Origin of the sequence: Bacillus sp. FJAT-29814, from assembly GCF_001510715.1 — a bacterium.
Taxonomy (GTDB): Bacteria; Bacillota; Bacilli; order Bacillales; family Cytobacillaceae; genus Neobacillus.
This window is the reverse complement of record NZ_LMTJ01000005.1, coordinates 548,138-605,808: the sequence shown is the minus strand read 5'-3', so window position 1 is coordinate 605,808 and position 57,671 is coordinate 548,138. Positions and strand designations below refer to the sequence as shown.

The 57,671-nt window shown below is 41.8% G+C and carries 65 protein-coding genes and 1 riboswitch (1 of these 66 cut by a window edge); of the genes, 6 read left to right on the top strand and 59 right to left on the bottom strand.

Going from position 1 to position 57,671, the window contains the following annotated elements:
* From AR334_RS15435 to AR334_RS15330, 22 genes are all read right to left on the bottom strand, one after another.
* A protein-coding gene (locus tag AR334_RS15435; protein WP_066312902.1) for a ReoY family proteolytic degradation factor crosses the window boundary here: on the bottom strand, positions 1–220 show its 5' portion. It extends 347 nt beyond the left edge of the window; 220 of the gene's 567 nt are visible here — the first part of the coding sequence; it begins with the start codon at positions 218–220; its stop codon lies beyond the left edge, outside the window.
* Between the two features lie 38 nt (positions 221–258).
* Positions 259–1,533: a lipopolysaccharide assembly protein LapB gene (locus tag AR334_RS15430; RefSeq protein WP_066312899.1), complete on the bottom strand. Its 1,275-nt coding sequence runs from the start codon at positions 1,531–1,533 to the stop codon at positions 259–261.
* Between the two features lie 25 nt (positions 1,534–1,558).
* The gene (locus AR334_RS15425; RefSeq protein ID WP_066312891.1) at positions 1,559–2,458 is read right to left on the bottom strand and encodes a hypothetical protein; all 900 of its coding nucleotides are present in this window, start codon (positions 2,456–2,458) and stop codon (positions 1,559–1,561) included.
* A 1,141-nt stretch (positions 2,459–3,599) separates the two neighbouring features.
* Entirely contained in the window at positions 3,600–4,889 is a 1,290-nt protein-coding gene (gene aroA / locus AR334_RS15420) for a 3-phosphoshikimate 1-carboxyvinyltransferase (RefSeq protein ID WP_066312886.1), read from the bottom strand.
* 27 nt (positions 4,890–4,916) lie between these two features.
* Entirely contained in the window at positions 4,917–6,023 is a 1,107-nt protein-coding gene (locus AR334_RS15415; protein WP_066312883.1) for a prephenate dehydrogenase, read from the bottom strand.
* A gap of 11 nt (positions 6,024–6,034) precedes the next feature.
* Positions 6,035–7,123: a histidinol-phosphate transaminase gene (hisC, locus tag AR334_RS15410; protein WP_066312880.1), complete on the bottom strand. Its 1,089-nt coding sequence runs from the start codon at positions 7,121–7,123 to the stop codon at positions 6,035–6,037.
* Positions 7,124–7,171: 48 nt separating this feature from the next.
* Entirely contained in the window at positions 7,172–7,543 is a 372-nt protein-coding gene (gene aroH, locus AR334_RS15405; protein ID WP_066312877.1) for a chorismate mutase, read from the bottom strand.
* A gap of 15 nt (positions 7,544–7,558) precedes the next feature.
* A complete protein-coding gene (gene aroB, locus AR334_RS15400; RefSeq protein ID WP_066312874.1) occupies positions 7,559–8,629 on the bottom strand; it encodes a 3-dehydroquinate synthase in 1,071 nt (356 codons plus the stop codon).
* Positions 8,630–9,802, bottom strand: a complete 1,173-nt coding sequence (aroC, locus tag AR334_RS15395; RefSeq protein WP_066313888.1) for a chorismate synthase — start codon at positions 9,800–9,802, stop codon at positions 8,630–8,632. It lies immediately after the preceding gene.
* A gap of 163 nt (positions 9,803–9,965) precedes the next feature.
* Positions 9,966–10,412: a nucleoside-diphosphate kinase gene (gene ndk / locus AR334_RS15390; RefSeq protein WP_066312871.1), complete on the bottom strand. Its 447-nt coding sequence runs from the start codon at positions 10,410–10,412 to the stop codon at positions 9,966–9,968.
* 109 nt (positions 10,413–10,521) lie between these two features.
* On the bottom strand, positions 10,522–11,484 hold the full coding sequence (gene hepT / locus AR334_RS15385; RefSeq protein ID WP_066312868.1) for a heptaprenyl diphosphate synthase component II: 963 nt from the start codon (positions 11,482–11,484) through the stop codon (positions 10,522–10,524).
* A gap of 37 nt (positions 11,485–11,521) precedes the next feature.
* A complete protein-coding gene (locus AR334_RS15380; protein WP_066312866.1) occupies positions 11,522–12,223 on the bottom strand; it encodes a demethylmenaquinone methyltransferase in 702 nt (233 codons plus the stop codon).
* Between the two features lie 4 nt (positions 12,224–12,227).
* Positions 12,228–13,043: a heptaprenyl diphosphate synthase component 1 gene (locus tag AR334_RS15375; RefSeq protein WP_253701310.1), complete on the bottom strand. Its 816-nt coding sequence runs from the start codon at positions 13,041–13,043 to the stop codon at positions 12,228–12,230.
* 174 nt (positions 13,044–13,217) lie between these two features.
* Entirely contained in the window at positions 13,218–13,460 is a 243-nt protein-coding gene (mtrB, locus tag AR334_RS15370; protein WP_066312862.1) for a trp RNA-binding attenuation protein MtrB, read from the bottom strand.
* A 20-nt stretch (positions 13,461–13,480) separates the two neighbouring features.
* Entirely contained in the window at positions 13,481–14,047 is a 567-nt protein-coding gene (gene folE, locus AR334_RS15365) for a GTP cyclohydrolase I FolE (RefSeq protein WP_066312854.1), read from the bottom strand.
* A gap of 173 nt (positions 14,048–14,220) precedes the next feature.
* Positions 14,221–14,493, bottom strand: a complete 273-nt coding sequence (gene hbs / locus AR334_RS15360; protein ID WP_066060959.1) for a non-specific DNA-binding protein Hbs — start codon at positions 14,491–14,493, stop codon at positions 14,221–14,223.
* 331 nt (positions 14,494–14,824) lie between these two features.
* Positions 14,825–16,303, bottom strand: a complete 1,479-nt coding sequence (gene spoIVA, locus AR334_RS15355; RefSeq protein WP_066312850.1) for a stage IV sporulation protein A — start codon at positions 16,301–16,303, stop codon at positions 14,825–14,827.
* 326 nt (positions 16,304–16,629) lie between these two features.
* Positions 16,630–17,340, bottom strand: coding sequence for a hypothetical protein (locus AR334_RS15350; protein ID WP_066312848.1), 711 nt, complete (start codon positions 17,338–17,340; stop codon positions 16,630–16,632).
* Positions 17,341–17,372: 32 nt separating this feature from the next.
* Positions 17,373–17,558, bottom strand: coding sequence for a DUF2768 domain-containing protein (locus tag AR334_RS15345; RefSeq protein ID WP_066313884.1), 186 nt, complete (start codon positions 17,556–17,558; stop codon positions 17,373–17,375).
* 254 nt (positions 17,559–17,812) lie between these two features.
* On the bottom strand, positions 17,813–18,859 hold the full coding sequence (locus tag AR334_RS15340) for an NAD(P)H-dependent glycerol-3-phosphate dehydrogenase (RefSeq protein ID WP_066312846.1): 1,047 nt from the start codon (positions 18,857–18,859) through the stop codon (positions 17,813–17,815).
* 16 nt (positions 18,860–18,875) lie between these two features.
* On the bottom strand, positions 18,876–20,186 hold the full coding sequence (gene der, locus AR334_RS15335) for a ribosome biogenesis GTPase Der (protein ID WP_066312844.1): 1,311 nt from the start codon (positions 20,184–20,186) through the stop codon (positions 18,876–18,878).
* Positions 20,187–20,348: 162 nt separating this feature from the next.
* The gene (locus AR334_RS15330) at positions 20,349–20,957 is read right to left on the bottom strand and encodes a hypothetical protein (protein WP_066312842.1); all 609 of its coding nucleotides are present in this window, start codon (positions 20,955–20,957) and stop codon (positions 20,349–20,351) included.
* 105 nt (positions 20,958–21,062) lie between these two features.
* On the opposite strand from AR334_RS15330, the gene AR334_RS28975 reads away from it, so the two are divergent.
* Complete coding sequence (locus AR334_RS28975; RefSeq protein WP_082692959.1) at positions 21,063–21,209, top strand: YpzI family protein; 147 nt, start codon at positions 21,063–21,065, stop codon at positions 21,207–21,209.
* 35 nt (positions 21,210–21,244) lie between these two features.
* Here the strand turns inward: AR334_RS28975 and fni are convergent, their stop codons facing one another.
* The 14 genes from fni to AR334_RS15260 form a co-directional block, all read right to left on the bottom strand.
* Entirely contained in the window at positions 21,245–22,303 is a 1,059-nt protein-coding gene (fni, locus tag AR334_RS15325; protein WP_066312840.1) for a type 2 isopentenyl-diphosphate Delta-isomerase, read from the bottom strand.
* 12 nt (positions 22,304–22,315) lie between these two features.
* Positions 22,316–23,455, bottom strand: coding sequence for a 30S ribosomal protein S1 (rpsA, locus tag AR334_RS15320; RefSeq protein WP_066312838.1), 1,140 nt, complete (start codon positions 23,453–23,455; stop codon positions 22,316–22,318).
* A gap of 119 nt (positions 23,456–23,574) precedes the next feature.
* On the bottom strand, positions 23,575–24,156 hold the full coding sequence (locus tag AR334_RS15315; protein WP_066312835.1) for a 1-acyl-sn-glycerol-3-phosphate acyltransferase: 582 nt from the start codon (positions 24,154–24,156) through the stop codon (positions 23,575–23,577).
* Entirely contained in the window at positions 24,153–24,833 is a 681-nt protein-coding gene (gene cmk, locus AR334_RS15310) for a (d)CMP kinase (protein ID WP_066312832.1), read from the bottom strand. Before cmk ends, AR334_RS15315 begins: the two co-directional genes overlap by 4 nt.
* Positions 24,834–25,005: 172 nt before the next feature.
* Positions 25,006–25,185, bottom strand: a complete 180-nt coding sequence (locus tag AR334_RS15305; RefSeq protein ID WP_066313881.1) for a DUF5359 family protein — start codon at positions 25,183–25,185, stop codon at positions 25,006–25,008.
* A 97-nt stretch (positions 25,186–25,282) separates the two neighbouring features.
* Complete coding sequence (ypeB, locus tag AR334_RS15300; RefSeq protein ID WP_066312829.1) at positions 25,283–26,632, bottom strand: germination protein YpeB; 1,350 nt, start codon at positions 26,630–26,632, stop codon at positions 25,283–25,285.
* Between the two features lie 12 nt (positions 26,633–26,644).
* Complete coding sequence (gene sleB / locus AR334_RS15295) at positions 26,645–27,325, bottom strand: spore cortex-lytic enzyme (protein WP_253701309.1); 681 nt, start codon at positions 27,323–27,325, stop codon at positions 26,645–26,647.
* A gap of 169 nt (positions 27,326–27,494) precedes the next feature.
* Positions 27,495–28,184 (bottom strand): glutamic-type intramembrane protease PrsW, encoded by a 690-nt coding sequence (prsW, locus tag AR334_RS15290; protein ID WP_066312827.1) that lies wholly within the window; start codon positions 28,182–28,184, stop codon positions 27,495–27,497.
* Between the two features lie 82 nt (positions 28,185–28,266).
* Positions 28,267–29,223 (bottom strand): asparaginase, encoded by a 957-nt coding sequence (locus AR334_RS15285; RefSeq protein ID WP_066312821.1) that lies wholly within the window; start codon positions 29,221–29,223, stop codon positions 28,267–28,269.
* 3 nt (positions 29,224–29,226) lie between these two features.
* Positions 29,227–30,201, bottom strand: coding sequence for a YpdA family putative bacillithiol disulfide reductase (locus tag AR334_RS15280; RefSeq protein WP_066312818.1), 975 nt, complete (start codon positions 30,199–30,201; stop codon positions 29,227–29,229).
* Between the two features lie 80 nt (positions 30,202–30,281).
* On the bottom strand, positions 30,282–31,559 hold the full coding sequence (locus AR334_RS15275; RefSeq protein ID WP_066312816.1) for a Glu/Leu/Phe/Val dehydrogenase: 1,278 nt from the start codon (positions 31,557–31,559) through the stop codon (positions 30,282–30,284).
* Positions 31,560–31,803: 244 nt separating this feature from the next.
* A complete protein-coding gene (locus AR334_RS15270; protein ID WP_066312807.1) occupies positions 31,804–32,385 on the bottom strand; it encodes a genetic competence negative regulator in 582 nt (193 codons plus the stop codon).
* An 87-nt stretch (positions 32,386–32,472) separates the two neighbouring features.
* Complete coding sequence (locus AR334_RS15265; RefSeq protein ID WP_066312805.1) at positions 32,473–33,240, bottom strand: metallophosphoesterase; 768 nt, start codon at positions 33,238–33,240, stop codon at positions 32,473–32,475.
* A gap of 137 nt (positions 33,241–33,377) precedes the next feature.
* Complete coding sequence (locus AR334_RS15260) at positions 33,378–34,010, bottom strand: CBS domain-containing protein (protein ID WP_066312803.1); 633 nt, start codon at positions 34,008–34,010, stop codon at positions 33,378–33,380.
* A gap of 144 nt (positions 34,011–34,154) precedes the next feature.
* Here AR334_RS15260 and AR334_RS15255 point away from each other — a divergent pair, with 144 nt between their 5' ends.
* The 3 genes from AR334_RS15255 to AR334_RS15245 are packed head-to-tail and all read left to right on the top strand — an operon-like array spanning position 34,155 to position 35,246.
* On the top strand, positions 34,155–34,385 hold the full coding sequence (locus tag AR334_RS15255) for a spore coat associated protein CotJA (RefSeq protein WP_066312799.1): 231 nt from the start codon (positions 34,155–34,157) through the stop codon (positions 34,383–34,385).
* Positions 34,382–34,642 carry a spore coat protein CotJB gene (locus AR334_RS15250; RefSeq protein WP_066312796.1) on the top strand — a complete coding sequence of 87 codons (261 nt, stop codon included), beginning with the start codon at positions 34,382–34,384 and terminating at the stop codon, positions 34,640–34,642. Before AR334_RS15255 ends, AR334_RS15250 begins: the two co-directional genes overlap by 4 nt.
* A 34-nt stretch (positions 34,643–34,676) precedes the next feature.
* Positions 34,677–35,246 (top strand): manganese catalase family protein, encoded by a 570-nt coding sequence (locus AR334_RS15245; protein ID WP_066312793.1) that lies wholly within the window; start codon positions 34,677–34,679, stop codon positions 35,244–35,246.
* A 37-nt stretch (positions 35,247–35,283) separates the two neighbouring features.
* Here the strand turns inward: AR334_RS15245 and AR334_RS15240 are convergent, their stop codons facing one another.
* The 5 genes from AR334_RS15240 to AR334_RS15220 all read right to left on the bottom strand — a co-directional run bounded on the left by AR334_RS15240 (position 35,284) and on the right by AR334_RS15220 (position 39,698).
* Positions 35,284–35,739 (bottom strand): DUF2663 family protein, encoded by a 456-nt coding sequence (locus tag AR334_RS15240; protein ID WP_066312790.1) that lies wholly within the window; start codon positions 35,737–35,739, stop codon positions 35,284–35,286.
* A 99-nt stretch (positions 35,740–35,838) separates the two neighbouring features.
* Positions 35,839–36,555, bottom strand: coding sequence for a LysM peptidoglycan-binding domain-containing protein (locus AR334_RS15235; RefSeq protein WP_066312787.1), 717 nt, complete (start codon positions 36,553–36,555; stop codon positions 35,839–35,841).
* Positions 36,548–37,159, bottom strand: coding sequence for a CPBP family intramembrane glutamic endopeptidase (locus AR334_RS15230; protein ID WP_066312784.1), 612 nt, complete (start codon positions 37,157–37,159; stop codon positions 36,548–36,550). The genes AR334_RS15235 and AR334_RS15230 overlap by 8 nt, the downstream gene beginning before the upstream one ends.
* Positions 37,156–38,661: an ATP-dependent DNA helicase RecQ gene (locus AR334_RS15225; protein ID WP_066312783.1), complete on the bottom strand. Its 1,506-nt coding sequence runs from the start codon at positions 38,659–38,661 to the stop codon at positions 37,156–37,158. Before AR334_RS15225 ends, AR334_RS15230 begins: the two co-directional genes overlap by 4 nt.
* The gene (locus AR334_RS15220; RefSeq protein WP_066312781.1) at positions 38,652–39,698 is read right to left on the bottom strand and encodes a helix-turn-helix domain-containing protein; all 1,047 of its coding nucleotides are present in this window, start codon (positions 39,696–39,698) and stop codon (positions 38,652–38,654) included. The genes AR334_RS15225 and AR334_RS15220 overlap by 10 nt, the downstream gene beginning before the upstream one ends.
* A gap of 235 nt (positions 39,699–39,933) precedes the next feature.
* Between AR334_RS15220 and AR334_RS15215 the strand changes: the two genes are divergently transcribed.
* Positions 39,934–40,182 (top strand): ferredoxin, encoded by a 249-nt coding sequence (locus AR334_RS15215; protein WP_042355233.1) that lies wholly within the window; start codon positions 39,934–39,936, stop codon positions 40,180–40,182.
* Positions 40,183–40,300: 118 nt separating this feature from the next.
* Here AR334_RS15215 and AR334_RS15210 read toward each other — a convergent pair whose 3' ends face one another.
* From AR334_RS15210 to AR334_RS15125, 18 genes are all read right to left on the bottom strand, one after another.
* A complete protein-coding gene (locus AR334_RS15210) occupies positions 40,301–40,867 on the bottom strand; it encodes an ECF transporter S component (protein ID WP_066313876.1) in 567 nt (188 codons plus the stop codon).
* Between the two features lie 170 nt (positions 40,868–41,037).
* Positions 41,038–41,169: riboswitch (FMN riboswitch) on the bottom strand.
* A gap of 139 nt (positions 41,170–41,308) precedes the next feature.
* Entirely contained in the window at positions 41,309–42,058 is a 750-nt protein-coding gene (locus AR334_RS15205) for a peptidoglycan DD-metalloendopeptidase family protein (protein ID WP_066312779.1), read from the bottom strand.
* A 317-nt stretch (positions 42,059–42,375) separates the two neighbouring features.
* A complete protein-coding gene (locus AR334_RS15200) occupies positions 42,376–43,542 on the bottom strand; it encodes a hypothetical protein (RefSeq protein WP_066312777.1) in 1,167 nt (388 codons plus the stop codon).
* The gene (sigX, locus tag AR334_RS15195; RefSeq protein ID WP_066312776.1) at positions 43,517–44,068 is read right to left on the bottom strand and encodes an RNA polymerase sigma factor SigX; all 552 of its coding nucleotides are present in this window, start codon (positions 44,066–44,068) and stop codon (positions 43,517–43,519) included. Before sigX ends, AR334_RS15200 begins: the two co-directional genes overlap by 26 nt.
* A gap of 213 nt (positions 44,069–44,281) precedes the next feature.
* Positions 44,282–46,069, bottom strand: a complete 1,788-nt coding sequence (locus AR334_RS15190; RefSeq protein ID WP_066312770.1) for an ATP-binding protein — start codon at positions 46,067–46,069, stop codon at positions 44,282–44,284.
* The gene (locus AR334_RS15185) at positions 46,066–46,782 is read right to left on the bottom strand and encodes a response regulator transcription factor (RefSeq protein ID WP_066312768.1); all 717 of its coding nucleotides are present in this window, start codon (positions 46,780–46,782) and stop codon (positions 46,066–46,068) included. The genes AR334_RS15190 and AR334_RS15185 overlap by 4 nt, the downstream gene beginning before the upstream one ends.
* 175 nt (positions 46,783–46,957) lie before the next feature.
* Positions 46,958–48,145 carry a c-type cytochrome biogenesis protein CcsB gene (gene ccsB / locus AR334_RS15180; RefSeq protein ID WP_066312764.1) on the bottom strand — a complete coding sequence of 396 codons (1,188 nt, stop codon included), beginning with the start codon at positions 48,143–48,145 and terminating at the stop codon, positions 46,958–46,960.
* Complete coding sequence (locus tag AR334_RS15175) at positions 48,146–49,771, bottom strand: cytochrome c biogenesis protein ResB (protein ID WP_066312754.1); 1,626 nt, start codon at positions 49,769–49,771, stop codon at positions 48,146–48,148.
* Positions 49,772–49,793: 22 nt separating this feature from the next.
* Entirely contained in the window at positions 49,794–50,318 is a 525-nt protein-coding gene (resA, locus tag AR334_RS15170) for a thiol-disulfide oxidoreductase ResA (RefSeq protein ID WP_066312751.1), read from the bottom strand.
* A 99-nt stretch (positions 50,319–50,417) separates the two neighbouring features.
* Positions 50,418–51,155, bottom strand: coding sequence for a 23S rRNA pseudouridine(2605) synthase RluB (rluB, locus tag AR334_RS15165; protein WP_066312747.1), 738 nt, complete (start codon positions 51,153–51,155; stop codon positions 50,418–50,420).
* Positions 51,156–51,327: 172 nt separating this feature from the next.
* Positions 51,328–51,864: a spore maturation protein gene (locus tag AR334_RS15160; protein ID WP_066312744.1), complete on the bottom strand. Its 537-nt coding sequence runs from the start codon at positions 51,862–51,864 to the stop codon at positions 51,328–51,330.
* 6 nt (positions 51,865–51,870) lie between these two features.
* Positions 51,871–52,458, bottom strand: coding sequence for a nucleoside recognition domain-containing protein (locus AR334_RS15155; RefSeq protein WP_066312737.1), 588 nt, complete (start codon positions 52,456–52,458; stop codon positions 51,871–51,873).
* A complete protein-coding gene (locus AR334_RS15150; RefSeq protein WP_066312731.1) occupies positions 52,451–53,596 on the bottom strand; it encodes a D-alanyl-D-alanine carboxypeptidase family protein in 1,146 nt (381 codons plus the stop codon). The genes AR334_RS15155 and AR334_RS15150 overlap by 8 nt, the downstream gene beginning before the upstream one ends.
* Positions 53,597–53,694: 98 nt before the next feature.
* Positions 53,695–54,591, bottom strand: a complete 897-nt coding sequence (locus tag AR334_RS15145) for a superoxide dismutase (protein ID WP_066312724.1) — start codon at positions 54,589–54,591, stop codon at positions 53,695–53,697.
* A gap of 102 nt (positions 54,592–54,693) precedes the next feature.
* Entirely contained in the window at positions 54,694–55,182 is a 489-nt protein-coding gene (locus tag AR334_RS15140) for a YpuI family protein (protein WP_066312723.1), read from the bottom strand.
* A 182-nt stretch (positions 55,183–55,364) separates the two neighbouring features.
* The gene (locus AR334_RS15135; protein ID WP_066312718.1) at positions 55,365–55,778 is read right to left on the bottom strand and encodes a hypothetical protein; all 414 of its coding nucleotides are present in this window, start codon (positions 55,776–55,778) and stop codon (positions 55,365–55,367) included.
* Between the two features lie 98 nt (positions 55,779–55,876).
* Positions 55,877–56,464 carry an SMC-Scp complex subunit ScpB gene (scpB, locus tag AR334_RS15130; protein ID WP_066312714.1) on the bottom strand — a complete coding sequence of 196 codons (588 nt, stop codon included), beginning with the start codon at positions 56,462–56,464 and terminating at the stop codon, positions 55,877–55,879.
* Positions 56,451–57,221 carry a segregation/condensation protein A gene (locus AR334_RS15125; RefSeq protein ID WP_066312710.1) on the bottom strand — a complete coding sequence of 257 codons (771 nt, stop codon included), beginning with the start codon at positions 57,219–57,221 and terminating at the stop codon, positions 56,451–56,453. The genes scpB and AR334_RS15125 overlap by 14 nt, the downstream gene beginning before the upstream one ends.
* 187 nt (positions 57,222–57,408) lie before the next feature.
* On the opposite strand from AR334_RS15125, the gene AR334_RS28970 reads away from it, so the two are divergent.
* Entirely contained in the window at positions 57,409–57,507 is a 99-nt protein-coding gene (locus AR334_RS28970) for a YjcZ family sporulation protein (RefSeq protein WP_082692957.1), read from the top strand.
* The last annotated feature ends 164 nt before the right edge of the window (positions 57,508–57,671 follow it).

Here is a 57,671-nt window from a genome sequence, read left to right as displayed (position 1 = left end):
TATAGAAGCGGAACGGGACTTTATCGACACAATGGGTTGACATAATCAAACCGCGCGGGCAATATTGTGCCTGTTCAACAAAGTGAACCTTTTCCATCAATTGGTCATGACTCATCAAGTAATTGAGAATCCACACACATTCTCTTCTTTTTAATTGATAATGATTTAAAAACCAGCGAATAAAATCCTTCTTCTCGTTGACAGAAACAGGGGTTGCCATAAAAGTTTCCCTCCTCTGCAAATTCAGCTTTTTAAGCTTTATTTATCATTTACATCCAAATCGGTTAAACGTTCAAGCACATCCAAATATTCGTCATTGGTTGGATCAAAATTTAGCAGCTGTTTAAAAATTTCGGCAGCGCGGCCCTTTTTTCCTTCCTCAATTAAAAAATATCCATAATCGTTCAAAAAGTCTTCGTTATGATTAAAAAAAGTATATGCACTTTCGTATTTGTCCGATGCGAGTGAATATTCCTCCAACTTGTGGCAGCTGACTGCTGCATCCCATAAAAACTGCGGCTCTTCATCTTCGATAACATCCAGTTCAGAGATTAATTCCAATACATCCTCATAACGTTCCTGCTGGAGGAACAACTGATTTAGGACGTGGGCTGCTTCGGCAAATCCCGGATCCAAAACGAGAGACTCACGTAAATACTGCTCTGCCTCGGTTATTTTCCCCAGTTTAATTGCTATTTTTCCACCATAGTAAAATAAATCTTTATTAAACTCATCCTGTTTCAATCCTTCTTGAACGGCCTGTAAACTGCTTTCCAATTCTTCTTCCCGTTCATAGGCCTGAGCAAGATACAAATATAACGAGTGGTATTCAGGGTCCAGCTCTTTCAATTCAGTAAATTTTTCAATGGCAGTGCGATTATACCCCGCTTGAAGTGCAGTAAAGGCATAGCCAAAAAAAATATTAATCTCGAGCTTTTCCTCAAGTGCCTTATCATAATAAACCAGTGATTCTTCAAAAGCACCTGAGGAGCTTAACAGTTCTGCAAGCCGCCCATGAATGTTAATCCCGGCCATTTCATTTGTTTCTTCCAATACCTTTTCATACGCTTCCATAGCCTTTCTTATTTCCCCTCGTTCACTGTAAAGCTCACCCAACGCAAAATCAATAATGATTTCATTGGGTAATAGTTCCTTTGCCCTCAACAGTTTGCTTTCACATACTTCATAAAGCCCCTGCATTTGATATAGGTCAGCTAGCAGCAATAATGCCTGGCCATAATGGGTATCTTGCTCGGAAATTCGTTCTAGGACAAGGATTGCCTTCTCTTCTTCGCTCGCCTCCATTAAAATCTCTGCCAACAGGACAAGCAGTTCACCTTCCTCAGGATATATGGCCAGCAAATTTTCAACCAGAGCCTTGGCTTCGTCAAGGAATCCATACTGGAACAATCCCTCTCCCAACAGGAATTTCTCTTCAGGCTTGCCGTTTTTTAATACAACATTATATTCAGCTATGGCCTCTTTATGTTGGCCGTTTTCCAACAGTGCCATAATTCTATCGATTTTGTCCATTGACCGTTACCTCGAATTCATTAAATTACAAAGAAAAATAGGATGGGGTTAGCACCTTTACATGTTCACCAAATCCAGGCTTAAATAAAACCTCTGCTCCGGAACGGACTATTTTTCCTTTGTGTATTGTTAAAACAAGTCTATCACCATGATAATGAAATAACTCGAGTTCATCAACATTCATGATTTCTCTTGATTTACGATACAAATTGTAACTTAATTCCGAGCCAATCATCAGACTTGCTTTTTTTGGATAAACGCCAATTTTATTTAATACAGGAACGGATAAAGGCTGATTTTCGGCAACTTCTTCATAAATGGCCGGAATTTTTTCTTTCATCGTAATATCTTTCCATTTCGACAAAAGGGGCTTCGCTTCCTTCTTTTTATCAGTGGAAATAATAGGAATTAGCGGACAATTATACGGAAATAACGCGTCCCTAATCCAGCCCCATGGTACTTTTGTCATTTCTTCTTGGCTTGATAGTTCCACGAATATAGCCGGAATTTTTTCCTTTTTGCATTTTCTGATAAAACTGGGGGTAATCAGCCGAGTCGGAATTTTTATCCCAATGATAAAATCAATCGGGCTGCTAATCAGGGCCGTGGCCATCTCAGATATTTTTCCTTCCAACTCTTCTTCAAAAGAAACGGCTGCATACGTAATCAGGGTGGTGCACCCCTTTATTAATACTTGTTCAATCATACTTTTTTTCATTTCTTGAAAGGAGCCATTCGCGGGGATTACAGAATTGAGCATGACATAAGACGGATTCATAATAAAGGGTTCCAAATTCATTTTTATTAGTCGATAGCGATTAAACCTGCTTCTGATTCCTGCGATACGGTCACCATCAATTAATAACGAACTGGTTGTCAGCCCTTTGTTTTTAAGGATATTGGCATTCTCGATAATATATGCCACCCAACCACCCTTTTCTTATTCTTCTTAAGACAAGCTATGCACCATTTCACAAAACTATGACTTTTCAATGATTACTGAAAAAATAAAAGCTGCCTGTAATGGCAACTTTTCAGATTTTCGAGAAAGGTTTTTTATTTTATTGAAAATGAATTGCCGATATTATTAAAATTGCCCCTGCTAAGGGGCCTGTTGATTTCCGCTCCAGGTGCTTCGCTTTCCGCGGGCGGTTCGGGAAGCCTCCTCAGCGCGTTCCGCGCCTGCGGGGTCTCCCCTGTCCCGTACTCCCGCAGGAGTCTTCGCACCTTCCGCTCCAATCAACAGGAGATAACCAACCCAAAGATTTACAACACACCTTTTCCAGTCTGAATAAGTGTGTCCAAATCTTTTTCATGTTCTGGCAGCTACGGTTAGAAGAGCCTGCTCACTTGCATTTTTTATACCCCGAAACCGGCATTCCAGAAGCACATGCAATCAATTTCCTTAAAACGATGTTTACGTTTCCAATTAATCGTTGAATTATGGGGAACTTGATCATGAAATTTAAACCTAAAAACTATCGATAAGCAATGTTCATTTTAAATTCCTTTTTTAACTCCCTTTCGAAACGAATGCCAAAGAGGTACCCAATGAACATCATTTTAAAAGGAATAAGGGGATCAGATAGCCGGCCGTTCTGATCACTATAAAATGGTCGTACTTTTTCAAGAAGAAATGAAAAGTCTACATATTTATCAATTAAACGAAAAAGGTGTTCCTATTGAACTAATTCATCAATAGACACAAATTCAAATTCACTTTGGCTAGACTCTTTTGGCTTAAACATTCAATTCACCACTTATTTTATAATTATTGGTTTAGGTTCTTAACTTATTAATCACACCTGTTGATTTGCGCGGAAGGCACGAAGACTCCTGCGGGAGCACGGGGCAGTGGGAGACCCCGCAGGCGCTTGCGCCGAGGAGGCTCCCAGGCACGCCCGCGGAAAGCGAAGTGCCTGGAGCGCAAATCAACAGACATATCGAATAGTAGTTTTATTTAAAAAATCATAAAAAATTAACGCAGTGAATTATAGAAGTTAAATAAAATAAAGGCTGTCGAAAGTTTCTCGACAGCCTGAAAAGTTGCCTGTAACGGCAGCTTTTTATGACATAAGACTATTTAAATGGCTGAAAAAATTGGGATAGGAAACAGCGATCGATTCTGGATTTTCGAGAATGACCTCGCCGTCACAAAGCAGGGCGGCGATAGCTAGCATCATGCCAATTCGGTGGTCACCGTGACTTGAGACCGTCCCGCCATGCAGCTTGGCCTTCCCGTGAATAATCATGCCGTCTTCGGTAGCCTCAATGGAGGCCCCCAATTTTTTCAGTTCATTGACAACCGTGTCTATCCGGTTTGTTTCTTTTACTTTTAATTCTTCCGCATTTTTTATGATCGTGGTACCTTCAGCCTGGGTTGCCATTAAAGCTATGATTGGGATTTCATCGATTAATTTCGGAATTAATCCACCTTCGATGACAGTGCCCTTAAGATTAGATGTTTTAATGACAAGGTCTCCTGATGGTTCAAAGGCGTTTTCGTCATTTACGTTAATCTCTAGGTTTGCACCCATATTCGTTAAGACCTCGATAATGCCAGTCCTGGTTGGGTTCAATCCAACATTCTTAAGGGCAATTTTACTATTTGGCAGAATGGCACCAGCAACTAGGAAAAATGCCGCGGAGGATATATCCCCGGGAACGTGAACATCTGCTGCGGTAAGTCTTTGACCGCCTGTAACCGTTATAACATGACCATCCTTATGAATTTCACCGCCAAATTGGCGAATCATTCGTTCTGTATGATCTCGTGTGTCAGCAGGCTCTATGATAGTCGTATCCCCTTCGGCTTGTAAACCTGCAAGGATCAATGCCGACTTAACCTGGGCACTGGCGACCGGAAGTTCATAATGAAATGCATCCAGCTTTGCGCCGCGAATTGAGATTGGTGTATAGGCACCAGTTTTTCGGCCATCAATGGCGGCACCCATTTCGGTTAACGGACCAGTAACCCGTGTCATCGGTCTTTTGGCAATCGACTCGTCACCGGCAAGTGTTGAAAAGAATGGCTGACCAGCCAAAATTCCCATTAACAGCCGGATTGTGGTTCCGGAATTGCCGACATCTAAAACTTCATTGGGCTCAGTCAGCCCTTCGAACCCTTTTCCATAGATAACAAGCTTGCCATCTTCTTCATCTATAGTTACGCCGAGCCTGCGAAAACAGGCAATGGTACTTAAACAATCGTCACCAGGCAGGAAGTTAGTTACTCTCGTAATGCCATGGGCAATCGAGCCAAACATAACAGAGCGATGCGATATCGATTTATCCCCCGGAATTGTGAGTTCGCCATGTAAACTGTTGATATTTGTTTTTAAATTTAATGATGCCATTTTATCACCTTTTATTATTTAAATCTGTCAGGAACCATTGGAGGTTGAATAGCTTGTATAAGTCAGGATGCATTTTTCGGCACGCTGCCGGTCCTGTTCGGTCTGAAAGCTGATGACCAGGACCCCATTTATGTCTTCGCGTGTCTCCAGGATACGAATGTTTACGATGCTGATGTTTTCCTGTGCCAAATATCCGGTTACTTCAGAAATAATCCCCGGAACGTCAGGAATGTCCACATACAAATCATAAAAAGCCGGAATGGCTCCCTTCTCCTTGCTGGGCAGTTCATCACGGAATTGTTTAGCCTGCTGAAAATATTCATAAATGGCTTCCGCATTGCCGCTTTCCAGCATCGCTTTAACCCCTTGCATTTCTTCGCTCCATTGGTCCAGCAGGGAAATCAAATTCTTTCTGTTATGCAATAAGATATCCTTCCACATCTGCGGGCTGCTCGAAGCAATTCGGGTGATGTCCCGGAAACCGCCGGCAGCAAGCCTTGGGATCAACGATTCTGACCCAGATAATTTTTCAGTTTGCCTGACAATCGAAGCGGCAATAATATGGGGAAAGTGGCTTACAATCCCTGTTAAATAATCATGATTTTCCGCTGTAATCGTCAAAAATTTGGCCTTAGTTCCTTTTAACCAATCCTTCAATATCTCCACTTTTGTGCTTTCAACCTGTTCTTCAGGTGTCAACAAATAAAAAGCATTTTCAAATAGGATGTCTCTTGCTGCCGACACGCCGGTCTTATGGGAACCGGCCATCGGATGGCCGCCAATAAACGTAATTCCCCGCTCTTTTAAGCTGCTGGCCGTATCGACAATTGTTGTTTTCGTGCTGCCTGTATCAGTTACAATGACTCCTGGCTTTAACGGTTGACCAGAGAGGGCCCGAATGATCGATTTCGTGTCGTTTACAGGCGCCGAAACAATAATCAAGTCGGCATCTTTGGCACCAACCGGGATATTCTCTGCCGCTTCATCAATCACACCAAGCATTTTTGCCAGTCTTGATTGCTCCCTGTTTATATCAAAGCCGACAATCACGGATGCGGGATGTTCTTTCTTAATACAAAGCGCCAAAGATCCTCCGATTAATCCTAACCCGATAATAAATACACGGCCTTCCAATGAAACTCCTCCTAGTTTTGTTCCAAGAACTCTTTCAGCGCTGCCAGCACACCTTCGTTTTCTTCAGCGGAACCTACCGTAATTCTTACTGCTGTTGGGAAACCGAGCGCTTTTCCGGAACGGACAATGAATCCTCTTTCCAGCAAAAATTGAAACACTCGATCGGCATCCACTTTAAAATCTATTAAAATAAAATTTGTTTGGGTTGGAAAATAGTTTAAATTATGGGCAGCGCAAAAATCATAAAATTGCGCCAGTCCTTGTCGGTTTCTGTTTCGGCATTGTTCGACAAATTCCTGATCGTCGATTGCTGCAGATGCTGCGATTTGAGCCAATGCATTCACATTAAATGGTTCTCTAGCGGGTTCAAGTGCTTTGATAATAGCCCGGTTGGCCACCCCGTAGCCAACTCTTAGTGCGGCAAGGCCATAGATTTTTGAAAAAGTCCTTAACACAATTAAATTTGGATATTGGCGGGTCAATTGAATGGAATCATAGTAATCATCCGCTATAACATATTCAAAATAAGCCTCATCCAAAACAACCAAAACATGCGGTGGAACTTTTTCAAGGAATGATATTAATTTGCCCTCTGGTATATATGTGCCTGTTGGATTGTTTGGACTGCAGACCCAAACGACGTTCGTTTGGTCATCAATTGCCTCAAGCATCGCTGGGAGGTCATGCTCACCGTCCACGTCAGGTACTTCCTTGATTATAGCCCCTTCAATGACTGCGTTATGCTTATATTGTGAAAAGGTATTTCTTGACATAACGGTACTAGCTTCCGGATGCAGCAGGGCCCGTGAAATCATCTGAATCAAATTATCTGAGCCGTTTCCAAAAATCAATTCATCCCCATCGACCTGTAAAAACGAGGCAAGTTTCTCTCTTAAAATAGTCGCGTAGCCATCCGGATAAATAGCTAAGCTTGAAACATTCCCCAGAAGTGCTGATTGTGCGTTTTTTGAACAGCCAAATGGGTTTTCGTTTGAGGCAAGCTTGACTATCTTTTCAAGATTAAATTGTCTTTTTACCGATTCAATTGACTTTCCCGGTTGATAGGGTGTCAATTGCAATAATTGCTGTTTCCATCTCATTTTACTCATCCCTTCGGTTGTTGGTCTTTTTCGAAAAGATTTATGCCATTATGCCGGATTTCCGCCCAGGTCTGGCCGTAAGACAACAGCATTCCCTAAATAAACGTGTTTGATTTCCTCCTGGGATACACTGGTGTTGACGTGCATCATGATCCTGACGCACATTTTAAGGGAACCCGGCACCGGAATTTCTCGCATACACATAACAGGAACATACGTCCAACCCGCAAACTTTCGCAATGCCCTCGCTGGGAAAGCTGCATCGATATCTTCAGTTGTGGAGATTAAAACGGATGCGACGGATTCAGGTTGAATTTGATTTGCCTCGATTACTTTCGCCAACAGTTCTTCTGTCGCGGCAAGTATTTCTGCTTCGGAATTAACGCTGACCGTTGTCGCTCCTCTCACCCCTCTAAACATTCTTATTCCCCCTTGTTAATAATCCTTCAGCTTTTCCAATAAAACAGAATCAGAGATTGTTTGAACGATAGGCTCCCCTACCTTTTCAAGCAATACAAAGCGAACCGACTCGCCGACTGACTTTTTATCCTGTTTCATTTTTTTCAGTAACTTTTCATGTGAAAGGCTGGCTGGAACTTCACTGATATACCCAAGACGGGTTATCAAATCAACAAATTCTTCCAATTTAAATACCAGCCCTGCCCTTTCAATACTTAGCTTTAAAGCAAATACCATTCCAATCATGACTGACTCTCCGTGGGTAAAGTTGCCGTAGCCCATTTCAGCCTCAATGGCATGTCCCAATGTATGCCCAAAATTGAGGTAGGCACGAACTCCTTGTTCCCGTTCATCGCGGCTGACAAATTCATTTTTAATCATAATCCCTTTTATCAGACACTGTGATAATTGCTCCATGCTGATCTTATTCAGGTCAGCAATATTCGCATGAAGCCAATCATAAAAATCAGGATCAAATATCAACGCATGTTTAATTACTTCTGCGAAGCCGGAGCGAACTTCTTGGGGCGGGAGTGTTTTAAGAAAGTCCAAATCATAAAACACCGCCTCCGGCTGATAAAAAGCACCGATCATATTTTTGCCCAGCGGGTGATTAATGGCTGTCTTTCCGCCAATAGCACTGTCATGAGCAAGGATGGTCGTTGGAATTTGAATGAACGGAATTCCCCTCATATAAGTCGCCGCCACAAACCCGGCCAAATCTCCAACCGCCCCGCCGCCTAATGACAAAATAACGGACTTCCGGTCAAGCCGGCTTTCAAGAGCGGTCGATAAAGCGTCATAATAAACCTCAAAGGTTTTGGCATTTTCTCCGCCTGGTGCGGTAAAAACGAGTGGCTTTAATGGGTCCAGTGCTGCCAATAATTTCTCCAAATGCAGCTTAGAGACCGTTTCATCCGTAATAATTAATATTCTGGTCAGTGCGGGAAAATGATTGGTTAAAAACGAGCGAATATCGTTTCGAACCCCTTCTTCGACAAAGACCTGATATTGTTTGGACTCAGTTTGGATGTCTAACGTTGTCATTTAAAATTCCCTCGCATAGGCACGATGCTTATTAATTTCCTCGGCAAAGGCGGAAAATCGGTCGCTGTTGAATTGATCAACTAAGGCACTGGCAAGCTCCCATGCGACAACAGCTTCCGCGACTACGGCCGCTGCCGGCACTGCACAGCTGTCGGAACGTTCAACACTTGCTGAAAACGGCTCCTTTGTATCAATATCTACACTCATTAACGGCTTATAAAGCGTGGGAATCGGCTTCATGACACCCCTTACCACAACAGGCATGCCTGTAGTCATTCCGCCTTCAAAACCGCCAAGGCGGTTGGTTTTCCGGTAATACCCCTCGGCAGGATCCCAAGCGATCTCATCATGGACTTCACTGCCAGGTTTGCGTGCCGCCTCAAAACCAATGCCAATCTCAACCCCTTTAAAGGCGTTGATGCTCACGATGGCTGCAGCCAATTTCGCATCCAATTTGCGGTCATAATGAACATAGCTGCCAACTCCGGAAGGCATGCCTTCCGCAATAACTTCGACAACACCGCCAATGGAATCGCCGTTTTGCTTGGCCTCATCAATGGCTTTCATCATTTCCTGTTCGACATTCAAGTCGACCGTTCGGACTGGCGAGTTTTCCGATCTCTCCTTTAACTCTTCCAAACTTAAGGAGGGATCCACGCTTGCTTTAATCCCGCCAATCTCGACAACATAGGACGTAATATTGACACCGACTAATGACAGGAGTTTTTTTGCGGCCGCACCTGCAGCAACCCTGACGGTTGTCTCCCGAGCTGATGAACGTTCAAGGACGTTTCTCATATCTCGGTGGCCATATTTAATCGCCCCATTTAAATCCGCATGTCCCGGACGGGGACGGCTGACTTTGCGTTTTACTTCATCCGCTTCTACATCTTCAAGCGGTTCTTGTCCCATGATCTTAGTCCAATGCTTCCAGTCATTGTTTTTTACAACAAGAGCAATCGGGGAACCGAGTGTAGACCCATGTCTTACGCCTGACATGATTTCAACGGTATCTTTTTCGATTTGCATTCTTCTTCCCCGGCCATACCCTTTTTGTCGTCTAGAAAGTTCATTGTTGATATCTTCCGCGACTAACGGCATCCCTGCAGGGAATCCCTCCAAAATGGTCGTCAGCTGCGGTCCATGAGATTCACCGGCTGTCAAATATCTTATACCCATTCTCTTTCCCCCTTCAACTCATTAAAGAATTATGTATCAATATAACATATTTTAAGGGCATTAACATAGTGGAATAATTCAGAAAAGCGAATTTAATTTTTGTATCCGCATACAAAAAGGCACCTGTATTAAGAATACAAGTGCCTTGTGAATTGGATTAATAAATCCATTCATTCACTAACTTTGAATACTCAACCAACTCAGACTCATTAAAGAATAGGCCGATTTCGCGGGTTGCGCTTGCAGGTGAGTCAGAACCGTGAATGACGTTTTTGCCGACTGTTAGGCCAAAGTCACCACGAATGGTTCCCGGCGCAGCATCTTTAGGGTTAGTGGATCCCATCATTTGCCGTGCAGTTGCAATTACGTTTTCACCCTGCCAGACCATCGCAAATACCGGACCGGAAGTGATAAAGTCAACCAGCTCGCCAAAGAACGGACGCTCTTTATGCTCACCATAATGCTCCTGGGCAAGCTCAGTTGGAATTTGCATTAACTTTGCCCCAACAAGCTGGAAGCCTTTCTTTTCAAAACGAGCCACTATTTCCCCAATTAGGTTGCGCTGAACGCCATCCGGTTTAACCATTAAAAATGTTCTTTCCATTTATCCCACTCCTAAACAATTATGTATATGATTGTTTACTAAGAACAATCCACGAAAATAGTAACATTGTTTAGAATATTTTACAAGGATGTAGAAAAGTGGAAGCGCATCAGAATTTGCGTCTTCCGATATATTTGGCGATATCGCGGAGCGCTTTTCTGGCCTTATTAGCCGGGAGCTCTTCCAAGATAGCAATCGCTTTGGATAAATATAAGTCGCTGAGTTCAACAGACCTTGCGATGGCATCCGTTTCCTTGATCAAGGAGATAATATTTTTTATTTCTGAAGGAGAGGTATGGTCGTTTACTTTTTCAATTACTTTCCTTGCCGCTTCATTTTCCATGGCTAACAAAGCCGGGAGCGTAATATTCCCTTGCAGGAGGTCGCTTCCTGCCGGTTTCCCGAGTTCCTCTTCGGTAGCCGTAAAATCGAGAATATCATCGGTAATTTGAAACGACATCCCAACATAATAACCAAAGCGAAACAGCTTCCGATGAATCGATTCCTCGACATCCGCGGCAATTGCCCCCAACTGGCAGCTCGCAGCTATTAGCAAAGCGGTTTTTCGTTTGATTCTTCTAAGATAATCCCTCAAATTTTGATTAAAGCGGTATTTATCTTTAAATTGTTGAATTTCTCCCACCGAGACTTCAACAATCGTATCAGCAAGAATTTTATGGGCTAACGGCTTATTAATATTGGTCATTAATTCAACGGCGAGAGCAAACACGTAATCCCCCGTGTACATGGCCACTTTATTATCCCATTTTGATTTAACAGTTGGCTGGCCTCTGCGCAAATCAGCATCATCTATTACATCATCATGGACGAGCGAGGCCATATGAATTAATTCAAGTGCCACTGCAACATTTTTCATTACGTTGATATCATAATGGCCAAATTTACCGGCAAGCAAAACAAAAACAGGACGAATTCTCTTTCCCCCGGCTTGTAATGTATGCATGGAAGCCTGTTGCAAAAGCAGAGACTCAGGTTGAATTGTCTCTTCAAGTTTTTTCTCAATTAACTTAATATCCGAATTCAAAAATGAATACATCATTTTTAATTTCATTTGTATTCACCCTGCTTTTATCCTGTCAAGTTTTAGATTATTTTTTGCCGATATGGACAGCTGCTGCACCGCCGCTGTACGGTCTATATTTCACATTTTTAAACCCAGCCTGCTCAAACATCCGGGCTAATTCTTTCATACCAGGAAAATCGCGTGCTGATTCTTGGAGCCATGAATATTCCCCGTAACTTTTTGCAAATAATTTTCCAAATATAGGCATAATATAGCGGAAGTAGAAAAAGAATAATTGCCGGTATCCAATTAAGGTAGGCTGAGATGTTTCAAGGCATACGACAAGTCCTCCAGGCTTCACCACCCGGTGCATTTCCTTTAGAACCTGGAGATAGTCCGGAACATTTCTTAACCCGAAACCGATGGTGACATAATCAAAGCTATTATCGGGAAACGGGAGCTCCATCGCATTTCCATGGATTAATTTCACTTGATTCAACCCAAGACGGTTAACCTTTTCCTTTCCAACATTAAGCATATTTTGGCTAAAATCCAGCCCTGTCACTTCACCGGAAGGGCCTACAGCCTCTGCGAGGGCAATGGTCCAATCAGCAGTACCACAGCAGACATCAAGTGCTTTTGACCCTGGCTGGACATTCATACGGTTCATCGTATCCTTCCGCCATCTTATATGCTGCTGAAAACTGATCACTGAGTTCATTTTGTCGTAGTCTTCGGAGATTTTTTCAAACACTTTATGAACTCGCTGTTCTTTTGACTGTTGCATTATTTTACCCTTCTTCCACAAAAGATTTCACATATGGCTGATATTGGTTTAACAGGCCGGTTATTTTGCTTTCAAGAAACGGATTTAAGGACGGGTTTATGGAAATACCTTTCTCAATCGTACTCTTTGTCCGCTCAATCTGCAGACCGCAAATGCTTAACAGCTGATTTTTTTGCCCGCTGGTGAGTTCTGTAAAAGTGAATTCAGAGGAAGGAAACAGTATTTTCTTCATGGCATCAAATAGAAAAGAACTTCCGGTCTGTATAAATTGGCTCTGTTCTTTTACTAACCGTTTAAACAGCAGGAAGTTTGTAATAACCTCGTTCCAATGATCGGTGGTAAAGTACTCAGAAAGCTTTGTTATTAATGAACTTTCAATCAACATCATGCTTGTCATCAATTTTTCTAAATCTGCCGTTTCCTTGTAATAAACTGTTATTTTATGCTCATTGATTTCTTTAATTCCTTGAGATAGAACATTAATAACAAGTATATCCTCCGACTCAGCAAGGAGCTTATAATAAAGGCCGCTATAATAATCACCGGCTAGAACAGTAAGCTGACGGCTTTTTTCATCTGTAATTTCAGATATTTGTTCATGAGTGTCAAGAGCAGTTTGAACCAGCATGGTTGATAAAACGTAATTTTCCATTACATCAAAAGGCAAATCAAGCCGGTCCAGAAGGGAGATGAGGATAAGAAGCTTATCCTCGTCAATGACCGGTGTTTCAATATAATTTAGCAAGTAAGTGTCAAAAACACTATGTTCGACTTTCTGTTTAATTGTTGAAAATTTTTGTCGAATATCCTGCATTCTCATCACCCTTGCTTCACCTAAGTAAAAATGTCTTTATGTATTCTTATTTCCTAATCGATAAGGAAAATTCTCGCCAGTTAAAAATAAAACACGCAAACACCATTATAGCATAAATGCAAATATGTGGGCAGGATTTCACAAATAAATAATATTTTCACTCCCCATTTAAATGGCGGTTTACAGTTTATGTTTCACTTCGCTGTCGATTTCCCCATATTGGGTAAGAATCTTTGCATTTCCTCTAATCTTGATGGCAGAGGTATGCTCGGTAAACTGAGCAATGAGCACTTCCCCCTTATCCAGCTTTTCCGAATGGTGAAATCTGGTGTCAGAGCCTCTTGTCAAGCCGATGACACTAACACCGTCATCAATTGCTTTTATGACTACATAATCATTATTTTGCTGTTGCTTTTTCTCCAACCTCAACACCCCATGTTCAATTAGTTTTTTATCAAAGATAGGATTTCGGAACGGGCGCTTGTATCGTCGGCAAGTGTTCCTCTTACTGCGGTTGTAACTGTTTTGGCTCCTGGCTTTTTAACGCCACGCATCGTCATGCACATATGCTCTGCCTCAACAACGATCATGACACCGTGTGGCTCCAATTTTTCCATGATGCTGTCTGCAATGGTTGCTGTAATCCGCTCTTGCAGCTGCGGTCTTTTAGCCACGGCCTCGACAGCACGTGCCAGCTTGCTTAACCCGGTAACCCGGCCATTTTGAGGGATATAGGCTACATGCGCCTTTCCATAGAAAGGAACCAGGTGGTGTTCACACATCGAATAAAACGGGATATCCTTTACAAGGACCAGTTCTTCATGATCCTCACTAAAAATGGTTTCAAAGTGTTGTTTCGGATCCTCATTTAATCCGCTGAATACTTCCTCATACATTTTCGCAACACGTTTAGGTGTATCAAGCAGTCCTTCTCGGCTGGGATCTTCCCCTATTGCTTCTAATATTAAACGTACCGCCTCTTCGATTTGGGCACGATTTACCTCTGGCATGTGCAATTCCTCCTAATGTCCAAACAAGTATAATTAACAAATACATCTTAGCATAACCTTTTCTGAGCAAGCAAAAAAAGAAGAGCGGAAGGTGCTAAAAAAGAAAAAAGGCCATGGACTATGGCCATGACCTTTTTTGCCTAAGCGATCGCTTAAAGCAATAATTTATGTAATTATTTTACTGCGTCTTTAAGCGCTTTGCCTGGTTTGAAAGCAGGAACCTTGCTTGCACCGATTTCGATTTCCTCACCTGTTTGAGGGTTGCGACCTTTACGTGCTGCACGCTCACGTACTTCAAAGTTACCAAAACCGATAAGTTGTACCTTATCACCATTTTTCAAAGCATCTAAAATCGCATCAAAAACAGCATCAACTGCTTTTGTAGCGTCCTTTTTAGAAAGTTCGCTAGCCTCTGCTACTGCATTAATAAGTTCTGTCTTGTTCATGCCTTTCACCTCCTCCCAAAGAAATGTACGAGATAATAACAATACTTATCTACATTTCTAAACAATTTTTCTAATTTCTATACGTCAGAGCGCAGTTTTATTGCAAAAGCGGTCCAAATTTGTCACTTTAGCAATAATTCCCATTACTAGGTGAAACCCTACAGAATAAAGGGTTTGGCGCTATTACGTAAGTCTGTTAAAAGATTATCACAATCAATACAGCATATCAAGAAGAATTCAAGAAATTATGGTAATCTTTTCTTTTGTTCGTCAAAATTCTACCATTATTGCCCTGACATGTAAAAAAAAGACCCCTTTTAGGAGTCTTCACTTATAGTATTATGGCAATTAATCCGCCTGAGCCTTCATTAATGATTCTTTCAAGTGTTTCTTTTAATTTATATCTGGCATTCTCAGGCATAAGCGAGAGTTTGGCCTGGATCCCTTCACGGACGATAGAGCTGAGGCTGCGGCCAAAGATGTCCGAATTCCAGATTGACAGCGGGTCATCCTCAAAGTCCTGCATCAAATAGCGGACAAGTTCTTCACTCTGCTTTTCGGTGCCGATAATTGGCGCAAACTCTGATTCAACATCAACCTTAATCATATGGATGGACGGAGCGACCGCCTTAAGCCTTACACCAAAACGGGCACCCTGGCGAATGATTTCCGGTTCCTCGAGGCTCATATCCGACAATGTCGGTGAGGCAATTCCATATCCGGTTTGTTTGACCATTTTCAGCGCATCGGCAATATGGTCATACTCCGCTTTTGCATGGGCAAAGTCCTGCATGAGCTCAAGTAGATGGTCTTTCCCCCTGATTTCCACCCCAACGATTTCTTTTAAAATATCATCATATAATTCATCCGGAGCAACCAAATCGATCTCGGCGACACCTGAACCCATTTCAACCCCGGCAAGACCCGCTCTTTCAATGAATTCATACTCGCTAAATTGCTGGACAACCTGATCAACATCTCTTAATCTCTTGATATCTTTAACCGTTTCCTTCACGGCTTCTTGATAACTTTCCCGTAGCCAATGATTTTCTCTTAACACCATTACCCAGCTAGGCAGGTTGACATTGACTTCAAGAACCGGGAATTCATAAAGGGCTTCACGAAGGACATTAAGGACATCGCTTTCGCGCATGCTCTCTACACTCATCGCTAAAACAGGAATGTCATACTTCTCCGCCAAGCCCGACCTTAATGTTTCGGTGCTTGGATGATATGGCTGGGCGCTGTTAACCACCATAATAAACGGCTTGCCAACTTCCTTCAGTTCTTCAATAACCCGTTCCTCAGCCTCAATATAATTGCTTCTTGGAATCTCACCAATTGTACCATCTGTAGTGACAACAACCCCAATGGTAGAATGCTCCTGGATGACCTTCCTCGTGCCAATTTCAGCGGCTTCATGGAAAGGAATCGGCTCTTCATACCAAGGCGTATTGATCATTCTCGGGCCATTTTCATCCTCATATCCTTTGGCCCCGGGTACGGTATAGCCCACGCAATCAACGAGCCTAATATTAACATTCAACCCCTCATCGACATGAACGGTCGCAGCTTGATTTGGCACAAATTTAGGCTCTGTGGTCATGATGGTCTTTCCGGCAGCGCTTTGCGGCAATTCATCCTGGGCCCGGGATCTTTCAGCCTCACTGCCTATATTCGGTAAAACGACAAGCTCCATAAATTTTTTAATAAACGTTGATTTTCCGGTTCTTACTGCCCCAACTACTCCCAAATAAATATCGCCGCCGGTTCTCTCGGCAATATCTTTAAAAATATCTACCTTTTCCAAGTGATCCCCTCCTGATCATAGAGTAAAGTGGGATAATTTCATCCATTTAGGTATTTTTGGACAATATATGTTTATGATGTTGTCCTATTGGGTTATGACACTTTTATCGAAATTTTTTACCTCCTTGATTAAATTTCATTGTTTCTGCTATCTCATGATCCATTTGATTTATTTGGCATGCAGGGTTTCTATCTATGTTTTCGCTTGGGAGACCCGAGTTCAAATTTATGCATAAAAAAAACCCTTCTCCTACAATATATTTCGCAGGAAAAGGGTTATGACTAATTTTAAAACCGAAAGCGCCTAGGAGTGTTCGCTGGAAGCACTTAGTCTTCCATAAAAACAGGTTCGTTCGTTTCGGATTTCACTGTGTATGGCAGGGAATATGCGGGAACAAACATCGAATTCTTCACCAAGATAGGCCGAATATCCTCACCCGGTTTCAAATGTTGCTCCGTATTTTTAAGAACCTGATAAAGGTCCGGACGATAGTCAACAAACACTTCTGCATGCCCCGTTATCACAAACGATAGATTTTGATTGGTGTAAGGGCTTACCGCTACAGGCGGTTCCTTATAACCAAGCTGTTTATAATCAAGGGTATAAACATTTTTGGCCACTTCCTCCTTATAAGGAGGATAGCCTGTTGATTTAATTCGCAGATTAATATCACGAATCGTTTCAGCTATCCTTAAATCGAATACTTTTACCGTCGGATTCGTCTCCACATCGACAAGCACATATTGAAAAACGCCGCCGCTTTCAAACGCATTACCCGGAGGCTCCGCCAAGTATTTTGGGGAGATTTTTTTAAAATCAATTAGATATTTTTGATATATTGGCGTATCGGCTTCCTTTGTCTTAATCGGCAGAATTCCCCCATTGTCCTCTCTAAATTGATCCACCGCTGTTTGAACGGACTGGATTTGATCCTTATACGGAATTTTATTTTGTGCCAAATCTTCTTTCGGGTATAGGCAGCCGGACAAGAGTACTATCGTAATGACCAATAATATTCCGAGTATGTTCCGTTTCATATCATCACACCTATATTTTTTATGGAAATTCTTCATGTTAGGAAAACAATTAGCAGCGTAAATCCGGCTGCTATCAAAAATATGTAGGCAAAAACGGCACTTATAAATTTTAGGACTCCCGTCAACTTGTATCTGCTAAAATATATAGCGGCAATTGCAAGAAACATAAACCCGATTCCGGCAATTGAGATCCACATTTTAATCATTCCTGGTGACAACACAATTCCCCCTTTTTCGACTGTCATTATACCATAACTCTCCAATGATAGACCATTATCTATTGCTGTCCCTTTTCCACACAAAAAAAACTGAAGTAAAGAGGGGCGAATTCTTTACTTCAGTCAGGTCAGGACTAAATAACCCATACTCCTGGCGTCATACTACCAAGTTACTTCGTTGCATTGTATGCATAGAGGCTTAAAAGCGTATCATGTGAATGCCCATTTTCTTGGCGCTCCACAAAAATTTTCCTTTAAAAATTTCTTTCGTCAAGGATATTCACTAATTCTTCCATTTCATGTGTTTTGCCTCGTGCCATTAATACGTCCACAGCATCTTTAGGATCCTTGCCATTAAACAAGACATCATAAAGAACAAAGGTAATCGGCATGCTGACATTATATTTCTTTGCCAACTGGTAGGCTGCCTTTGTGGTCCGAACCCCTTCGACCACCATACCCATGTTGTCTAGAACTTCATCAAGCGTTTTGCCTTTCCCTAACAGGTTTCCTGCTCTCCAGTTACGAGAATGAACACTAGTACAGGTAACAATTAAATCGCCGATTCCAGTCAGGCCGGAAAATGTCAGCGGATTGGCCCCCATTTTCACACCAAGCCTGGCGATTTCCGCTAAACCTCTGGTAATTAAAGCTGCTTTTGCATTATCCCCATACCCAAGACCGTCCGTAATTCCGGCGGCCAAAGCGATTATATTTTTCAAGGCACCGCCAATTTCCACACCCACGACATCAGAATTTGTATATACGCGAAAATTTTGATTGATAAACAAGTCTTGGATTTTCTCCGCTTCGCTCATGTCCTCCGATGCTACTGTAACTGTCGTTGGGTGACGCAGACTCACTTCTTCCGCATGGCTTGGACCGGACAGCACGACAACCGCCTTCAAAAGGCTTTCCGGCATTTCTTGTCTAATAATCTCGGTAATCCTTAAGAGAGAATCAGGTTCAATTCCTTTGCTCACATGAGTAATCGTGACCGGCCAGCTGATGACAGTCCTAATTTTTCCTAGGACCTCACGAATTGCCTTTGTCGGTACAGCTAAAACAATCGATTCATTTTTGTCTAAAGCCTCTGCTAATGATGCACGGCTGACAATTAACTCTGGCAGGACAATACCTGGCAAATATTTTTCGTTTGTGTGCAATTGATTAATTTCGTTGACCTGGGCCTCATTATGGCTCCAGAGGCGAACCTCATGGCCATTGTCAGCCAAGACCATCGCCAACGCCGTGCCCCAGCTTCCTGCCCCGACAACAGCTACTGTTTTCTTGCTCATCATTTACACCGCCTTTAGCTTATTTTCTTTCCCTTGCATATATTCTAATTGGTGTTCCTTCAAATCCAAATGCATCCCTGATTCGATTTTCAAGAAACCGCTCGTAAGAAAAATGAAGCAATTCCGGCTCATTTACAAAAATTACAAAGGTAGGAGGCTTGACCGCTACTTGGGTAGCGTAATAGATTTTCAAGCGTCTGCCTTTATCGGTCGGAGTTGGGTTCATCGCGACCGCATCCATAATAATGTCATTCAGGACACTTGTTTCAACCCGCATCGAGTGACTCTCGCTGGCCATATTGATCATTGGTAGCAATGTATGAATGCGTTTCTTTGTCTTGGCCGACAAATATACGATCGGCGCATAAGATAGGAATTTAAAATGATCACGAATTTTCTCTTCGAACTCCTTCATGGTCTTTTCATCTTTTTCGATGGCATCCCATTTATTCACCACAATGACGACGGCACGCCCCGCCTCGTGGGCATAACCAGCAATATTTTTGTCCTGTTCAATAATTCCCTCTTCGGCATTGATGACAACTAAAACCACATCGGAGCGCTCAATCGCCCTAAGGGCTCGGAGGACGCTATATTTTTCGGTGCTCTCATAAACCTTGCCTTTTTTTCTGATTCCTGCTGTATCGATAATGACATATTTATCCCCATTGTATGTATAAGGAGAATCAATGGCGTCACGGGTTGTCCCAGCGATGTTGCTGACAATCACCCTTTCTTCACCCAATATGGCGTTGACAAGTGAGGATTTCCCCACATTTGGCCGGCCGATTAAAGAGAACTTAATGACATCATCATCATAATCTGCCTGATTATTTTTCGGAAAATGCTTTGCCGCCTCGTCCAATAAATCACCAAGTCCAAGCCCATGGGATCCGGAAATTGGGATTGGCTCCCCAAATCCAAGCGCATAAAAATCGTAGATGTTCTCGCGCATTTCCGGATTATCAATCTTATTTACTCCGAGTACAATCGGTTTTTTCGATTTATACAAGATTTTTGCCACTTCTTCATCCGCTGCCGTGACACCTTCGCGGCCGTTTGTCAAAAAGATGATCACATCCGCCTCATCAATCGCCACTTCAGCTTGCTGTCTGATTTGCTCCAAAAACGGCTCATCGCCAAGGTCAATGCCGCCCGTATCAATAATATTGAATTCATGGGTCAGCCATTCTCCTGAACTGTATATCCTGTCGCGGGTTACCCCCGGAATATCCTCGACAATCGAAATTCGCTCTCCGACAATTCGGTTGAAAATTGTCGATTTTCCAACATTCGGTCTTCCAACAATGGCAATAACGGGTTTTACCATTCTGATCGCCATCCTTTCTCTTCTATATTACACATTAATATTATATTTTCCTTCAAAATTAATCTTTTATGAAGAAAGAAACCCTTCCATTGGTAAGAAGGGCCTACATTATATCTTAGCAAAAGTTATTCCTTTCCTGCAACGGAAAGGAATAGAATTGTGTTAAGAGGATTTTTGTTTTGTTTTTTCTGAAAAATGAAAATGTTGCTGAAGGACTGCTCCAGCATTTTCAAGAAAGCTCCAGCTCGCGATAATCGCAACAATGAGTGCGCATACATCCAGAAACGCCAGGGTCCCGACTTGATAGGGCATATGGATGGATTGGAGTGTATAGGCATACATAAACTCACCTTGTACCAATCCACAAACGACAATTAAAAGCCTTCCCTTTAAGGTCTTTTGCAATAATAGGCTCAGATAACCTATAACAATTCCCATCATCCATTCCCTGTTAATAATCATCCAAATCGGGTCAAAAATTTCAAATAATTGGATTGTTACATAGGCAATCGAAACGATCAACGAACAAATGCAAAGATAAAAAATAGTTCCCCTTTTTTCCTGACTTAAAATGGTATATGAAAATAATAGCAATAGCAATCCGCTTACAAAAATATCAAATGGGCCAATAATAAAATGGCTTGTTGAAAAGATAATAACAAGAAGAACCATTACGGCCAGTTTGAGACGATATGGGTGATTTTTTTGCAAAAAAAAGGTAAGGTAAACCCAATATATCCAAAACGTCCAATAGAACACTGCCCCTTCCAACCGACACACCTCCAATCTTTATCATTATTGGTAATTTGCAGGGTTTCATACTTCCTGGAATAATATTTCCTTCGGGAATCATCTTATAAACAGGAGGTGTGGATAATGGGAAGAGACCGCCAGGAGAAAAAATTGAAAGCAACCCGCCGTGTGGCGTCTGATCGGGATCAGGCACTGCATTATGATGGCGCAACCAAGCTTTCCGGCCCAGATGAAGCAAGGGGATTAAATGATGGGAAGGACGACTACTAAACACCATGCAAAAAGCTCCTGCGAAGGCAGGAGCTTTATTTGATCGAGCGCTGGCTATATTTTTTTGTATCAATTCCCCGCTCTTGTAACCAATGATGTGTATCACCAGAAATAACCAGCGGGGCCTGCTTTAATTGGGCAATTGTTTTAGCCCCAAGCGCAGTCATGATCATGGAGATTTCTTCATGCAGCGTATGAATTTCTTCAACTACAGATTCGATTCCTTCTTCGACAAGAATTCTCAAGAAATAACCAGCAATCCCGACAGCATCGGCGCCTAATGCCAGACCTTTGACAATGTCATGACCATCCTTGAAACCTCCCGAACCCACGATCGAGATATCTGCTGAAACCGAGGATGCTTCGATAAGGGAGACCGGTGTGGGAATGCCCCAATCAGTAAAAAAAGATAGGGCTTTTTCCCGGCGCTTATTCTCTATTTCCGCAAAATTTGTTCCACCAAATCCGCCGACATCCACTACGGATACTCCCGCGGATGCGAGCTGTTGAACTGTTTCTTTTGACATGCCGAAACCAACTTCCTTCACGATCAGCGGAACAGGAAGCTCTTTTGCCAGAGTCTCAATTCTATTTAAGGCATGGGTAAAATCACGGTCCCCTTCAGGCATGGTCAGCTCCTGAATGACATTTAAATGAATCTGTAGGGCATTTGCCTCTATGATTTCAATGGCCGCCTTGGCTTGATCAAGAGTTGCCTCGCTGCCAAGATTAGCAATCACGATTCCCGACGGATTTTCCTTTCGTACCACTTCATAGGTGTATCTCTGCGACCGATCCTTCAGTGCTGCCATTTGTGAACCGACAGCCATTGCCACACCTGTTTCTTTGGCTACTTTTGCCAGTCCCTGATTAATTTGGTACGTTTTCTCACCGCCGCCACCTGTCATCGCATTGATAAAAATTGGCGAACTTAAATAAAGTCCGCCAATGGAATGATCTAATCGAACATCGGATACACTGCAATTTGGTAAGCTTTGGTGAACAAGTTTGATGTCATCTAAAGCTGTATTCCGTTTTGGCCCATTTTCAACAGCAAAGCGAATATGGTCCCATTTCCGTTTCGATCTCGACAAGATATATCACCGTTATTTTCCTAGATTCTTTAATTTATCCCCTATGACTTCACCAAGCTGGAACCCTTTTGATTCCTCAGGAAGTTCATAGTCATGAGTTTCTTCAGCCTCTTTTTCAAGAAGCTCTTTAATGCTTAGCGATAGACGCTGATCGTTTTCATTTGCATCTAATACCTTAACTTTTACTTCTTGTCCTTCTTTCAACACTTCATGAGGCGTTGCGATATGCTTATGGGCAATCTGGGAAATATGAACAAGACCTTCCACTCCAGGGAAAACTTCTACAAATGCCCCGTAAGAAACCAATCGTTTAACTGTACCAGTCAATTCGCTGCCTTTAGGTGCCTTTTCTGAAATATTTGCCCATGGTCCAGGAAGAGTTTCTTTGATGGATAAAGAAATTCTTTCATTATCACGGTCAACACTTAGGACCTTTACCTGTACCTTTTGGCCTTCTTGAACAACGTCAGTTGGTTTGCTCACATGCTCGTGCGATAATTGGGAAATATGAACAAGTCCATCAATTCCACCAATATCAACGAATGCACCGAAATCGGTAATTCTTTGCACAGTACCTTCAATGACCTGGCCAGCCTTTAGTTCATCGAGGCGGTTAAATTTCTGTTTTTCCTTTTCTTCCTCGACAACGGCGCGGTGAGAAAGGATTACACGATTCTTTTCCTTGTCAAGCTCGACAATTTTAAAGGAAAGTGTACGGCCTTTGTAATCGCTGAAATCTTCGACAAAATGAGATTCAACAAGTGAAGCAGGAACAAAGCCGCGGACACCAAGGTCAACCACAAGACCGCCCTTTACGACATCTTTTACCTCAGTTTCGAATACCTCTCCGCTCTGGAATTTTTGTTCCAGGCTTTCCCAGGCTTTTTCTGCATCAACTTTTCGTTTTGAGAGAATCAATGCCTCTTCCTCAACCTTCAATACTTCCAGTTCCAATTCATCGCCTTCTGCCACAGCATCGGATGCTTTTTCAATGTGCAGGCTGGATAGCTCGCTAATTGGAATGATTCCGTCAAGTTTACTGTCTTGAATATTGACAAGAACCTGCTTTTCTTCCACTTTTGTAACTTGTCCAGTAACTTTGTCGCCCACTTCAAAGGTTTTGACTTCTACTTGATTTAATTCCTCAGACATATGTAATCCTCCTTAATCCATTGACTCGCATAATCTATATTTATCTATAAATTCTGATTAGCAAAAAAAGAATCTCATTTATTAAGTTCTTATAAATAGTGAATTTTGTCAAGCAGAACCTATCGATACTCTTTAATAAGTTTATGAATTTCCGACATAATTAATTCAGTCACTTCTTCGGCGGAAGCTTTGGCAGCTCTAAGCGCGTCCATATTAATCGGCTTTCCATAAACTACTTTTAATTTTTGTAAATTTTTATAAGGGCCAATAACGGCACATGGAACGACGGCGCAATTCGTTTTGAGGGCAAAGAAACCGGCCCCGGCCAAACCTTTGCCAAGCTCTCCTGTATTACTTCTTGTTCCTTCCGGGAATAGCCCTAACACATTCCCTTCCCTGAGGACGCTCATGCCCATTCTTAATGCTTCTCTGTCGCTCATTCCCCGTTTAACAGGAAACGCATTGCACTTTCTGACGATTCCCCCTAAAATAGGGACACGAAAAATTTCCTCCTTGGCCATAAAATGAACCGGCCTCTTCATATTAATCCCGACAACAATCGGATCGAAATTATGAATGTGATTGGAGCAGAGCAGAACTCCACCTTCTTTAGGAATGTTCTCCTCACCAATTGCTTCAATCCGATACCACGGTTTAAAAACGGCGGAAGCCACTGATCTTGCAAAAGAATAAAACGTCACACTTTTCCAATCCTTTCGTATGCCAGCTCCAAAATCCTTTCGACTACATCAGGAATTGTCATTGAAGTTGTGTCGATTTCAATTGCGTTTTCGGCTTTTTTCAGCGGGGCTACTTCTCGTTCAGAGTCAATTTTATCCCGTCTGGCAATATCCAGTTTCAATTTTTCAAGATCGGAAGGAAAGCCCTTTTGGAGATTCTCGGTATGTCTTCTCATGGCACGTTCTTCAACGCTTGCCAGCAGGAACACTTTAACCTCCGCATTCGGCAGGACATGGGTTCCAATGTCACGTCCGTCCATGACCACTCCGCCACCTGTGGCAAACTCTTGCTGACGTCTGACCATTTCCTCCCGAACCTGCTGATGTTTGGAAACAATCGAGACGGAATTGGTTACATCGGCAGAGCGGATTTCACTTGTTACATCGTGGCCGTTTAAAAATACTAATTGTCCGTTTTCCGAGGGATAAAGTTCAATTTTAGTGGAGAACAGGCAGGTTGATAACGCCGCTTCATCCTCGAGATTGAGATGATCCGCAATTGCTTTATAAGTCAAGGCCCTATACATGGCACCTGTGTCGATATAAATGTAACCCAGACTTTCTGCCACAATTTTGGCTACGGTACTTTTCCCCGCTGCCGCCGGGCCATCAATTGCGATTGAGATTTTCTTGTTCATAAATCCTCCTAATACTATGAATGTCGCATAAGCTGTCTACTGTTTATTTTACCATAAGATCACACAAACTCTCTTAATTTTATGTTTTTAATTAATAAAAATAAAGCAGGGATCCCTGCTTTTTGCCTGTCTCTGCTCCAGCGCTGTGAACATGGCGCTTTCGCTTTTCTAGTTAATTTCCTTGAAAGGTCTGAAGTATTTCTGTCAAGGTATTTTCATTTACCCCTTCATATTTTGTGAGTTGGTTTAGTTCCGGCCAAACATCTAGTTGATGAAAAAAGAATTGAGAAAATAATAAGAATAAAAGTTGAATGATAATAACCTTGATTAACAATCGTTCCATAATTTTCATCCGCTTCACCCCGGCAAAAATATTATTCCTATTATTGGAAACTAGAGTATCTTTTATTCTTTCAGAATATGGAACAAGGGAAAGCGAATGCTTTCCCTTAAAGAACATCTTCGTACATTTTTTCCGCGTCTTTCAATTTCTCTACTTCTTCTTCAACGCCGGTTTTTGCATTAATGAAAATTCGGTACGTATCGTCACCCAATGTCCCGAGGAATTCATAACATAGCACTTCCTCATTTAAATCGTTGATAATCATCGCCTGGCGATCTTCCATTACCTTTAGATTCGGATTGACCTTGCCTCGCGCTTCCTCCAATGTAATGGCCGGTTTTTCGATTTCCCTAGTTTGGAACGATTTTAAATACTCTTCCGCCGACACCCCAACAATGTCCCCATTGTCTAAAGCAACCTTTACCTTTACAGCTTCGGGGTAAATTCTGATGCCATTGATATTGGTAACGAAATTGAAGACTCCGATATTGTCATATTGGGTGCTTTCAAATACCTCTAGATTTTTAAATCCGGTTTCTTTTAGAAAGGCCAATGCTTTATTGGTGGCGTCATTTAAACTGATTTTTTGCTGTGAAACCTCACGATTGTTGATAAACCAAATCGGATGACCAGCTTTTTTTGTAATGTCCATACTGGCTTCTTGGTTGGTTTGTTTATTGCGGACCGATACACTATAAAAACCATAATCGGAGCCCTTGCCATTTTTCGTCACTTTTACCTCGGCATTGCCATCAAATTTCATGTATTTCTTGGCAATGTTAATGGCTTCATTTTTGGAAATGGTTTTTCCTTTTATCTTTTTGAAATTTTCATCCTTTTTTTGAAGGTTCGCAAATGTGACACCTTGATCCGATTCCTCATAGCCGGTTACCGTTTTCTCAACTGTTTTAAAACCATCAATAATTGTATTGTCGGTCGTTTCCTTCCCAGAAGCAAGGGCAAGCTCTACATCCATCCACCGCAAATTATTCTTTAATACCATGTGTTGAACTTTTCTTAGTTCATTCTGAATTTCACCAGATTGAGTGTAGAGTTTTTTTAAGGTTTCATATTCCTGGTCGGATAACGGATCCTTATTCAAATCTCTAGCGGCTGTTCGATAGGAAAAATTGCCGATATTCGCTAGAAATTCCTCTGTCTTGTTGAATGGCAATAACGTTAATGGCAATTGCCCGACATCACTATGGGCTTGGGAAGTGAGACGCCATACTTCAAGTAACGAAGGAGACAGGGATTCCCTGGAATTCATCGCCAAAGTGGTGCCGATTTTATCATTTAATAAATCCATGCGATAGGTTAAATTGTGGAATGCCCGCTGATAATTATTTTCCGCGTTTAACAAGACGGCATTTTTATCCTGGTGCTCCTGATAGCCCCAATATGCCGTTCCCGCTACCGCAATGGCGAGAACGCCTAGTAATATTCCTCTAATCAATTTGCTTCACCTCTACTTACAAAAAATATGTTGTCCAATTTTCTTGATTTGCGGTCTTGACCATATCCAACTGCTTGTAGCGGTTGCCGGATTAAAGTAGTACAGCGCTTCACCGGTCGGATCCCAGCCATTAATGGCATCTATAACCGCTTTTTTGGATGTTTCATTAGGCGTCAGCCAAATCTGTCCATCTGCTACAGCCGTAAATGCTCCTGGCTCAAAGATGACTCCCGAAACAGTATTTGGGAATGAGGAGCTGTTAACGCGGTTCAAAATGACGGCAGCAACCGCTACCTGGCCAATATATGGCTCACCCCTTGATTCACCGTGAACCGCATTCGCCATTAAACGGATATCATTTTGTGAAAAACCCTTTGGTGTATTGGATGCACTTGGCTTTGGAGCAGTCGCTTTTGGCGGCTGTGCTTTGGCCGCTCCACCTTGACCCGCACCTCCATATTTAGGAGTTGCCTTCACCAGTTTTGACTTCGTAGCTTGTCCGGCCAACCCATCAATCGGCAGGCCAAATTCGTATTGAAAATTTCGTAATGCCCAATAGGTCCGCCAGCCGAACGCACCATCAACGTTTCCCGTGTAAAAGCCCAGATGCTTCAGCCTTCCTTGCAATTCAATTACATCATCGCCAACTGCCCCTTGTTGAATGACCTGATTGGAAAAGGCATGGCCCGTCATTGGGTTCACGATATGGAATGTTCCCAGCAAAAAACAAAGCAGGACGAAAGATCTTATAAGGATTCTTTTCTTATGCATGAAATAATACCCCCAAAGTCAATCATTTTTACAGTAATCCTATTTTTTGCCACGAAGTTGATTTTATTCCCAAAAAAGAAAAAACCCTCCATTACGAATGGAGAGTTTCATGAATCGCATATTGTTTTTTCAAATGATTGGCACTGAGTATTTTGGCCTTTTTCACCTTTCTTAACCCTAACCACCATAGAAAGATCATAAACGGAAAAATGATATATAACCAATGTTCCAGAGATAACAGGATAAAATCATAGGAACCATGTAAAACTACCGGCAGAAATAACGACAAGGTCACCCATTTGGCTTTATTCCCTTCGGTAAACTTGGCTTTTCCAATGTAAAAGCCCATAATCACGCCAAACAGGGCATGGCTGGAGACCGGCAATAACGCCCTAGCCATCGCGTGTTGGATTCCGTTGGCAATTAAATAAAAGATATTTTCAACCGTGGCAAACCCCAATGATACGGCTACCCCATAAACAATGCCATCAAACGGTTCATCAAATTCCACATGCTGGTAGACCACATAAAAGAGGATAAACCATTTAAAGAATTCCTCGAGAAGACCTGTACTTAAGAAAGCATCCACAAGATGGGAAGAAAGCAAATGCTCTGTTTCAAGGACATGCTGGATAAACATGATGGGAAATACCAGCAGCGCCCCGTACATAAACGTGCGAAGCACAAAGGAAATTGGCTCTGAGTCATATTCATCTTTTAAATAAAAATAACTTAACAAGGCCAGGCCAGGTGCAATTCCGGCAGATAATATTCCCAGCATGACAAACCTCTTTTCAAATCCGTTTCTTATATAGTAACACGGGAGTCTCCAATTGAAAACCAGCCCGGAGGCTGGTCTGTGATTAAAATTTAATTGTCTCCAAACCGGCCGCTAGAGCAACGGCTAGCTTAATTCTTGCTTTTTTGGCGTCATTGTCACTGCCAAGAATGACTCCTTTTTTATATAAATCATAGGCACTGCCCTCATAATCGTAGGTAGTATAAACAGAACCTTCCTCAGCACTTGTCGTGATGACCAATTTAATTCCGGCTTTCATCGCTTCCTCAATTTCTGCCATCATTTTTGGAGCAACCTGTCCGCGTCCGACCCCTTCAAGGACAATTCCTTTCACTCCGGCTTCCCTGGCAGTCTTAATAAACTTGCCGTCTGCTCCAATATAGCATTTAATAATGTCAACATGGGGTACTGGCCTTACTATGTCAAAATGCTCCCGTTTAATTGGTTTCTGATAAATTTGAACCTCGTCGTTGTCAATAATCCCCAGATAGCCAAAGCCAAAAACATCAAATCCTTGAATATTGGAAGCATGCTCTTTTTTCACGTACCGCGCCGCAAAAATTCGCTCATTAAACACCACAACGGTTCCGGCATCGTGCAAATCACGGGAACAAGCGGAATAAATGGCATGCCTCAGGTTGATATAGACATCACTACCTAAATCCTCCGGGGACCGTTGCGAACCTGTAACCACCACCGGTCTGGAATCATTAATCGTTAAATCAAGGAAATAAGCAGTTTCTTCCATTGTATCGGTTCCATGGGTAACGACCACGCCGCAAACTGTATCATCTTTATAGTAATGTTCAATTTTGGACTTTAAGACGACTAAATCCTCAAAGGTAATATGAATACTGGCTTTTTGAAAGACAGATTCGACAATAACCTCAATGTCATTCGGTAATTGGCACATTGCGGCAAGTTCTTCACCCGTCAAGGCCCCGGAAGCCAATTTCCCGGAATCCTTATTCGGCTTGCTAGCAATTGTTCCGCCTGTAGTCAGCAATACCACTTTTTTCATCGTTTATTCTCCCTTTTGCTCTTTCGCCAAGATGGAACCAGCAATGAGCCCGCCATGGAACCTGCCATTTTCAATAAAAATCTCATTGGCATTGTTTCCGGCCGCAATCACCCCGGCAATATAAATGCCGTCCACATTAGTCTCCATTGTTTCCGAATTGAGTACCGGTCTTCCCGACTCCGCATCAATGTCAACACCCATATTTTTCAAGAACTGATGGTCAGGATGATACCCTGTCATTGCAAATACAAAATCATTCTCTATGGTGATTTCATTTCCGTCTTTCAAATAAATTACCTTATCCTCCGTTATTTCCTTTAAATGTGCATTAAACTCCATTTTAATGACATTGTTTCGGACCAACGATTCAAATTCGGGCAGAATCCATGGTTTGATGCTTGGAGAATATTCCTTTCCACGATAAAGAACGGTGACTCTTGCGTTTGCTTTGACGAGTTCTAGAGCCGCATCCACACTGGAGTTTTTCCCGCCGATGACACAAACATCTTTATCGAAGTAAGGATGAGCCTCCTTAAAATAGTGAAAAACCTTCGGAAGGTCCTCACCCGGAACATTCATATAATTCGGATTGTCATAGTATCCGGTCGCAATGATGACGTACCTGGCATTATAGCTATTTTTGTTCGTCACCACTTCAAAAAAAGTCCCCTGATTCGAAACTTTAAGAACCTTTTCAAAGGCATTTACCCTAAGCCGCTTTCGCTTGGCAACTTCGCGGTAATAAACAAGGGCCTGATTCCGTTTTGGTTTATAGTTATCTGTTACAAATGGGACATCGCCAATTTCCAACTTTTCGCTGGTGCTAAAAAATGTTTGATGGGTCGGATAATGATAAATAGAATTAACGATATTCCCCTTTTCAATGATTAACGGTTTTTTCCCAATTTCCTGTAAGGCGATTGCCGCTGCCATGCCACAGGGACCGCCGCCGATGATTATAATCTCTTCTGATCGCACTTTTCTTTACACTTCCTTAACAGAAAAACTCCTATCCTGTTTATGATAGGAGTTTTTTTATTATTTTTCAATAAAAGTAATTAAATCCAACCTCTGAAACGGCTTGCTTCGGCCATTTTTCGAACACCGACCATATAGGCGGCCAGGCGCATGTCGACACGGCGAGTTTGAGCTGTATCATAAATGTTTTTAAATGATTTAACCATAACCTTTTCCAGCTTTTCTTCCACTTCTTCTTCGGACCAATAATAACCTTGGTTATTTTGAACCCATTCAAAATAAGAAACAGTTACTCCACCCGCAGACGCCAGCACGTCCGGAACAAGGAGAATTCCGCGTTCTGTCAGAATCTCGGTTGCCTCAAGGGTTGTCGGGCCGTTCGCAGCCTCAACCACAATTTGTGCCCTGATATTATGGGCATTTTCTTCCGTAATCTGGTTCTCGATTGCTGCCGGAACAAGTATATCACAATCAAGTTCAAGCAGCTCTTTATTGGTGATGGTGTTGTTAAACAATTTCGTAACAGTTCCAAAGCTATCCCGTCTATCTAACAGGTAGTCAATATCGAGTCCATTTGGATCATAAAGGGCACCGTAGGCATCTGAAATACCGATTACCTTCGCACCTGCATCATGCATAAATTTTGATAGATAACTTCCGGCATTTCCGAATCCTTGCACAACCACTCTTGCACCTTCAATAGAAATGCCTCTCTTTTTCGCAGCCTCACGTATACAAATGGTTACGCCTTTTGCAGTTGCCGATTCACGGCCATGTGATCCGCCTAGAACAAGCGGCTTGCCTGTAATAAAACCAGGAGAATTAAATTCATCTATACGGCTGTATTCATCCATCATCCATGCCATAATTTGCGAATTAGTGAATACATCCGGAGCAGGTATATCTTTAGTCGGTCCAACAATTTGGCTGATAGCCCGTACATATCCTCGGCTCAATCTCTCAAGCTCTCTAAATGACATGTCACGTGGGTCACAAACAATGCCCCCCTTACCGCCTCCATATGGAAGGTCAACGATACCGCATTTTAAACTCATCCAAATCGAAAGGGCCTTGACTTCAGTCTCGGTCACACCAGGATGGAACCGAATTCCGCCTTTCGTAGGGCCCACGGCATCGTTATGTTGGGCACGATACCCAGTAAATATTTTAACAGAACCGTCATCCATTCGGACGGGAATTTTAACTGTCATCATCCGTAATGGCTCTTTTAAGAGCTCGTATACTTCTTCAGGATAACCTAATTTTTCAAGGGCTTTATGAATGACAGTCTGTGTTGATTTTAACACATCATGTGTTGCCCCCTGATTCGTTTTCTCAGCACCTTTATCGGCTACCATTAGTAAACCTCCTATGAATCACTTTTACGAATGTTGTCCGCTTTCAGTCACAAGTATACACCTTTACTTAATTAATGCAAGAAGAAAAAACCGTTTTCACCACATTAAACTATTAATATGTAACCGTTACCATTGGCTTTATTGCTGATCATTTTCTTCTTTCACTTCCTTATGGCCAAACTACTCCCCCTACAATGAGAAGAAGCGGCTTGGCCCCTCCTTTTAATGAAGTATGAATTTTTAGTTAATCAAAATACTGAAGAATCCTGCTAATTGCTTTCTCTTTTATGATTAATTTGCCATACTCAGCAAGTACAAATCGACTAAGGATAGAGGCATTCCCATATTCCGAGAGCATTGAGGCAATGATAGATGTCTTATCGGCTTCTAATTCATTCATCAAAAGATAGTACAGACCGTTCATCGAATAAATGCTTCCTTCATTTATGTTTAAGGGGCCGAGCCTTTTGGACAGCTGAATCAGGTCTTCGAAATCCTCAAATTCATACAAAAGTTCCCGGGATGCTCCGACACTGACTTGCATTTCAATGATTCCCTCATCCAATATCTCTTCATCTTCTTTTACTTCGTTTACTGTAATGATCATGATGATACCTTGAGCATACAGCGAGAAAACCTCTACGGCTACCGAGCCTCTAATATCAACATCAAATTCATCACTTGCTTCTTCAAGCATATCATGAAAGAGTTGATTCCATTTCCCTGAATCCTTCCAGATATCTTCGTTGGAAAGACCTCTTTCAAACAAATCATCAGAGGTAAGAAATATTTTTATTTTGTTTGCTGCCAAGCGTTCTAAGCGCATGTTTTTGCCCCCTGCTTATGATAACTCTTGGTTTAGAGTATGAAAGCAGGGCTGGGTTTGTGAATTGTCTTCCCTCGCCAAACTATCCTATCCCCGTCTAAGTGTAATCATGTGGCACTCAGCAGGGGCCCCAAGCCTTAATGGGATGGCCGTTGTTCCGTAACCATTGCTTACAAGCAGTGTTGTATTTATAAGCTTTTCAATTCCACCCCGTTTATATGGTCCATATCCAAAAATACGAATTTGACCTCCGTGAGTATGTCCGCTTAACACCAATCGAATCCCATGCTCAGGCAAAATTTTGTTGATGATGCTGGGGTAATGACTGATCAAGATTTTAAAGCTTTCTGCAGTTGCCCCCTTTAGCGCAAGGTCTAGTCTATCCTGATTTTGATTCATTTCTTTTACACCCAGTAAACTTATAGTATCCCCAGCATTGGACTGAAGCACAATGGCCCTGTTGTCCAATATGGTTATTTGCAGATCCTTCATTAGCGACGTTAGTTTATTGCTGTCAATTTCATAGTCATTATTGCCCCAAACAAAATATATCGGAGCAATTTCCTTTAATTTCTGCAAATTTATCTTCACACGTTGAATGGGGACTCCTTTTTCTGCAAGGTCCCCGCCAATAATGACCAGGTTTGCTTTGCCTTTGGCATAAGAAATGATCTTATCCGAGACAGTCCGCTTATGAATATCCGAAATAAAAAAAATGTTGAGCTCCCCGAACGATGACGGAAAGTCGGAAAAACACAACTCATTCCATGTCACTTTATTTTGAAAAGCTTCCTTTATCATGTACAGTAAAAGGCCTGCCCCAATTAACATCAGGATAACGAAATAAACTAACATTCCCTTTGCCCCTTTAAATTTAAAAATAATACCGAAATCATATCATAAATTATGTTATTACATAAAAAAAAAGCCCAATAATATGAGCATAGAAAATCCCTCCCATATCAACGTATGAGAGGGATACCCTTATTTCCCTAGTCTTCTTGGATACTTAAGACCCTGAAACCGTGTTCTTCAAGCTTTTTGACAAATTTATCGATATTATCCTTCTTCTCAATCTTCATCACAATCCTGCGGACGAGTTTATCGGTTTCATCAAACGTGACAAGCGAAATAATATGCTCATGAAAGTGATGGGCAATTTCCGATAATCGGGCAATGCGTCCTTCCGTCTCAACCGATGTAAACGCAATCCTGACACCAGGGCGATTGACTCCGAAAGCACTCTCAAACTGTCCCAACACATCGGACCGAGTAACGACACCAAGAAATGTTTTATTTTCATCAACCACCGCCAATAACGGGAAGTCCTTTAAATCGAGCATTGTCTTTTCAAATAACTCTGCACCCTTTAAATACTTATCTTGATGGACGGCGATATCTTTTACACTTGTAGCAGTCAAATAGTCTTCTTTTGATTGATTGGAGTTGAAAAAGTTCAGGTAGATATTATATCTTGTGACAACACCGAGATACTTGTCCCCAGCAAGAACCGGAATCCCGTCGATTTGGTTAGCCTCCAATTTTTCCAGCGCCGCCTTTATCGTTTCATTTTCTTGCGCTGTTATGCATTCATGCTTTGGTATCATAATATTTTTGACAAACATTTCCCATCACCTCAAATGATAATCCTTCCTCCTTATTATAATTCTATACGGGTAGTAAAAAACCTTTAATATATTAAAGAATTATGTCATGTCTGAAAATATATTTCATAAGATTAATTGATGTTGAATAAAGGGAGGGATTCTATGCACACACATTTAAAAACCTGGCACCCTTATGCTAGCCCGTTTGACCCTTGCAAGCCTATGCTTGAAAAGACATATTCCACGCCACCTCATCTATACATGGGTTTTCAACCGCCAAATCTGCCACAATTCACGCCTCTCGAGGCTCTTAAAGCGGGGACACTCTGGAAAGCTTTCTATGACCCTTGGTATTCTCCTTACGAGCCAAAAAGAGGAGGGGAACAGGAATGAAGCAGGTGCCAGCCGAGTATTATCAATTGATGGAACAGCTTCAGGCAGTTGATTTTGTCCTTGTTGAACTCACCCTTTATCTCGATACCCACAACGACGATCTTGAAGCCATTAATCAGTTTAATCATTATGCCAAGGAAAGAAAACGGTTAAAAAAGGCATTTGAAAGTCAATTCGGACCATTGCAGCAATTCGGGAACAGCTATTCCGGCTACCCATGGAACTGGGACGACACGCCATGGCCTTGGCAAGTATAGACAGGAGGATATCATTAAAGGAGGGAAAAGGCTCATGTGGTTATACGAAAAAAAACTGCAATATCCAGTTAGAGTGAGTTCATGCAATCCGATGCTGGCCAAATTCTTAATTGAACAGTATGGCGGCGCCGATGGTGAGCTTGCCGCCGCACTTCGCTATTTAAACCAGCGTTATACGATTCCTGATAAAGTAATCGGTCTGTTAACGGATATCGGAACAGAGGAGTTTGCCCACTTGGAAATGATTGCAACCATGGTGTATAAACTCACGAAAGACGCCACACCTGAGCAAATGAAAGCAGCAGGCCTCGGGGGCCATTATGCCGACCATGACAAAGCATTGTTTTACCATAATGCTGCCGGAGTACCTTTTACCGCGACTTATATCCAGGCCAAGGGCGATCCAATCACCGACCTTTACGAGGATATCGCCGCAGAGGAAAAAGCAAGAGCCACATACCAATGGATCATTAATATGAGCGATGATCCGGATTTAAATGACGGCTTGCGGTTTTTGCGCGAACGGGAAATTATTCACTCCCAGCGCTTCCGTGAAGCTGTTGAAATATTGAAGGATGAAAGGGGTAAGAAGAAAATATTTTGATTGTCTATTAGAAGCAGCCAAACGGTCTGCTTCTTATTTATTTGTTTTCGTGGTAAAGGTTAATATCATAATGTTTTTTCATCAATTCAAAAACATGATGGCGGTTTTTCCAATCGTCTTCCCTTTTCCATAAATCCTTGCTTTTATCGACAATTTCCTTCCTTAATTCCTGATACTCCTTTTCCTTTTTATCTTTCTGCTGTTTTAACACATTCATGGCCCCGTAGCCAATGAGCGTCAATGCAAACATGTAAACAGTCAGCGAATCATTAAGCGCGGCAGAAAACATCGAGAAAAAAGAGTAGGAATACTGCTTCGCGATCGTAAAATAGAAATGCCCAAAAAAGATGAACGCAAAAATAAGCGTGAGATAGATTGATAAAAAATGTCGTTTCTCTGCAATGTCGAACTTTTCCTTCCGCTTTCTCACATTTTCAAGCATTTGCTTTGTTGCTTCATCTGTATGGTTTAGTGACCGGATTGGAACATCCATATTTATCCCTCCACTTCTCCGTATATATTTATGAACTTGTCCTAAGGAATATGAATTTGCCGTAAAAAAAACCGGCCTTGAAAAGGTCGGCTCGGTAATTTAACGCGGGATTTTTAGAACCTGGCCAACGTAAATATCCTCACTTTTGAGGCCATTGGCTTTCTTGATTGTTTCCATCCCTTTCTGGCTATTATAATATTTCATCGCCAGCCTGAATAATGTTTCCTTAGGCTGAACTTTATGGTAAATGACACTTTGGCTTTTTGGCGGATTGGTTGTTGCAGTATTTGTTGTTTGTGTCTGCGGCGGCGGGCTGTTTTTATCGGTAGGAACTCCACTGACTGGCTCCGTCTCATTACTTGTACTCTGCACTTCCGGTGCATTATCATTCGTATCGGCAGGCTGGGAATCGGTTGTGTTTTCTTCCGCTTTTTCTTCTTCCTGAATTTCCTGCTCAACATCGGCCTGAACCGGCTCCACATCTTCAGCTTTATTCACTTCTTCCGATTTTGTTTTTTCAAGATTAATAGTTTCATAGTTGACAGAATCTGTGCTTGCTGGTCGTGATGCGGGACCTTTTTTACCATCAAGATAGGAAATAGCACTAAAGATGATCACCGGCAAAAGAATAAAAAATAATACCAAGATTCGAATGACCGGATATTTCAGCTTCCACTTCACTTTGGCTTTTTTTTCACGATGAAGCTGCTCCCTTGGCGGCAGTTCATCACTGGACACTTCAATTGATTCATTAATTTTCTCAATCCGTCTTTTTAATCGTTCTGCTTGTTCTCTGTATGGTTCTTCTCTATTCAAAAGGCTCAGCTCCTTCCCAAGGGTCAATCATTTTCGTATGTCTAAAGTTTATATAAATCCCCAATAGAAAATCTATGACAAAATGCATCATCATCGTTACTGCAAGATTGTCAGTCCATTCATATATCACGCCAATGACAAAACTGAGTGTGACAATGTTGGTAAATAAAAACCAATTAAACAGATAACGATAATGAATCATGGCAAAAATCAAACTGGCAAAAATAAGGCCAACCTTGGTCTGGATGACCCCGCGGAACAATAGTTCTTCACTAAAAGCAACAAAAGCAGCAATGAACAGGATATGAAGAGTTTTACGGTTCTTAAATATCCGTTCATTTAATCCGCCATCGTCATAATAGTGAGCAGGAAGCCATCTCATCAGGATAATATCGAGCAGAACGACCGCTAAGCCGGCTGGGATGCCAATTATGACAATACTCTTGTCATGTAAGCGAATTTGATTTAAAAAGGAAAAATGGTCAAAGAAAATCAATCCCAAAATGAATGAAACCACTAGCAGGATAATTTGCGTCATATATAAATGGAATAAAAGTTCTTTATCCGATAAACTTTTAATTAGTTCATTGTATTTTTGTTTCATTCCCTCAACCCACTGTTGATTAAAATTTTGGCAAGATATTGATTCCAGGTCACTTCACTAGGTTTACTCTTGAAATGACCGCTTACTTTAAAAAATTGATTGAGCTGTACTCCACAGCGGTCACAGCAAGGCTGAACCTGATCGGATAAGATTTCCCCAAAATAGTTTAAGAGACGCTCCCTCCGGCAAGAAGCCGAATCAAGCCATTGCTTCAATTGAAAAATATTTGTTTTCTTGGTGGCCAGCCTGCCAGCGACAAATTCCTTAATAGATTTACTTATTTGTTGCATGGGGATCGTCCGGTGCATTTGATGGATTAATTCTTCAAGGAATCGCCATTGAACATCGTTAAAACCCCCTTGCTCCTTTAAATCCTTATGGAGTCGAAGCTGTTCATTCAATACCAGTGGTTCCTCGGCAATATTAGCGAACAACCAGTCAATTTGATGTTCCGAAGGCAATTCACCCTCAGCTAGCTGCAATGGAAGAAGCTCATCTCCGGGAGAGTATAACAAAATAGCTACACTCTGATAGCCATCACGACCAGCTCTGCCAATTTCCTGCAGATAAGATTCTATTTGCATCGGCATGTGATAGTGAATGACAAAGCGAATATTTTCCTTATTAATTCCCATCCCAAAAGCGCTTGTTGCACAGATGACTTCAAGCTGGTTATGGATAAATTGTTCTTGGATTAACACCCTGGTACTAGGGTCCATTCCTCCGTGATAATAACCTGCCTGACATATGTCTTTTTCGACGAGCAAGGCGGCCATTTGTTCTGCTGCTTTTTTGCTGGTGAAATAAATCACGCCTGGCTTTTCCAGTTGTTGAACCAAATCCAGTATTCTGCCTTCCTTTTCATGATAGTCTGCAAGTTCTTCAATGCAGATAGCAATATTGGGCCTGTCAACGGATGATTCCACCTTTTTTACCTCATCCAAACCCAAGGAATGAATAATGTCTTCCCGCACCTTATAAGTAGCAGTTGCCGTCAGCGCCAAGGTCAAGGGATTTCCTAATACACTGCGGATTTCTCCTAACTTTGAATAATCGGGACGAAAATCAAAGCCCCACTGGGAGATGCAATGGGCCTCATCCACGACAAACATGGAAAGCTTAAGCTTTCCCAGGATTCCCAGAATATAAGGAATCCGCAGCATTTCTGGCGAAATAAATATAAATTTATATTTGTTTATGTGGCGCAGAACTTGATTTTTTTCCTCCAAAGTCAGGAAGGAATTTAACGCGACAACCCGCTTTTCGCCATATCGCTTAAATTGCTCCACTTGGTCCTGCATAAGCGAAAGCAACGGGGATACTATTAAAACATGCCCGTCTAGCATATATCCCGGAAGTTGATAGCATAGTGATTTCCCAGTTCCGGTTGGAAGCATGGCCAATGTATGGCACCCAGACAATAGAGAGGAAATGACTTCTTTTTGTCCGGTCTTAAAAGAATGAAAACCAAAATGTTTTAATAAGAGATCTTCTAATTCCATGATTGCTCACCATATTTCGCCAGCACTAATCTAATTTGAAAATAACTGGCTTTTTTCACCTTGTCCTTAATTACCTTTAGCTGTCTCGTCCCTTGTTGACGGGATGTATCCAATATTTGGGTCTGCAGTTCATGATCTACATATTCATCGATCTGGAAATGATTAATATTTAAGGCAAATTCGACAAGATGATCCTCTATTGTACTTACCTTCAGTCGTCTTATACTGGCAATCTCCTCAGGGGAATACCCCTGTAACAAAAGGTTCCAGGTTTTTCTAGCGGATAGGGTTAACTCTTCATTTTCGGTAAATCCTTGAATTAAATAAGCTAGTAAAGGAAACTGCTTATAATTGTTTTTTATATTTTGAATCATATAGTGCAATGTATTCGTAAATTCAAGATGATAATCGAGAGCTTCCAGATTCATTTTCTTAGCCGCTTGCTCTGCCGTTAAGCCAATTTGCTGAAATCCGGTTAACCGAAACACAATGACTGACGGATTAATTCCGTCTGCATTACAAAAGCATTTCGTCAATTCGTTGTATAATTTCCGGCCCATTTCCCTTTTAGAGATCGAGGAGTCTTTTATAACCGTTTTCACCCATGAATGAACGGCCTGATTTTTTTGGATTGGAATATAATTCGTCTCGCCATATTCCAGATGAGACGCAACCTGAACCAGCAAGGTTAACCGCTCCCAAACCGGTCCTGTGATCTGGTGATAGTCCCACCCATTAATAAAGAGTGGTAATCGATTATTTTGTAAAGGGGACTCGCCCAATGAGGCAGGGACAAATCGCTGGCCCCCACAGTCAATGATCAGGTTATTTTGCAGCATGGCAGCAATTTTCCTCTCAAAGAGCTCCCTTGTTAACGGCTCCAAGATACCGAAAAATTGTTTAAGAGAAAATAAATGGGCATCTTGTATAGTCTGTGATGACTTTTTTCCTTTAAGAAGGTGAAAAATAGAATAAATGGTTCTTTCATTCTTAATGCTTTGTAAACAATGCAAAATAATTAATTCTATATGCAGCATTGGCGCCACCACTTTTCAAATCGACAAATTCCCTTTTATTTTAACACGAAATGACGCTATTGGCTGTCCCAAATTGTAGAAGTTTCAGAAATAACCAATTCTAAAGGTCCAGAGGCATTTTTTCTATTGAAAAGTTATCGGTTCAGTCTTACAATAGATATGGGAAAAACGTTTTCTCACAAGTGAGAAAATGAGCAACAATAATTCTTGTTATTCACTGGGAGGTATTTTTTTCATGGCAAAGTATACGATTGTTGATAAGGAAACATGTATCGCTTGTGGTGCATGCGGCGCGGCTGCTCCGGATATTTATGATTACGATGATGAGGGTATTGCCTTTGTAACCCTTGACGATAACGAAGGAATCGTCGAAATTCCGGATGTATTAATTGACGACATGATGGACGCATTCGAAGGCTGCCCAACTGATTCGATTAAAGTTGCTGATGAGCCATTTGATGGCAACCCAACTAAATTCGAATAATTTCTTTTTAAAAATTATATGCTTAAGCTACTGAAATCCCCGTCTTTGGTAAGACGGGTTTTTCTTTTCTCAAAAAATAAACAGAGGCCGCTATTTTTAAGCAGCCTCTGTTTCTATATTATGCGCCTTTTATCACTGTGTTTTTATTAAGCCATGCCTGCATTCGAACGAATACCAACATAAAAATCATCGACATCATGACACCTTTTAGGATATTAAACGGCAGGATGGCAGGGACGACAAGATTGCGCATGTCTGGGAAACCCATAAGGACGGTATAGGCAGGCAAGATGAACAAGTAGTTTAGAACACTCATAATTACTGCCATTGTAACGGTACCAGCAACCAAAGCCATCGTCATGCCTTTTCTTGTTTTTAACTTATTATAAATATAATACACAGGCAAAATATAAGTAATTCCCGCTAAGAAATTGGCTATGTGTCCGACTGGAATTCCTGTTTGGCTCCCAGTCATAATAAAATCAAGCAGATTCTTAAAAAACTCAACTAATATCCCGGCTACCGGGCCAAAAACTAGCGCAGCTATCAATACCGGTATGTCGCTAAAATCCACAAATAAGAAATTCGGGAATCCCGGCAGCGGAAATTGCAGCAGCATTAATAAATAGGCGATGCTGCTAAGCATTCCAATTGAAACCATTGCCTTTACTTTTGTGTTTTTCATTTTCTTCACTCTTCCTCTCTCCTTTTTTGATCCATCACGTTAGGAAGAGAGGTTCAGCAGCATGCACACCTAAAAATAAAACTCCCTCAAGAAACAGCGCTTGAGGGAGCAAATAAAAGGCATGCTTAATAAACATCCGAAAAGATAATATTTTCAAATGTTTGCAGAACCTCCATCTTCTCCCATCCAGACTATACTGTCGGCTTTGGAATCGCACCAAATCCTGCCATAAAGGCTCGCGGGCTCAAGAGTTAACCTCTAATACCGCCGGTCGGGAATTACACCCTGCCCCGAAGATAGATCGATATGAAATTACAACATTATTATACTAGAGAAATGCAGTTTTGTTAAGTAAAATATATTGTTCATTTCCTCACATGTTTTACTTGTCACTAAATAAAAAAAAACGGAGGGTCGAAACACCTCCGATAAAATGGATTATTAGCGAATAATCAGGATTTGATTTGGTCTAATCACATCGGAATTCAGGTGATTAAGCACTTTTATTCTAGCGACCGAAACATTTACTTTCACAGCAATAGCAGACAAGGTATCCCCTTTTTTCACCCTGTACCGTTCTGTCACTGGGTCAGAAAACTTTTCTTCAAGCAGCGGCCGTAACTGGGCGCTTGCCTCAAGCACATCCCTGCCCATGGCAGCAATTCCGCCTTGGACTGTTTCGCCAACGGCCATCCTTCCTAATAGCATTTCAGGGTTAAAGGCGAATCTCTTATCATAGCGCCATTCAAGCTGATGGGCTTCAAAATGAAGATGGATGCCGGTAGCACGTCCGGTTTTTCCCATGTACCCGATCATATCACCCTGCCTAATAGGTTGTCCTACTGAAACAAGACGCTTGTTCAAGTGGGCGTACACGGTGACAAAATTGCTTGGGTGCTTGATAAAGACCACATTTCCATAAGTAGTAGAGTAGTATGATTTTACGACTTGGCCATCTTCAACGGCAAGAATAGGAGTATCCATTTTTCCGGCTATATCGATTCCTTTGTGATTGCCACGCCTTGTTCCATATGTATCGGAGATTACTCCGTCCGCCGGCCACACCCAGTGTTCCCTTTCTTTCAATTCTTCTGGTGCTGCAGCTTGCGAGTGGCGGCCACCCAAAAATAACAAGCTGACGCAAATTGCCATAATGATGGCAATTAAAAATCTCCTTAAATAATCACGCATTCTTCAAAAATCCTCCTTATACTTGTCCTCTCCTCACCATATGTCCCCTTATCCGGGTTTAGAACAGATGATCTGGGGAGGAACCGTCCAACCATACTTGTTATAATTTGGATTTGATTGCTATTTTATACATAAAGTGAAACTTCAATCAGTGGGGATTTTTTCCATCCCCCACTGATTGTTAGTTGAACCAATCGGACATTTACGGGCAGTTATCCCCCACCTATACTTCTTCGATTCGTCTAAGTATTTAGGTGGGGGGTTTACAGCCCGTTAATGTGGGATAAAAAAATCAACCATTGTGGTTGATTTTTTTGTTATTTTGTTTCCCGCAAATTAGGGGCTATTGGGACTTTGATTTCTTGAGTTAGGTCAAATGGTCCGAGTTTATCTATAGGTGGATTATTGACAAGCACTTTTTCAAAACCAAATTCCTTTGCGGTAAGCAAGATGGCTTCGAAAGACCAGACAGTTTGCTGATCATTGTTTATGCTTGAATTTTCATTAAACGAAATCGTCAATGTTTGACCGCTTGATGACACATCATTAATTCCAATAGTTATACCTTGTAATTGATGCGTATCAATGGAAGCTCCCATTGCTTGCAAGGCAGATTTGATATCTTTAAATGGATCTGGTGAAGGCACTAGGAACGGTCCTTCACTGCCGTTTGGAAAATAGAAGAAGTAAGCATGATTTTTTACCGGGCTAACGTTCAATTCCTCATAGAAATTGTTGCCCGTCTCAAGGCCAGGTTGACCATTTGTCTTAAACCTTAGTTTTTTAGCAGTGCTATTGGAAGCAACAAGATTCTTTAACGTATTGATAAAAATAACTTCAGTTGTGCTTCCTTGAGCGTAAGGGTGATCTGCAGGCACATCGACAATAACCGTCTCGCCCACTTTATCATAGCTTAATGTTGCCTTAAGCGGGTAATAATCAGTCAACCGCCATTCGGTTTCTCTTAAGTTTGCCATATTTTCGTTGTATAGGGTCAGCCAATCTTTCCCTTCAGAATTGTTGACGATCGTCGAAACAGGAACAAGGTTTAGTGCATTTTCATCGGGCACCCAGTATGTCAGCACGGTCTCGTCATTGGCTACATCATCATAAATGGCGGTCGTAGCAATTTTCTCATTGCTTAGCTCTGCCTTTTTCATGATAGTCGCCTGGTCCTTCTGCGTATCCCCGTTTGCCGTACCACTTGGATCATTATTCTCTTTGGCAACCTTTGCTTCTTGTGTGGATTCCTGTTTTGCATGATCTAACGAAAATTGATTACCATCCATGAGTTTAGGAATTAAAATGAAAAACAGTAATAAGGCCGCGGCCGTGGCAAGGCCGGGTAAAAGCCATGGCATTTTCTTGGGCCGTTTAGTCGGCAGGTTTTGGTAAATGTCGCGCGGGTGACGATAGTCTTCGATTTTCGGCATTTCCTTTAGTAGTTCCACGAGCTCTTTATCGCTCCACTCCGACTTTTTCACTCGCTTCCCCCTCCTTTGCATGGAAATTTTCCATCTCTTTCTTTAACACCTTTAAAGCACGATGCTGAGTTGTTTTGACTTTACTTTCGGTCCAGCCTAAGGATTCCGCTGTTTCAGAAATGGATAAATCCTGAATAAAACGAAGGATGATGACAGCACGCTGATCGACTGTACAATAGTCCAAACATTGATACACCCATTTAATTTCTTCTCGTTGAACTGCAATTTCCTCCGGAATGGGATAATCGTCCTTCACCTGATTTGTCGACCAATCAAATTTTTCAAGGATTCTTTCTTTCCAGCCCTTTTGCTTCCGGAAGAAGTCAATTGCAACATTTCTGGCAATTGAAAACAGCCACGTCTTCTCACTGCTTTTTCCTTCAAAGCGGTGATATGACTTAAAAACTCTTATATAGACTTCCTGGACAAGATCTTCTGCCTGCTCTCTGTTTCTGACCATGTAAAATAAAAATTGAAAAACGTCATGATGATACTTTTGATATAGTTCATCGAAAACGGAGTCCATTCAATTCTCCTCCCCGTTCAATAATATAGTCGAGGTTTATGTATAAAAGGTTACACCTTAAATAAATATAGACTTTTTTAACATAAAAGTGAAGGTATTTAGTGGAATCTATTTTTAATTACAGAGAAAAGAAAAAACCCATCCGAGTTTGGATGAGTTTGTTTCGTATTGTTTCCCGTGAATCAAGAGAAATCGGGAAAAAAGTGGCTGTTTTTACGATTTTCGAGGCAAAACAAAGGAAAATGTCGTTCCTTGGCCAATTTTGCTTTGAGCCGAAATGTGACCGCGGTGAGCATCTATAATATTTTTGGCAATAGCTAGACCAAGCCCCGTTCCAGACCTGCCCCTCGTTCGAGCTTTATCCGCTTTATAAAAACGTTCAAATACAAATGGCAAGTCTTCTTCCGGGATACCTGAACCAGAATCTTTTACTTCCATCCTGATTCCTTTTTCATCCTGGGCAACAACTAAAGTGACAGAACCACCCGACGGAGTATGCCTAAATGCGTTATCAATTAGATTGGTCAGCACCTGTTCAACTCGATCGGGATCCATGTTGATTGGCTCCATCTCAGCTTCAATTTCGGCGTACAAATGTATGCCATTATCCTTGGCCAGCCCCTGAAACTTATGGATAATCCGGTTAATGAAGATTTCAATATTCACTTCTTCTAACGTCAATTGAATATGACCGGCTTCCATCCGTGCCAAATCAAGCAGTTCATTGACAAGACGCCCCATGCGTAACGATTCGTCATAGATGACCTTTGCCATTTCCCGTTTTTCTTCCTGCGATTGGGCAATATCATCGACAATCGCTTCACTGTATCCTTGCAACATTGAAATCGGAGTACGCAGTTCATGAGATACATTTGCGATAAAGTCTTTTCTCATTTTTTCCAGTTTTCTTTCCTCGGTCATATCCCGCAGAACAGCAACGGCACCCCGAATAAACTGATTGCTGTAAAGAGGACTGACGAGAATCACCCAATGGCGCCCTTGAAGGGTAACTTCACCAATTTGCTCTTTTTCCGTATCAACGGCTTTTTGAAAAAGCTCCATCGCCTCCGATGGAATTTCTTCGGCTTCCGTTTCAAATCCACCTTTTTCATAATACCAATATTGTAGAAACCGGTCAGCCGGCGGATTGGTAATCAGAATCGTTCCATCCCGGTTAAAGGTAATAACGCCGTCAGCCATACTGCTAAGAATGCTTGCAAGCTGCTCCTTTTCTTGATTGAGAGCATTCATATTGAACTTTAATTGTCTGCCCATCTGATTAAAGGCTGTTGCCAATTCGCCAATTTCATCATGTGTCAGAATCGGTACCTTCGTATCGAATTTACCTCGCGCCACCTCGAATGCCGCTTCCCGCATCTTTCTTAACGGCGCAGTAATTCTTGTTGACAAGAAGAAGGCAAAAATAGTAGTCAAAATGATAGCAACTCCCGCGACCAACAGGATAAATTTTGTCGCTTCTCGGGATGTTTGCTGCATGACTTCCAAGGATTGATAAATAAATACCGCCCCGGTTTCTTCACCTGGAAGATGAAGCGGCACGCCAATAATTGAAAAGCTGGCATCGCTCGTCTTACCGTTCTTATTTGAAGCCAGGTTTGAAATTTTTTCAACCTTTTTGTTTTCGTGAAATACCTTTGATAATTCAGAATCCTGTCTGATATCTTTCAGCGAAAGTTTAACCCCAGTTTCCGTATTGGGTGAATAATAAACCTCGTGCTCATTTTTAACGACGACCACTTTTGTTACCTGGTCGACTATTTCCCATGATATTTCTAACCCGAGCGGCAACTGCTCTTTTGGATGCTCCTCAAGAACATTAGCGATTTTTTCGGCTGTATGTGTCAGCCCTTCTTTAGTTTCTTGAATGTTATAATTTTGAAAAAACTCAAGGAGCATGACTGTTAAAATAAACAGCACAAATGAAACAAGTAGAATGATGGTAAACCAAAGTTTACCTACTACGCTTCGTAAAAAAGTCATTCATTTGTTACCTCGAATTTGTAGCCTACTCCCCAAACTGTAACAATCATTCTGGCTGCCTGTTCGGATACCTTATTCAATTTCTCGCGGAGTCGCTTGACATGGGTATCAACCGTGCGCAAATCTCCAAAAAACTCATAATGCCAAACTTCTTTTAGCAGCTGTTCCCGATCGAATACTTTATCGGGCGCTTTTGCCAGGAAATATAACAGTTCATATTCTTTTGGTGTCAAGCTGACTTCCTTGCCATCTGCAGTAACCCTGTGCGCATCATTGTCGATTGTTAAGTGCGGGAACACGATGACATCCTTGGTGGTTGTTTCGGTTTGTAAATAAGTAGTTTGTGATGATCTTCTGAGAATGGCCTTTACCCTTAGGACAACTTCCCGCGGGCTAAATGGCTTGACAATATAATCATCTGTTCCAACTTCAAAGCCCTGAACACGGTTTACTTCTTCTCCCTTTGCCGTTAACATGATAACAGGGGTAGCCTTCTTTTCACGCAGTTCGCGGCAAACCTCAATCCCGTCCTTGCCAGGCATCATTAGGTCAAGGAGAATAACATCGTAATCATTATTCAACGCTTTAGTTAAAGCTTCATTTCCGTCTTCTGCTTCATCAATAATAAACTCTTCTCGCTCAAGGTACATTTTTAATAAACGGCGAATTCTTTCTTCATCGTCAACTACCAAAATTTTTACGGATTTTTCCATTATTAATCCCCCCATGTTGTTTATTGTACAAAATGGTATCGTATTTTGCTATATGTTGAAAGCTAATAACTGACTTAAAAAGTGTCAATAATTTGACAATGCGAATAAAAGTGGAAATTTTTTCTTGATTTTCTTAAAAAGCCTCCACTATTTTAGTGAAGGCTGTATTTTATTATTATGAACCGGCATAGGAATGCAGGCCAGCAATAACAAGGTTAACGGCTACCAGGTTAAACATAATAATCACAAACCCGATAACGGCAAGCCAGGCTGATTTTTCACCATGCCAGCCTTTTGATAAGCGAAGATGCATGAAAGCCGCGTAGAATAACCAGGTAATCAACGCCCAAACCTCTTTCGGATCCCATCCCCAGAAGCGGGACCAGGCAATTTGCGCCCAAATCATCGCAAAAATTAACGCTCCAAGCGTAAAGACAGGAAACCCGATTAACACAGATCGGTAGCTGATTTCATCGACAAAATCGAGTTTTATGTTTTTAACCAGCGGTTGAAGTGCTGCAGCAATCCGCCTCCTGATGATCAGGCGAATCAGTCCATATAAAATCAGTCCGCCAAAGAATGACCAAATGACTGTATTTAATTTTTTGGCGTTGATATATGCAGGCATTTCAATCAGCGGTTTAAAACCCTCTTTCGTGACCAATTCCCAATCGTGGGGCCCGGTAATAGCAGGCATCGTATATTCAACAGATGCTTCATTGCCTTTCTTGTCAATCCAAGTAAATTTCTCCTGATATCCTGCTGCGGAGAACACAGTGGAAACCGCAACAAAGCCAAGAACCGTTACGAGGGAAAACATGACAATTTCAAGCCAAAAAGTCCGTTTGCTCGCTTTCTTTTGGTCAATGGCCTTCACCAGATAAATCAAACCTGCAGCAAAGCTGATTGCCAAAATCGCTTCCCCAATCGCAGCAGTCGTAACATGGATATGGAGCCAATAGCTTTGCAAGGCTGGAATTAATGGAGAAATCTCTCTTGGAAACATACTTGCATAAGCGATGACCAGGATTGCAACAGGCATTGTAAATAATCCCAAGAGCGTAGTCCGATAAATAAAATAAATGACAATAAATGCACCCACTAGAGCCATGCCAAAGAAGGTGGTAAATTCAAACATATTACTTACAGGGGCATGTCCGGCTGCAATCCATCTCGTGATAAAATACCCCAACTGCGAAACAAAACCGACAATGGTCAAAAATACAGCGACTTTACCCCATTTGTTCGTACCTTGTTTCTCGTTAAATTCTTTTTTTGCTTTAATCGACCCGCCAAAGAACAGGGTGGCGACTAAATATAGAATAAAAGATATAAACAATAAATTACTGCTTAGTGTTGCCAATTAAGCTTCCTCCTTCTCCCCATCATCTTCCTTTTGAATCTGATCTACCGGCATCGTTAGCTTAGTATTCGCAAGAATGGTTTCCAGTTCACGCTTAAGGCCATACCAATTCTTATTCGTATGAGCAGCGATCCAAATCTGGCCGTTTTTGTTCTGGATCCAAATCCGCCGATGGTTCCAATAGGCACCCTGAACGACACCAATCATAAAAATAATCCCGCCCAAAATAATCGCCCATAATGAAGAATCTTTCCGCACAATAAATCCGGAAACATTTTGTGTTTCAATTCCTTTGAAGGCTACCTTGTAGACATTATCGCCAAATGGTTCAATCGTTTGTCTGATGGCTACGAAACTTGTTTCTCCCTTTGGCTTTTCAGGGGTGATCATCGTAAACACAAATGCAGGATTGTTTGGGACTCGTGATTTTGTACTTGGCTCCCCGTTTTTATCAAATTCAAAGTCTGGAAAGAAATTCAAAATTTTCACAGCATAGCCATTTCCCAAATCATACTCTGATTTTGGAGCTTTTAGGTCGATTGTAAAATCGCCAAACGTTTGGCCACTCTCTTTATTTGCCAACGAGAATGACATGGCCGTCATTTCACTTCTAAAGGAAGACTGATAAACAGAATAACCATCGAAGGTAAGCGGATGATTGACACGAACCTTGTATTCCTTCAGTTTTTTCAGCTCAGGTTTTTCTCCTGGAAGATTCTCGCTAACGCGCTCATAAAGCACAACATTGGATTGGTAATTTTGTACGACTTGGCCGGCTCGATCAAGTGCTTTTTCAAATTTTTTATTTTCTTCCTTATCATAGTGTTCGAGAATAAATTGGTTGTTTTGGATATAGTATTTCTCCCCCGTTTCCGGGACCAATGCTGTTTCCCCTTCCCGAACCCATAAATTATCTTCCACATAATAGCCAGGTATAAACCTTAGCATCCCGCCAAAAAGGAATATAATTAAACCGACATGGTTTACATATGGACCCCAGCGGGAAAATCGGCCTTTTTCGGCTAAAATATCGCCATTTTCCTCGCGAACCTGGTAACGCTTTTGTATTAAATGCTGCTTCACCAGGTCCTGATCACTTTGGTCAACAGCCTCGTTTATGCCAAACAGACGCTGACGCTTTAAAAACCCTTCATGTCTAGTTACCCGTTGCGCCTTTAAGGCCTTGTAAAGCGGAACAACCCGATCAAGACTGCAAATAACCAAGGAAATACCAATCATCGCAATCAGCAGCAAATACCACCATGAACCGTACAAATCATGAAAACCCAATTGGTAGTACAGCTTGCCAAACCAGCCATGCTCCTGCTCGTAATAGACTTCCGGGGGAAGATTGATATACATTTCCTGCGGCAGTATGGTCCCAATTATCGAGGCTAATAGGGTAATGACAATTAACCACACGCCAACCTTTACAGAAGAAAAAAAGTTCCAAATTTTATCTATAACCGTTTTGTTGTAGGTTTGTGAGCGACGCGCACTGCCTTCATAGCGCATATCCAGCAATTTGCCGCTTTGGTCTCTCTCGTCAAGCACCTTTCCGCACGCTTCACACAAAACGGTGCCATGTGGATTGACGTGGCCGCATTCACATTTTACATCTTTCATTTAAAAAAACTCCCTGTTTCCCCTAAGGTTTTATTTTCTCCATAAATTCCCGAATTTTGTTCTCCGTCAACTCACCGGTATGATACTTCACAACATTCCCATTTTTATCAATCAGGAAGGTAGCCGGGAGCAGATCGACACCATAGGCTGTCATGACTTCCTTATCCTGATCAATCATAATCGGAAAATCGAGTTTTAGCCTCTCGGCAAATTGGTTGACGGCGAGTTCCGATTCCTGGATATCAACCGATAAAACCTTAACCCCTTTGTCTTTAAATTGATGATATTGATTATTGATATAAGGCATTTCCTTTTTACAAGGCGGACACCATGTTCCCCAAAAATTGAGGAAAACCCCCTGGCCCCGATAATCAGACAACCGATGCTTGTTTCCCTGCATATCGACCAAAACAAAATCAGGTGCAGGGTCCCCCTCTGCCACCTTTTGTCTGTGATCCTTCGTGAAATTCGCATAAAGTGTATAAACAACGGCAGCTGCCAGAACAAACAAAATAATTGTTCTCATGATCAAACGCCGTTTTTTCATGAAAAACCCTCCCCAATGCTTTGCTGACACAGATAATCTAAATTATATCATTTCTCACTGTGGCTACATTGTTAACTCAAGATGTAAATTGTGACAGTTCTATGAATTTTTTTTGGTTTCTTCAAGCGCATGGGCTCTTAATTGTTTTACTTCATGAACGGTCAGTTCCCTTGCTTCCCCTGCTTTAAGTCCATTTAAAGTTAAAAATGCGTACCTTTCACGCTTTAATTTCAAAACTTCATGGCCAATAGCCTCAAACATCCTTCTGACCTGGCGATTTTTGCCCTCATGTATCGAAATTTCTACGATGGAGCTTTGTTTTTTCTTATCTGTCGACAGCAGTTTCACTTTTGCCGGAGCGGTTTTGCCATCTTCAAGGCGTATCCCTCTCTCAAGCTTTTTTAAATTTTCCCTTAATGGAATGCCTTTAATTTTTGCAACATATACCTTTTCAATTTCATTTCTCGGGTGCATAAGGAGGTTCGCGAACTCTCCGTCGTTTGTAAGCAGCAACAGCCCGGAAGTATCATAATCGAGCCTGCCGACCGGAAAAATTCTTTCCTTAATTCCCGAGAAATAATCGGTCACTACCTTTCTGCCTTTCTCATCACTTACACTAGAAATGACCCCTCTTGGTTTGTACAGAAGGAAGTATACCGGCACCTCCTTTTCCAACGGTATTTCATTTACCTCTACTTTATCGGAAGGCGACACCTTAATACCTAGCTCGGTAACTACCTTTCCATTTACTTTCACCTGGCCTTGTTTAATCAGTTCTTCGGCTTTCCGTCTCGAAGCAATTCCGGCCCGGGCTATAATTTTCTGCAATCTTTCCATTCTTTCACCTCAAAGAAATATCCTAATATAGGGTTATTCAGTAACAGATTCTATTTTTGCAAACAAGAAAATGATTCTACTTTCCCAACTGCATTATGACACAAATCCGTCACTTTTCAAAGTTTAAGACATACAAAAAACAGGCCCTATTCCAAGCCTGCTTAAGTCAATACTATTTTGTTCCAAAAATAATTGCAACCACTGCGATGGCGACGATAATTCCGACGACATCTGCCAATAGTCCGACCTTTAGAGCATCCCCCATCTTTTTTATCCCAACTGCTCCGAAATATACCGTTAACACATAAAAGGTGGTGTCTGTACTTCCCTGCAAAACAGAAGCCAGACGGCCAATGAACGAATCGGGTCCGTATACAGCGATTAAATCACTTGTCATTCCGAGCGCAGCCGTACCAGAAATCGGACGAATCAGTAATAATGGTACGATTTCGGATGGTATGCCAATCATGTTCATAAACGGGCGAATCCAATTCATGAGGGCTTCCAATGCCCCAGAGGCCCGAAAGATTGAAATCGCCACCAGCATCCCGACAAGGAAAGGGATGATGGAAACGGCTATTTTAATCCCCTCTTTCCCCCCCTCGACAAAGCTTTCGTAGGTTGGCACTTTCTTGAAAGTCCCATATAGGAGAATAAAACCAATTAATAAAGGAATAAAGGTTAGTGAAATTACCGAAATCAACGCCATATATCCTCACCCTTTTCGGCTTCTGCGGTAATAAAAATAGCGATCGATAAGAATGGCCCCAATTGCCGAAAGGATTGTTGCGATAATGGTCGGAACAACGATCTCCGTGGGGGATGCGGAATTGTACGTCATTCTAATCGCTATCACAGTAGTCGGTATAATCGTGATACTAGCGGTATTGATTGCCAGAAAGGTAACCATCGACCGCGATGCAGAGTTTTTTCCGCCATTTAATTTTTTCAGTTCCTCCATAGCTTTAATTCCCATCGGAGTTGCTGCGTTACCCAACCCAAACATGTTTGAAATCATGTTCGACAGCATATAGCCCATTGCCGGGTGGTTGGCCGGCACATCAGGAAAAAGCCGTTTGACAAGCGGCCGGAATAATTTTGAAAGCTTTTCAAGAAGCCCCGATTCTTCAGCAATGCGCATCATCCCCAGCCAGAAAACAAGAACACTGATCAGCCCGATGCACAATGTGACTGCCTCTTTAGCACCATTAAAAACAGCTTTATTCACATCTTCCATCGTTCCATTAAATAATGCAAACACGATTCCGATTACAGTCATAGCCACCCAGATATAATTAACCATTGGCGTTCACACCAATGACCGAGGAAAAGGTTTCTTTCAGACGATCCAACAAACCCTTCTTTTTCTTCGGAACGTATTGATAATAGATAGGTGTTTCCTTGACAGCCCGTCCATCCAAATAAACAATCGCTTTTCCGGCCACTTTTTCGACCGTTTCCGATGTTCTCAAGTTCTTATCGGGCATGGTCAATTTATATTTGACAGAAAATAATTCGATTTCCTTACTTGTCGCTGGGTAAACAATCGATTTTTTTAAATATAAATGATTTTGATATTGTTTTGGTTTTGGCAGGTTAATTTTTCCTTTGGTCAATACCTCGACCATATCAAACTGATTAAAACCTGATTCATACAGTGAAATGTGATCATTCCAATCATCCGGTGCATTCAAAGTGACGGCAATCAAATTCATATCCCCTTTTGAAGCAGTCGTGACAAGTGTTCGCTTTGCCCGTTTGGTGTAGCCTGTTTTCCCGCCGGTAGTGTACTTATATTTTGTGAGCAGACGATTTTTATTTTTCCACACCCTGTCCCAATTTTCCGTTGGATTTGGAGCACGATGCACCTTCGTGCCTGCGATTTTTTGGTAGGTTTTGTTTTGCATGGCATAACGGGTCAAAACAGCCATATCATAGGCGGTAGAAAAATGAGCCTCATGATCGTCAAGCCCGTGCGGATTGGCAAAATGTGTGTTGACCATGCCGATTTCCCTTGCCTTTTGATTCATCAAATAAACAAAGCCATCCAGACTGCCGCCGACATATTCGGCAATTGCGACTGCTGTGTCATTTCCGGAGCGCAGCATCAGCCCATAGACAAGATCTTCCAGCTTTATTTTTTCTCCAGGCTTTAAATATACCGATGACCCTTCTGCCCGGGTCGCCCGCTCGCTCACTGTTACATATTGATTCAATTTTCCGGATTCTATCGCAAGAATGGCAGTCATGATTTTGGTAATACTGGCAATTCTCATTCTCTTATGGGCATCTTTTTCAAAAAGAATTCGCCCAGATTTCTGCTCTATCAGTACGGCACTCACTGCACTTACCCCAGGCGCCGCTGCCGCCCTTTGCGGAATATTCGCCATGATTAACGAAACTATCAGGGAAAAAATAATCAGCTTCCATATTTTTTTCATAGATAAACCTCGTCCCTCTCTTTAGTTACTAAAAGTTTATGCGGGACAAGGTTTGATATGACAAAAAAGAAAATGGGTCGGAACGGAATGCCCAATGATCATCGGCCGGGCCAATTCTTATCGGCAGCCCTTTCAAGTCTCATGGCAACATCATGCCAGTTTACGAGATTCCACCAATTCTTGACATAGTCACCCCGATTATTTTTATATTGCAGATAATAGGCGTGCTCCCAAACATCAAGCACCAGAAGCGGGATGGTATCCCATTGGGTTAGCAGCATATGGCGTTCCGATTGCAGGATTTCTAAATGTCTAGCCTGCGGTGCCCAGACCAACAGGGCCCAGCCAACCCCCTCTACTTGTTTGGCCGCCTCGGTAAATTGGTTTTTAAAAGCGGTAAAGCTGCCAAAATAGCGATCAATTTCAGCTTTCAATAATCCGTACGGTTCTCCGCCGCCTTGTGGATTCATGTTTCTCCAAAAAGTCGAATGGAGATAGTGACCGGAGCCATGAAAGGCAAGTTCCCGCGACCAATGCTTGATTAAGGCAAAATCACCTGACTCCCTTGCTTTCTTTAAATTTAACTCCGCCTTGTTTAAGCCTTCCACATAGCCGCGATGATGCTTATCGTGATGCAGCCTCATGATTTCCTCTGAAATATAGGGCTCCAAAGCATCATACGGGTAGGGCAGATCGGGAAGTGTATGGCCTCCCGGCGGAATTGGTTTCTCCCGCACCCAGATGGATCCGACTTCATTTTCCCGTTTTTGATTAAAATAATGCTCCAGCTGCCTATGGATAGACTCTGCTTTCACTTGAAGGCCAAGCATTTCTTCATTCGATAATTCACGGTTCGTTGTTTCAATCATATCGGTAAATTCATCCAGCTGTTCCCATAACTCTGAGTTTTCTCTAACATTTTCGGAGTGGAGAAATCTCCTCATCTCTTCATTCCATTTAAATAATTCATTGACATACTCGTGGAACCGGTCCATCGAATCCCCCATTTCCAGAAATCCTTATAAAAGGTATGAAAAAATGAGAAATTTAGAACACAGAAAAGGCCGCCTCCAAGGGAGACAGCCTCTGCCATTTGCTTACTTTGATTGTGCCATTTTGGTCCGATAGTCTGTTTCATAGTATTCCAATTCTTCTCTAATGCGTTGAAAATCCCCTTCCAAACCTTTAAGCAATTGAACAATTTGTTCGGAAACATTTTGATAGAATTTAATCGCATTTCTCCCCGTATAAGCGGAGCGGCTATTTTCAAACCAGGCATCATTATTCGGCGAGAAAAATTCTTCGATACATTGATGAAAAATTTTATATAATGTTTTTTCTGCAGCACCCTTTGGGAAAGTCTCACTTTGCAAGATAATTTGGCAGGCTTCATAACCTTCTTCACTACAGACAAGCAGTTTCCGCAAGTTGGAAAGGATCAATTTGTGATAGTTTCTTTCTTCTTCACCTTCAGGACTTAACTCTGATAAAGTCGTTTCATTTAAAAACTCTTCAATGGTTGAAGTGGTTTTGGCTAAAAAGCTTTTTACATCATGAACCTGAGTCTCAACTAACGAATTCCCCATTTGACTCCCTCCGGATCTGTAACATTATTGCGGCTGCATGATAAAGTGAAACTTCAATCAGTGGGGGTTTTTTCCATCCCCCACTGATTGTTAGTTGAACCAATCGGACATTTACGGGCAGTTATCCCCCACCTATACTTCTTCGATTTGTCTAAGTATTGAGGTGGGGGTGTTACTGCCCGTTAATGTGGGATAAATTCAAGCGGTGACCTGAGCTCGTAGCCGTTCTTTTGCTTAAGGCTTGAAAATATCTCCGGCAGCTTTGAGAAATTAATATCCTGGAAATAGGTTGCAAACTCCTGCTTGGAATTAATATATAGACGTTTGCGGGCCCGCAGTCCTGGATTTTTCAAGAGACAAACAAGGGCAACAATATCCCTAAAGAAAATCTCCTTGCCATCCTGGACGAAAATTGGGTCCTCTTGAAATGGAGTGAATTCAGGGAAAATTTGATCGAAATATCTTACATATAATACATGCAATGTTTTCTCTGTGCCATCTTCGACAAATGTAATCTCACTTCTGTTAAAAAAATCCTCTGATGTGTTGGATTTTTCTTTTTCCAACTCATACCCTTTGCATTCTTTAATTAGCAATTTAATCGCGCTCCTTATTGACATGCTCTCATTTCATAGAAGTTTTTAGCCTAACTTACAGCTTAATAGTACCATAATTTGTTGGTTCAGTTGATGAATTATGAGTTCAAAGTTTCCTGGAATTTTTCAAAAAATAAATCCGCTTCTTCCTGTATGTACTCTTCCTCTGGCTTTTCCGGAAGCGCCGGAAGTTCTTCCAGGCTTTTGAGTCCAAAATAATCAAGGAATTCCTTTGTAGTGCCGTATAAATAGGCCCGCCCTGTCCCTTCGGCCCGTCCCACATCTTTGATTAATGCTTTGGCCATCAGCGTATTTAACGGCCTTTCCGTTTTTACACCGCGAATCTCCTCAATTTCAGCACGAGTAATTGGCTGTTTATAGGCTATAATTGCCAAGGTTTCTAGTGCAGCTTGGGATAACGTCGATGTATGCGGGGAATCGACCAGTTTTTTTAAGTAATCTGCATTTTCTTTTTTAGTGGCAAGCTGATAATTGCCGGCGAGCTGCACCACCATAATCCCGCGGTTTTTATTGTTCCTGTATTCTTCTGTTAATGAATCGATAATTTCTATTGCATGAAGTTCGGTCACTTCCAGTACCTCAGCAATTTGCTTTAGGGCGAGACCTTCATCTCCGGCAGCAAATAACAGGCTTTCAAGTATGCCCGTCCAATTAATGATTTCCAAAGTGATCAGTTCCTTCCTTTACAGCCTCAATAAAGATGTCACTAAAGTTTCCCTGTTGATGGACCTCAACTTCTTTTCTTTTCATTAATTCCAGTATCGCCAAAAAGGTGACCACAATATGGCCTTTTGTCCGGCTGGGAAATAAATTGTTAAAATTTGTCCGGCCCTTCAACTGTTTCAATTCAACCAATATTTCCGTCATTCTTGTTTCAATTGAGATTTCCTGGCGGGTAATTTTTGTCGCCAACGGCCGCTGCAGCTTTTTCCGGCGCAATAATTTTTGAAAGGCCGCCAGCATATCGTAAAGGGAAACATTTAAATCAGTCTTGATTGGCTGCACTTCTTTTGCAAAATCGGATAAATCGCTAGGAGGCTTCGTAAACATGAGCCCACGTTCTTCCTCCATTGTTTTTAAATCATGGGCCGCTTCCTTGTACTTACGGTATTCAATTAATCGCTCAACAAGCTCATCCCGAGGGTCCTCCTCATAAGCGATTTCAGGATCAGTCTCGATATTCACTTCTTCATGCTTGGGAAGAAGCATTTTACTCTTGATTGCCAGCAAAGTTGCTGCCATGACCAAATATTCACTGGCAACATCAAGTTTTAAATCGTTCATTGTATGGATATATACAAAGTATTGTTCTGTAATTTGGGCGACAGGAATATCATAAATATCGATTTCCAGCCGGTTGATCAGATGGAGGAGCAAATCAAGCGGTCCCTCAAAAGCATCTATCTTAACCTCATAAGGCATTCACACTCACCAAAATTCCTATTTAAGTTGACTATTATTAGTATAGAGGATTCATTTTGCTTGTCCAATAGAAAAATAAATGAAATCAGGCATTTCCCCCGTTATTGGGACGAATGCCTATAACATTGGACAAAATCCTTACATATGATGGCAGAGTAAAGACAATAAATTTTAGGAGGTAATATTTATGGCTGATGGTGCAGGTTTCGGTTTTGGAGGCGGATTTGCATTAATTGTCGTATTGTTCATTTTGTTAGTTATCGTTGGGGCAGCTTGGGTCTGGTAACCCAATAAAGAAGCCTGGTTCAATTTATGCCACAACAAAATGATGAACCTGTAATTGGATAAAGGCCTGCCATTATGGCGGGCCTTTCAGACTGTCGACAAATCCGAAGGATTTCGGGTTTTAATCGACAGTCTTTTTTGTTTGGATACATTAACCTTGTCTGT

Excerpts from the sequence above, each read along its gene's own strand:
- AR334_RS15145 (WP_066312724.1), bottom strand. The coding sequence starts at position 54,591 with ATGGACCGGTTCCACGAGTATGTCAATGAATTATTTAAATGGAATGAA.
- AR334_RS15265 (WP_066312805.1), bottom strand. The coding sequence starts at position 33,240 with ATGTTAGTTTATTTCGTTATCCTGATGTTAATTGGGGCAGGCCTTTTA.
- AR334_RS15125 (WP_066312710.1), bottom strand. The coding sequence starts at position 57,221 with ATGCCTTATGAGGTTAAGATAGATGCTTTTGAGGGACCGCTTGATTTG.
- AR334_RS15220 (WP_066312781.1), bottom strand. The coding sequence starts at position 39,698 with ATGCTGCATATAGAATTAATTATTTTGCATTGTTTACAAAGCATTAAG.
- AR334_RS15285 (WP_066312821.1), bottom strand. The coding sequence starts at position 29,223 with ATGAAAAAAGTGGTATTGCTGACTACAGGCGGAACAATTGCTAGCAAG.
- folE (WP_066312854.1), bottom strand. The coding sequence starts at position 14,047 with ATGCCAGAGGTAAATCGTGCCCAAATCGAAGAGGCGGTACGTTTAATA.
- hisC (WP_066312880.1), bottom strand. The coding sequence starts at position 7,123 with ATGAGATGGAAACAGCAATTATTGCAATTGACACCCTATCAACCGGGA.
- AR334_RS15350 (WP_066312848.1), bottom strand. The coding sequence starts at position 17,340 with ATGAAACGGAACATACTCGGAATATTATTGGTCATTACGATAGTACTC.
- AR334_RS28970 (WP_082692957.1), top strand. The coding sequence starts at position 57,409 with ATGGCTGATGGTGCAGGTTTCGGTTTTGGAGGCGGATTTGCATTAATT.
- aroA (WP_066312886.1), bottom strand. The coding sequence starts at position 4,889 with ATGGCATCATTAAATTTAAAAACAAATATCAACAGTTTACATGGCGAA.
- AR334_RS15140 (WP_066312723.1), bottom strand. The coding sequence starts at position 55,182 with ATGGGGAATTCGTTAGTTGAGACTCAGGTTCATGATGTAAAAAGCTTT.
- AR334_RS15210 (WP_066313876.1), bottom strand. The coding sequence starts at position 40,867 with ATGAAAAACACAAAAGTAAAGGCAATGGTTTCAATTGGAATGCTTAGC.
- AR334_RS15275 (WP_066312816.1), bottom strand. The coding sequence starts at position 31,559 with ATGGTAGCCGATAAAGGTGCTGAGAAAACGAATCAGGGGGCAACACAT.
- AR334_RS15260 (WP_066312803.1), bottom strand. The coding sequence starts at position 34,010 with ATGTTTGTCAAAAATATTATGATACCAAAGCATGAATGCATAACAGCG.
- aroB (WP_066312874.1), bottom strand. The coding sequence starts at position 8,629 with ATGACAACGTTAGACATCCAAACTGAGTCCAAACAATATCAGGTCTTT.
- prsW (WP_066312827.1), bottom strand. The coding sequence starts at position 28,184 with ATGCTGGGAATATTATCTGCCGGAATTGCACCTGGCCTGGCCTTGTTA.
- AR334_RS15190 (WP_066312770.1), bottom strand. The coding sequence starts at position 46,069 with ATGACTTTTTTACGAAGCGTAGTAGGTAAACTTTGGTTTACCATCATT.
- aroH (WP_066312877.1), bottom strand. The coding sequence starts at position 7,543 with ATGTTTAGAGGGGTGAGAGGAGCGACAACGGTCAGCGTTAATTCCGAA.
- AR334_RS15250 (WP_066312796.1), top strand. The coding sequence starts at position 34,382 with ATGAAGCAGGTGCCAGCCGAGTATTATCAATTGATGGAACAGCTTCAG.
- rpsA (WP_066312838.1), bottom strand. The coding sequence starts at position 23,455 with ATGTCTGAGGAATTAAATCAAGTAGAAGTCAAAACCTTTGAAGTGGGC.
- AR334_RS15150 (WP_066312731.1), bottom strand. The coding sequence starts at position 53,596 with ATGAAAAAAATATGGAAGCTGATTATTTTTTCCCTGATAGTTTCGTTA.
- AR334_RS15225 (WP_066312783.1), bottom strand. The coding sequence starts at position 38,661 with ATGGAATTAGAAGATCTCTTATTAAAACATTTTGGTTTTCATTCTTTT.
- AR334_RS15185 (WP_066312768.1), bottom strand. The coding sequence starts at position 46,782 with ATGGAAAAATCCGTAAAAATTTTGGTAGTTGACGATGAAGAAAGAATT.
- cmk (WP_066312832.1), bottom strand. The coding sequence starts at position 24,833 with ATGAACAAGAAAATCTCAATCGCAATTGATGGCCCGGCGGCAGCGGGG.
- AR334_RS15375 (WP_253701310.1), bottom strand. The coding sequence starts at position 13,043 with ATGAGAATGCAGGATATTCGACAAAAATTTTCAACAATTAAACAGAAA.
- sleB (WP_253701309.1), bottom strand. The coding sequence starts at position 27,325 with ATGACGGGCCATGCCTTTTCCAATCAGGTCATTCAACAAGGGGCAGTT.
- der (WP_066312844.1), bottom strand. The coding sequence starts at position 20,186 with ATGGTAAAACCCGTTATTGCCATTGTTGGAAGACCGAATGTTGGAAAA.
- AR334_RS15245 (WP_066312793.1), top strand. The coding sequence starts at position 34,677 with ATGTGGTTATACGAAAAAAAACTGCAATATCCAGTTAGAGTGAGTTCA.
- AR334_RS15270 (WP_066312807.1), bottom strand. The coding sequence starts at position 32,385 with ATGCGCTTAGAACGCTTGGCAGCAAACAAAATAAAAATATTTCTTACC.
- resA (WP_066312751.1), bottom strand. The coding sequence starts at position 50,318 with ATGAAAAAACGGCGTTTGATCATGAGAACAATTATTTTGTTTGTTCTG.
- AR334_RS15430 (WP_066312899.1), bottom strand. The coding sequence starts at position 1,533 with ATGGACAAAATCGATAGAATTATGGCACTGTTGGAAAACGGCCAACAT.
- AR334_RS15155 (WP_066312737.1), bottom strand. The coding sequence starts at position 52,458 with ATGGTTAATTATATCTGGGTGGCTATGACTGTAATCGGAATCGTGTTT.
- rluB (WP_066312747.1), bottom strand. The coding sequence starts at position 51,155 with ATGGAAAGATTGCAGAAAATTATAGCCCGGGCCGGAATTGCTTCGAGA.
- hbs (WP_066060959.1), bottom strand. The coding sequence starts at position 14,493 with ATGAACAAGACAGAACTTATTAATGCAGTAGCAGAGGCTAGCGAACTT.
- sigX (WP_066312776.1), bottom strand. The coding sequence starts at position 44,068 with ATGGACTCCGTTTTCGATGAACTATATCAAAAGTATCATCATGACGTT.
- hepT (WP_066312868.1), bottom strand. The coding sequence starts at position 11,484 with ATGAAATTAAAAATGATGTATTCATTTTTGAATTCGGATATTAAGTTA.
- AR334_RS15340 (WP_066312846.1), bottom strand. The coding sequence starts at position 18,859 with ATGATGAGCAAGAAAACAGTAGCTGTTGTCGGGGCAGGAAGCTGGGGC.
- AR334_RS15215 (WP_042355233.1), top strand. The coding sequence starts at position 39,934 with ATGGCAAAGTATACGATTGTTGATAAGGAAACATGTATCGCTTGTGGT.
- AR334_RS15175 (WP_066312754.1), bottom strand. The coding sequence starts at position 49,771 with ATGAAAGATGTAAAATGTGAATGCGGCCACGTCAATCCACATGGCACC.
- AR334_RS15255 (WP_066312799.1), top strand. The coding sequence starts at position 34,155 with ATGCACACACATTTAAAAACCTGGCACCCTTATGCTAGCCCGTTTGAC.
- AR334_RS15160 (WP_066312744.1), bottom strand. The coding sequence starts at position 51,864 with ATGGCGTTGATTTCGGTAATTTCACTAACCTTTATTCCTTTATTAATT.
- AR334_RS28975 (WP_082692959.1), top strand. The coding sequence starts at position 21,063 with ATGGGAAGAGACCGCCAGGAGAAAAAATTGAAAGCAACCCGCCGTGTG.
- AR334_RS15380 (WP_066312866.1), bottom strand. The coding sequence starts at position 12,223 with ATGCAACAGTCAAAAGAACAGCGAGTTCATAAAGTGTTTGAAAAAATC.
- AR334_RS15240 (WP_066312790.1), bottom strand. The coding sequence starts at position 35,739 with ATGGATGTTCCAATCCGGTCACTAAACCATACAGATGAAGCAACAAAG.
- AR334_RS15305 (WP_066313881.1), bottom strand. The coding sequence starts at position 25,185 with ATGAAAATTATGGAACGATTGTTAATCAAGGTTATTATCATTCAACTT.
- AR334_RS15230 (WP_066312784.1), bottom strand. The coding sequence starts at position 37,159 with ATGAAACAAAAATACAATGAACTAATTAAAAGTTTATCGGATAAAGAA.
- ndk (WP_066312871.1), bottom strand. The coding sequence starts at position 10,412 with ATGGAAAGAACATTTTTAATGGTTAAACCGGATGGCGTTCAGCGCAAC.
- AR334_RS15205 (WP_066312779.1), bottom strand. The coding sequence starts at position 42,058 with ATGCGTGATTATTTAAGGAGATTTTTAATTGCCATCATTATGGCAATT.